Genomic DNA, 52,407 nt, shown 5'->3' on the forward strand with positions numbered 1-52,407 from the left:
CCGCAGTCCGCGGCGTTGGGCCTCCAGGCGCTGGATCTCGAGGGCCGCCGCGCCGTCAAGGCTCTTGAGCGCGAGCGCCGCGCGGTCACGCGTGGCGAGCAACGCTGCGAGGTCGGTCGGCAGGTGTCGTTCCTTAGCGTCCGCTAGTCGGTCGAGGCGCTCGGCCAGGTCTTCTCCGAGCAGCCGGGCGTAGGGCTCCAGCGGATCGCCCGCCAAGCCCCGGCCGCGCGTTGGGAACTGCGGGGTGGAGGCGAACCGCGGCATCGTCCCGGCAATCGGTGTCCCGCCATCCAGTGGGTAGGCGATGCTCGCCTGCTTGCGCTGCGAGCGCTGGAGCTTGTCGGCGTAGCGGCCGAAGAACTCCTCGTCGGGGATCTCCGTGACGATGCCCGGCGTGTCGAGCTCCTCGTCGATCAGGAGGTCCTCACGAGCAACATGGACGCTGTGGCGGTACTTGGCGCGTGACGCGGCGACGTAGCTGCTCTCCTTGCCCTGAACGGGATGTCCGAGCTCGGCGGTGCCGGCCTCGGTGGCGCCCTGCTCTGGGAACGTGTGGCAGCCGTAGAAGAGGCGCAGCGATGGCGGCAGCGACGGTGCCGGCTTGCCGCCGGCGGCCAGGCGAAACAGCTCGTCGGCGTGCTCGCGGCGCAAGCGGCCCATGTCGATGTCGACGCTGTCGCCGGCGCCCTTGCCGCGGCCGATCAAACGCACGGTCACGACGTCGCGCTGGACGTCGATCGCCTGGATCGTCGCGACCTGTCCGTTCTCAACGCGCCGCGGCCCGCCCTCCTGCGGCCCCAACACGTAAGCGCTGTTGCGCAGCATCACCGAGTCGCCGACGCGCAACCGGTAGCTGCGGTCAACGGCCTCGACGCTGTGTCGGGAGAGCTCGCCGGCCTCGTAGCGGCGCTGCTGGGCCAAGACGTTGACGGCGTCGACGTCGGCGTTTGAGCCATGCACCAGCATCACGCACTGCTCGACGGGATACGGGCGACGCCACTGGTCCCATTCGGCGACCATCGCCTCCATCGCGTCCTGGCGCGTGTCATACAGCGTGATCGCGTTCTCGCGCCGCAGGATGCTGACGGCGTCCTCGCCGCGGGCCTCGTCGACCGCGACCTGGTACTCCGGCAACCACGGGTGAAGCTTGCTCGGATCGTTGGGATCGCGGTGGCGGCGGATCTCGACGAGGCGACGCACCGGGATCCCGGACCGCTCGTCAGCCATCTGCGCGAACAGACCCGGCAAGCGAATCGCGTCGTGCTGCCCGGCATGCCCCACGGCAGCCACGCGCGCGCCGTACTGGTCGACGAGCTTGGCGATCTGCGACCACTGCTCGGTCCCGACCTTGCCCGCTTCGTCGATCAAGATCAGCGTGCGGTCGTCAACGGTCAGCAGGCCCCTTTCGGTCCGGACCAGCACGCGCGTGATCGAGTACGCATCGATCGCCGAGCCATCCCCGGCGAGGTCCTGCGCAAGCTGCGTGGCGTTGGTGTTGTCGGTGGCACACGCGATCACCTGCCAGCCGTCGGCCTGGTACGCCGCCGCGACCGCGTGCAGCGTCGGGTTCTTTCCCGTGCCGGCGCGGCCGGTCAGCACACTCCAGCCCGCGCCGCTCGTGAGCATCTCAAAGGCCTGCTCCTGCTCCCACGCCAGCGACTTGCCTGGACCGAGCGCGGCGTTCGCCGTCGCCAAGCCGATGGCCCGTGCCTCGGGCGACAGCGGACTGTCCCCGCGCGCTGCGGCGTCCCGCGCCACGGTCATCACCTGCTGCTCGAGTTCGCGGATGCCCGGAGTCGTCACCCGCGTCTCGCCCTCGCGAGCCGCCAGCGTGAGCAAGGCACCCTCGATCTGGAGCTCCTGCACGAGCGCGTGGGCGTCTTCCACGCTCATTCGTCCTTGGGCGACCTCGTAGGCGATCGTCCGCGCGCCGGTCGCGGTCACCGTCGGACCGCGCTCGCGCATGTACTCCTCGACGGCCTCGCGTGCCTCCTGCCACCGTGTCTCCACGTCCTTGCCGTAGCCCGGACTGCCGATCAGCGCGGCGACCTTCTCGGCGGAGAATCCGAACTCTGCGGCATGCGCCGCCCAGACCGCTTTCGCGACTGCGGGGTCGACATCGATCTTGTGCCGCCGGGTGAGCAACGCCAGTCGCGCCGCCTCACGGGAGCTCATCGGTTGCTGGCGCGCCTCCTCGATGTCCTGCCGAGAGGCGAGGATCTCGTGCGTCCGCGCAGACATCCGATCGCGCAGCCCTTCGGGAACGCCGGCGATCTCGAAGTACCGACGCTTCGTGCCGGTGCCCGGCTGGATCTCGTAGCCGAGCTTGACGAGCTCGTGCGCGAGCATCGCGCGGAATACGGCGCCGCCTTCCAGCGGCACGCCGTTCCTGAACAGGGTGAACTGGTCGGGTGATCGCACACGGCCGTCGGCACCCTCGACGCCCACGATCGCCGTATGCACATGCACCTGCGGTGATGGGACGACCTCCCCCGCCGCCGGACGTGAGACGACGTGCAGCGTCGCCGACGCCGCAAACCCCCGGGCCACCTCCGCCATGCGCTCCTCACCAACGCGGTAGCGCACGACCTCGTTCATCTTCAGGAGGTACTGCAGCGCCCGGTCCGACGAGACCACCACGGCGCGATCGAGGTCTTCCAGCTGGCGTCCACGAGCCTGGCTGCGAAGGACCGAGACCGACTTCGGGACCGACCACGTCGCCTCGAGGCTGCGGAGGACGTAGCCCTCGTCCTTCACCCAGCGACCGAACCGGACCCGGTCGTTCGTGATCGCGTGACGCCCCTCCAGCGCCGCCTCCATCTGCCGCGTCGTGACGTCTGCACCGCGCTCGAGGCCGAGCTTGCTCAGGGTGTCCCCGGCGCCCAGCCACATCGAGTTGCTGCGCTGGTCGCCGCCGTCCAGCGCGAACGCCTGCGGCGACGCGGAGCGGTCGAGCAGGTAGTTGCTGACCCGTCGAGCGTCGGTCCCGGCGTGCCCGTCGTCGCCACAGACGACGCGGATTGAACGGAGCGTGAGCACGAGGCGAGCGTGGGGGGCGCGCCGTCGTCCGTCTAGTCTGCTGCGAGAAGTTGTGGGGAACCCGGCGCAGGACCTTCGGCCGACCGGGTGACACGTGGTGACGGGTGGCGACATCTGTCGTACGCTCGTCACCACCTGGCCCGGATCCCGGGGTCGGTGGTGACGGGAGGCCCGATGACGTACTGGATCCGCGACGCACACCGCGCCCGGCTGGTCGGCTGGCACGACTGCGCCCCCGTTGCGCACCCCTCGTGGCCGGTCGCCTGGCATGACCACTGCTTCCCCGTGCCGTTGCCCGCGGTCTGGCAGCTGATCGGTGGCGGCGCGTACGACTCCGCCCAGGCGTTCGTGGAGGCCAAGTTCGGCGGCGCCGAGAAGATGGCGCGGCTGGCCACCCAGCCGTTCTACGCCGCGCGGATCGATGCGGCGCAGCTCACGGCCGACGACCCGATGACACCGCCCGGCTACGTGTGGGACTGGGGCATGGACGACGTCATCTGCGCCGCGTGCGGCAAGCCGGCCTGACCCACGCTCCCGAAGGAACCGCCATGTCGCAGCCTCCCCCGGCCACGCCGAACCGGGTCCAGTTCCGCCTCGGCGCCGGCGACCTCGCCGTGCGCCTGGCGGAGCGCACCGACAACAGCCACGATCGATCCGCGGTCGCCAAGCGGGACCTCACCCTCTTCTACGAGCTCCTGGCCGCGGCCCTGCGGAGCATCCAGCTGACGCGTGACGAAGCGCTTCTGTGCTGCACCGCGTACGACCGCCGCGACGGGCTGCTCGCCGCGATCCTCGACGCGCTCAACGCACCTGCCCCGGGCGCTCGACACGACGTCGACGCGGTGGCGTTCACCGCGAGACTCGTCCAGTGGGGCCCCTGGCACCGCGCCGCGGTCGAGGACGCCATCCAGCGGTGGTGGCTGCTGCGCGACTCCGGCGCGGACCCCGACGACGCCCTCGAGCGGGTCGGCCTGGTCCGCCCCGACGCCCTTCCCGAGTGAGGAGTAGACAGTGCCCACCGCGGCTAACGCGTACTTCGGCTGGTCTCAGCCGGCCCACCGGCCCGACTGCAAGCGGCCGGCCTGGGAGGTCGACTCCCGGCCCGACTACAGCGCCTGGCGCCCCCGCAACGAAGGGTGCGACCACTCCTGTCCCAACGAGGGCTGCGAGCACGGCAACGAGTACGAGTGCCTGACGGTCCGCCTCGTCTGCCGCTCGTGCGACCTCGTCCGTCGCTTCCGCGGCGAGAGCTACGAACTCGCGCCGACGACGACGGCGGCCACCGGGTACGGGACCCCACCGCGCAAGGTCGGCGCACTCTGGCTCTACGCCGGCCCGCCGTTGCTGTACGACGGCACCGAGCCGGACGAGTACCTGTGCGCACCGGAGCGTGTCGACCGCCTCGAGCCCGAGCATGTCGTCGGCAGCATCGGGCGCCATGAGGGGCAGCGCGGTGGTGTGAGCTGGAAGGGCGCTGCCCTCCCGGAGATCATCACGCCCCGCTACACCCCCCGTCCCTACCTCACGTACACCGTCGTCAGTGGCGACGTGCGGTTCAGGAGCGTCAAGGCGGCCGCGAACTGGGTCCAGGCGCAAGTCGAGGCCGCCGGCGACGCCGCGGCGCCAGTCGCGGCCGCGGCACAGTCGTCCCCGCGGCCGCCGTCCCAGGGGGCGTGACCGTGACTGAACCGTTGGCCCTCACGACCGACGACCTGCCCGGCGTTGCCCACCGCACGAACGGCAACCCGGCCAAAGTGGTCAAGCGCGACCTCGATCGCTACTACCACCTGATGTGGGACGCGCTGCGCACGGTGCGCCTCACTTCGGCCGAAGCGCTCGCCCTCGGGCTGGCCGACTCCCCCGATCCGGCGGCTGCGGCCCGGCGCAAGCTCCGCCGCCGCGGCGTCGATCCCGTCGGCGCCGATGCCGGGCACGGCGAGAACCGTTACGACCGCGCCGCCGTCGAGGCCGAGGCCGCCAGCTCCCCGCCGCGTCCAGGCCGCCCGCGGACCAACCCGATCGGCCCGTTCGTCACGATCTCCCTCGACATCGACGCGCGCGTCGGCCTGGGCCTGCTCACCCCGATCGCTCGTGCCCTGGCCGAGGTCATGGCCGCCCAACCGGTCAGCGGCACTGCCGCGGTCCTCCTGGAGTCCCGCCAGCCGCTCCGGGATCTCGTGCCGCGCGAGGAGTGGCCCCAGTACTCCCCGGCTGCGCTCGACCAACCCGACTACCAGACCTGGCGAGGTTGGTCGACCTGGTCGTGCGACGACGGAATCGACGTGCACTCGTGGATCGAACGACAGGCCGAGAACGTCCCCGCCGGCAACGTCCCGATCCGCCCCTGGGGGTCCCAGGACTGGCGCGCGCCAAGTGCAGACGCTGCCCTCGCGGCTGACGAGCTGCTGTCTCGGGACCGGACCATGGCCTTGCTGCGCCACCTCGGAGTACGGATCCACCTCGAGGAGTGGCGCGACGCCGTCCGTGATGGCCGCGCCCCCCAGCCCCAATGGGTCGATGGTCGCCCGCAGTGGGATCGCGCCGCGGTGACCCGGTACGCACTCGACCAGCTCGGCAACTCTCGTCCCTGAGGGCCCGAAGCGTCGTGACAAACAGCCGGCCGTCGCCCTGGTGGCGACGGCCGCCTGCGGCTTGTCCGGACCCTGGGCTATGCCCCGCGACGCTGTGCCGCCACGCTGTCCAGCACGATCTGCACGACGTCCTCAAGGGTCGAGTACACGACCAGACCGGGCCGGTACACCTGGCACTGCATCCGGACGTCCGCACGGCGCGGATACCCGTCGTCGGCCCCGACCACGAGCCGCCGCCGCCCTTCCAGGGCGCCCCCCAGCTCAAGCATCGCGATCGGCTGCACGGTGATCGCCGGGTCGCACGCCGGAAACCACATCAGCGTGGTGACCCCAGGCAGGTGCAGGTGATGGTGCTCCCAGGTCACCTGCTGCATCGAGGCGTGCTCGTCGTGGATCGGAAAGTTGGCCCTGTTTGGGTTCAGGATCACCACTGGGTCGGGGGCACTCATAAGCAGCTCGATCGCGCGGTCGTGCCAACGCGGGCACCCCGTGATCCCCCCGCCGAGGAAAACCGCGGGCGCGTCGGCTGGCTGCGGGTTGTAGTACGTCGGAGCCTCGTAGTACAGCCGCTCCGGTTGCGTCCGCCGGGGCTCGGCCGGCGCGTGGTGCGGACTGCGGCCCGCCGCGGCGCTCACCGCGAGCTCGCGGTGTCGCTGCGCAGGACGCGCGGGCGCTGGACGTCGCGGTGCTCGACGAGGACGTCGTACCCGTACAGCAGCAGCTGGGCCGCCGCGAGCTGCACGAGCGCCACGCTGCGGTTGCGGCCACCGGCACACCCCACGGCGATGACGCACTGCCGCTCGAGGGGGAAGTCGGCGACGACGTCGCCGATGTGCTCGATCAGGGGAAGGGCACCCGGGGTGCGGCACACCACCCGCTGCACACGGGTGTCCCGGCCGTCCAGGTCGAGGATGCTCCTCGCCGCGGCGGGGTCGTGGAGCCATCGCCGGACGTCGAGCGTGACGTCCGCTTCCGGCGCCGCGCCGTGGAGGTAGCCGAAGGACTGCAAGAGGACCGGCGTCGCGGTCGAGGTTGTGGTGTCCATGCTTCGAGCTTCGGACTCGCGCACCCCCTCTGACCAGGTGTTTCCCGCTGCCTACCCAAGAAGGAAACGGGAAACACCCCCGCCCGAGACCCTCACCCGAGAGCCCGAAAGTGTCAGGTCTACGCTGACAGTCATGACTCCACCCGACACCGACAGCGGCACGCTTCTCGCAGAGGACGCCCACCGCGCCCGGCTCGTCCTCAGCGTCCAGGCCGCGAAGCTCAGCGCTTCCTGCCGCGTCCTCGTCGCCGGTCACGACGCCACGCGCCGGGAGCCGGGAGCCCTCGTCGCGACCGCTGCGACCCTGGCCGGGCATGCCGAGCACGTGCTCACCCTCGCGGTGATCGCCGAGCGCATGGCCGGCGCCAGCTGGCAGAACATCGGCGACGTACTCGGCATCACCCGGCAGTCCGCGTGGACGCGCTTCGCCGGTGCCGCGGAAACCTTCGAGCAACGCCGTCCGCGGCTCGTGCCCGACAACGAGGACCTCGTCGAGCTCGTCCGCCGCGCGCTCGACGTCCTGGAGCACGTCGAGGCGTACACGCAGGACACCGCGCCGGACGCTGAGCCTTGGGTCGTCCCGGCGCCGCTGGCCGACTCCGTAGCCCTACAGGCCCTTTGCCGCGTCGCCCACGTGCTCGAGCAAGCGGTCGGGTCGTTCAGGGATGCGGATCAGCCACCCGGGCCGCGCATCTTCGGCCCGGATGGCCGCGACGAGCATGTGGCCTTTCGGGCCGTGATCGTCAACCGGGCCGACCTCGACACGCTCGCCGAGGCGCTGACCGTCGCCACGGTCGCGCTGTCTCCAGCCGAGCGTGCCGCCGAGGAAGACCCCGCCGCCCGCGACCGTCTCGCCAACCTGGCGAAGATCCTCGACGAGTTCAGCCCTGGAGGCTTCCGCGCCTCCTGGGACGGTGGGCGACCGCTCGATTCGCCGGACGACACCCTGCTCCCGCTAACGCGGCTGCTCGCCCTCTTCGCGCTGCCCGACGACGATGACACTGTGCGCATCGTCGAGCGCCTGGCGTCCGCGGGCGGGGCCGACGTCAGGCTCACGGCGTCCCAAGAGCTCGCCTACCACCGGCTCGCCGACCGGCTCAACCGCATCATCACGGGCGGCGACCCGCTGTCCCGCTTCATGTACTGACCCTGACGGAGGGACCCCGATGGACACGCAAGCCAACCCGACTGCAGACGCGCCGGCCTCGGCGTCGCGCGACGCTTTGCTGAAGGCCCTGCCCGCGATCCAGCTGCTCGCTGGCGGGCTCCACAAGACGCTGCTACCGATCCTCGTGCTCGACGGCACCGCGCCCGAGGCCGAAGCGATGGACCAGGCTACGACGGCGATCAAGCGCGTGCTCGACGCCGTCGCCGCGGACGACCCCCGATCCTGCGTCGATCACCTCACCGACGCCGTCCAGCGGCTCGGCAACGCGGTGCACGACATACACAAGCGCGTCGCCGAGCTCCAGCCGCTCGACGAGCTCGGCGCGGATGAGAACGAACGCCGCGTGCTCACCTGCGACACCGAGGTCTCCGTTGACCGCGCGCAGCTAACCACCGTCTTGCCGATTGGCACGGCCGCGGACATCACCGTCGCGGTGTCGCCCGACGGCCTCGTCGAGTGGCGGTCCGACACGGTCGCCCTGGCCGACGTCGACGGCGCGGCCCAGCTAGCGGTCACCGCGGCGCTTGCCCAGATCGGTGAGGCCCTCACGCCCGCCCTCCCGGACGACGCGTTCCCGACATGCTGACCGGGGCGGAGCGCACCGTCAGCAACCGGTGCAGGCCTGCGCGCACGCCTGCGTGGTGAAGCCCGTCCCGCCGCGCAGCGGGATCTCTCGATCCAGCGCCGACAGGACGTCGGCCTCCAGCTGGTCGAACTCGGGCGTCTGCTCGTCGAGCACGACGCCCGGGTCCGGCCAGCCCGGCTCGTCGGCGCGCACGATCAGCGACGCGATCGACGCATTGGCCCGGAAGCGGTGGCCAAGTCGTTCCTCGACCCGCGCGTAAAGCCTCGCCAGACGCGGCCGACGCCGGATCGCAAGCACCAGGTCGCGAAGGTTCGACATGATGCACAGGCTGCACGAGAGCCGCGACATGCCCTCCCAGTCGTTGGCACCCGGTGCGGAGTCGTACGCCCAGTGATGCGGCACGCCGCTCGCATCGTTCAGCGCCCGAACGTCAGCAGTCGACATGCTGTGCACCGGCAAGTACCGGTCGACGACCTTCGAGCTGTTGCACGCGCCGACGCTCAACACGGGCAGATCGGCGCGCGACGCGCTCTCCTCGGCGCGCATCCCGGTCACCTCGAGCACCCGGACCGGCCGGCGCAGCGCGCGCTTCAGCTCTCGCAGGATCGGGGTCATCGACACCTCGATCTTCGACACCTTCACGTCGCTGGTGCAGTAGCGCCGGGCCGGGTCCGGGAACATCCGGCGGCGCGCGATGTACTCGAGCAGGCTCTGCGGCCGGGGACCCCCGTCCTCCGTGACGGTGCGCCAGGTGACGATGTGGCGCTCCGGTGGGACGCCGTACGCCGCCGACTCTGCCGCCACGAGCTCGCGGTTGCTCGGCCAGTAGGTGCCGTTCACGGTGACACCAGGCCATTCGATCAACCCGAGGTCGGCATGGACGGTCCAGACACGATCCGCCACGCCGCGCCGCGCGGCCTCCTCGCTGATCACGGCGAGGGCGGCGCGTCCGTCCTTGCCGGAGACGTTGACAAACATCGCGTCGTACGTGGTCAGGTCAGGGGTCACGCCGCGGCCTCCTTCGGTCCATCGGGAGATCGCCGCTGGCATGTCTCCCGGTATCTTTCCCGCTGTTTCGTCCAGTCCGGCTACGCGCCGGGATAGCGCTCGATACCTGCCCGGCGCAGGGCCGCCAACGCGGTCACCACGTCGCGGCGCAGGACGATGTCATTGCCCACCTTCCGGCCCGGAAGCTTGCCGTCCTGGTAGAGCGCCACCACGGAGTTGCCCTGCGCGAAGTCGAGCAGAGGGGCGGCCTTGCTCGGCGAGACCAGCGCGGGCAGCCGGGTCTCCGGCGCGTCCCAGCCCTCGACGCCGCGGCGGCGCTGCTCGGCAAGCGCCGCCACGACGGTCTCGGGCAGCACGACCTGCCGCCCCACCTTCACGCCAGGCAGGCGGCCCTGCTGCACCAGCCGGCCGAGCCACGTCACGGAGCAGCCGAGGCGGCCCGCCGCAGTGGTCGCGGTGACCAGCGGCGGGATTCCCTCGTCGACGCGCGCACCTATGGTCACCGGCTGCCCTCGCGGAGCTCCAGCTCGCCGAGGAACGTCTCGACATACGCGGCGCAACCTTCGGACACCTCGGTCACCGCCGCGCTGGCGGCGTGGTCGGGCTCGTAGTTGTGGCGGCGTTGGTACTCCTCGAACAACCCGATGACGTCGTGCACCGTGACCTCCGGGCGCTTGACGAGCTCCTCGCGCGCCCGCTCGGCGGCCACGACCCGCACGAGCAACGGCTTGACCTGCCCATCGGCGGCGTCGAGGTCGGCGTGCGTGATCGGCGCGTGCTGCTCGACCTCGGGCCGGCGCAGACTCCGGCCACCGAACTCAGCGACCGTGCGGCGGGCCGCCTCGAAAACGTCCCACCCCAGGTCCTCGACCCTCGCGCGGTAAGCGGCGACCACCTCGCCCGCCAGGGCGGTGTGCTGCTCGCTCAAGTCGGCGACGGCCTGCTCGGCGCGCTCGGCGCGACGCTTCAGCGCCGCCTCGTCGTACGCCCGCGACTCGTTGGTGATCACTGGTGCATCCCTTCCTGTGCTTCGTCGAACAGGCCCAACTGCTCGTCGAGAACGGGCCGTACGTGGGCCCGCTCGATGCCGCAAGCCCACCCGCGCCCGCGAGCGATCTCGTCGGCCAGCGCGGCCTCCGCGGCGGCCCTCGTCGGGAATCGCGTCGCCAGTTCCCCGTCGGTGGTCCAGGCCGTACCGACGTGCCAGTACAAGGTGCACCAGCCGCCGTCGAGCTTCGGCGACACCGCGTCGACCGTCACGACCCAGCTCATGACGCCACCGCCGCGAGGTCGAGCGACAGCGCTGGCTTGGGGTACTGGCGGGCCGTCAGCCCGATCGTCGTGCGGGTGCGCTGCGCGCGGTTCCCCAGCCGCAGCACGTACCGATGGTTCCCCGGGTGGCGTTGGCTGATGGGGCACGGCCTCGATCATGGTCCACCTCTTTCGCACGGCAATCCTGATGTCATCGACGCTAGGTGTGCGACTTATTGACTGTCAACTCGCATTCAGGTGAACCTGACCCAAACGCCCAGGTCCGCCGCGTCACGCGTCCACACCGCATGAACGGCCGGTTATCGACGCTCAACCGGAGGACGGTTGTCGACCAGGTCCGCCCCGTCGCTGTCGACCCCAGGCGTAGATTCGGCGGGCGTGACCCCCACGCATCAGCCCGTCCTCCTCACGCCCGACCAGAGCGCGGGACGGCGAGCGAAGAACCCGGATTACGTCCTGCATTGCCTGGGCCCCCGCGCTGCGGGCTGGCCTCCCACCCGAATGGCCCGCCGACGAGCGCCCAACCGAACGACACCGGGCGCGGCACTGCTCGGCGGAGTCGTCCGGCGGCAGGACCAAGACCGACGAGGCGGGGCGTGTCGAGCACTGCCCATGCGGCGGCCGGCGACCCCTCGACGACGGCAAGCCCGACGGTCCTTGGATCAACCAGAACAGCCACTTACGCATGACCTACCCGAACAGATCCAGCTGCCAGCCGGTGGGCCTCCAGGGGCCTGCCGGCTGGACTGCGTCCAGGCGCTTCGCCAGGCGGCGCGCGTCCCCACTGCGGTGGTGGTTGCGCGCCACGTTCGTGCTGTCCGCCGAGTAGATCGGCCATGGGCCGCCGGAGACCTGCGCCATCGCCCGCAGCATGTGCAGCTTGGCCGGCGGTAGGCCGTTGCGGCAGACCGACGTCATCGCGAGGTCCATGCGGTCGTGCCAGGCCTTGCTGGTCGGGTCCGCGTACGGCCCGCTGGAACCGATGCAGACCCGCTCGTGCTGGTGGCACAGCTGCGCGAGGTAGGTGATGTCCTCGTGCATGTGCCAGACCGGCGCGGACCGTCGCCAGACGTCGGGGTACGTCTCGGCCAGCCAGGTCTGCAGCTCCTTGTTGTCACCCTGGCTCCCGGCGATCACGTCCGGCATTACCGCCCAGGTGGTGGAGTAGTCCAGCCACGGCCGGGCCCACGCGACAAAGGCATCCCAGTCGACGGTCCGCCCGAGCGTCCAGGCGGAGTAGGCGCCGTTGTCCAGCATCACCGCCTGCCCGATCTGGTGACAGATCTCCACGTTGCGCGGATCGCTGTAGCTCACGCAGAAGCACTCGCCACGCAAGGCGTACAGCTCCTCCAGCGGCGTGATCGGTGTCCCATGGTGCTTGAACAACGCGCACTCCCGGTGCTTGTAATCCGAAATCCGATGGAGGTAGCATCTCCATTGGATGTTGTATCGCAGCGTAGTAGGGAGACCGGGTTTTGTCAGCACACCAGGAGGCCCCGCCCGTCTACTCCGACGTGGTCGCGACCTACACCGTCCGCGCCAAGATCACCGCGCACTTTCCGCTCGACGTCACGCACGAGGACCCAGACCTCGTTGCGGGCTGGCTGCAGGAAGACGCCTGGCTCGACGTCCCGGGGTGCCCGCGCTGCGGCGCGACGGACCCGTTTCGCATGCTCACGAGCTACACCGTCAACGGGATCACCTACCAGCAAGACCCCGAAACCGCCCATTGGGTGCCGACGCACCCGGACCCCAGCACGGAGGCAACCGATGCCACCCACCAGCCCTGAGTCCGCCACCGGCGCGCTGCCCTGCGGCTGCTCGCGGAACAGCGTGATCGCCAGCGACAAGCACGAGCCGCTCTGCATCGTCACGCTTGCGCGCGACCTCGGAAACCTCCCCACCCTCACGCGCGACCACGACCGCACGCGGGCGCCGATCCCCATCGCTGCCGTGTCGCCGGTCGGCGTGGACTGGACGCGCGTCGATGTGCTGCCCGAGGACACCGTTCTGTCCCTCGACGCCATCGGCTGGCCGGGCTACTGGCAGCGCCAGGGCGACAACCTCGTGCCGCTGGCCGACGACGACGTCCAGGGGGCCGTGTGCTACGTCGGCTGGCGTGTCGACTCGCTTGCTGACACGAACGCTGGTGTCGCCCGCGCTGCGAGGGTCGCTCACGACGCCCTGAGCCAGTTCGAGAGCTACGACGCCAGGCCGGGATCCGACCGCTTCGACTTCACCTTCGCCGACGCGCAGGACTGCCGTACGCACCTGCAGAACGCACTCCGTGAGCTGCGCGCCGCGCTGCGCATCACGGAACCGCACGCACGCGAGCAGTGCGGGGAGGCCGACCATGAGCGGTGAGGCCACGCGTCTCGACCCGAAAGCTCACGTCCCCGGTGCTGCGAGCGAGTACCCGGCCGACGAGCACATGGCCGTGGCCTGCTTCACGTGCGGGGCGTGCGAGGCGACGTCGAGCGGCGAGGCGTGGACGAACGCGTGGTGGAACGAGCGCAACCGCCGCATGACGCACGACGACTTCCAGGACCCGGCTGAGGACTGGCCCGAACGCAACTGGGGGATGGACGACCGGATGATCTGCCCTCGCTGCGCGTACGTCCACGCTGACGACGACAGCTCGTGGGTCGAAGAGATCAGGGGCACCGCGGTCATCACGAAAGCGAGCGTTTGCATGGTGCGTTCAGCGAGCCCGAGCACCGAACGCCTCGACCTTGCGGACCTGCGTGCCGCGAACGTCACGCGCGCCCAACGCTGGCACGAGGGGGCCGAGCCGTGGAGCGGAGCCGACTGGTCGAATGCCATGTGCGGCGAGGCCGGAGAAGCGGCGAACATCGTCAAGAAGCTGCGCCGCCAGGAGACTGGCATCCAGCAGCCGGGACCGCCACCAGCCGAGCTGCTCGAGGCACTCGGCAAGGAGCTGGCGGACGTCGTCATCTACGCCGACCTCGTCGCCGAGCACTACGGCCTCAACCTCGCCGCGGCGGTCAAGGAGAAGTTCAACGAGGTGTCCGATCGCTACGGCTTCCCCGAGCGCCTAGGGGGCTCCGATGTCCCTTCCCAGTAGCACCATCCACCGACCCGACACGGTCAACGAACTCGGCTACGACCGCCGCCAGTGCGTCGAGTGCGAGACGGTCTGGCCGTGCCACGTCGCGGTCATGGAGCGATGCGCTCGCCTCGACATCGCGCACGGTCTCGGCTGTAGCTGCGGGCACCATGACGAAAAAGTCGCTCAAGATCCCGAGCAAGAAAAAGTGATCTGGACATCGGAGGGCGCTCGTGTCTGACAAGAGCAGCGCCCTCCGCGACGTGAGCGGTGCCAGGCGCCTGACGCGACGCACCGTCCCCGGCCTGACGCTCGACGAGCTGGAGAGCTGCCGCGCGGCAGTCGAGCGGACGCTTCGTCGAGGCGTCGCCGGCCAAAGCGCCCGAGCCACCAGGGTCCTGCGCTCCTGCGCACGCGTGCGCGACCTCATCGACCGCGAGGCGGAGCGTCGGCTCCACGCGGTCGCCTGGTCGACGTTGCCCGCGGCCGTGCTCGTCATCTGCGGGGCATCAGCCACCGGCAAGACGCGCCGTGCCGAGAAGATCGCGCTCACGTCGGGCCGGCCGCGCCTCAGCACCGACCGCGTCCGCAAGCAGCTCGCTGGCGTCGGTCCGCTCGACCCAGCACCGTGCAGCGCGTACACCGAGGCCGCGAGCCTCCACACGTACGCAGAGCTCGGCCGCCGCGCGGTCGCCGCGGGGACCGCTGTCGTTGACGGCACGTTCCGCCGCCGGACACACCGCGACGCGTTCCGTGCCGCGTGCGGGGGCCTCGTTCGGCCGCTGTTCGTCGAGTGCGTCGCTCCGGCCGCCACTATCGCGGAGCGGGCCCGCGGTCGCGCGATGAAGCCCGGCACGGAGTCCGACGCCACCCCGGAGGTCGCGCTGACCACGCTCGCCGAGTTCGAGCCGCTCGACGACGTGCCGCCGGCCGACCGCCTCGTCCTCTCGACGGACCGCCCCCCGACGTTCGCGGCGCTAGGCCTCGTCGGCCTGCTTGCCTCCACGGGAAGTGACGACCAGGCATGACCGCAACGCTCGAACGCGAGGCCGCGATCGCGGCGGTTCTCGAACGCCGCGTCCAGGCGGCCACGCTCGCCCGTGAGGCCTCCCTCGCCGCCAGGGTCGAGCGGCAGGCCGCCGAACAGGCGTGGGTCGACCGCGAGTTCCGCGCCATCACCGGGCACCTCTACGCCAAACCCAGCTGGCTGGAGGACGGCGTCGAGCTCACCGTCACCGACCTCTTCTGCGGGGCCGGGGGAAGCTCGTCGGGCCTGGAGTCCGTGCCCGGCATTCGCGTGGTGATGGCCGTCAACCACAGCGCCGTCGCCCTCGAAACGCACCAGCACAACTTTCCCCACGTCGACCACGACCGCCAGGACGTGCACGAGGCCGATCCGCGCCGCTACCCCACGACCGACATCCTGTGGGCGTCGCCCAGCTGCACGTTCTTCTCGCAGGCCAGCGGGCGGCCCCTGGACTTCACCGACCAGGCCACCGACCCGACCCTTTTCGACCTTGACGTCTTCGACGACGAGGACGACGAGCCACTCCCTGAGGACACGGCGGAGCGCTCACGCGCGCTGATGCACGATGTCCCGCGGTTCGCCGAGCACCACCGGTACCGCGCGGTGATCGTCGAGAACACGCTCCCACTTCTTCGGTGGAAGCACCTCCCCAAGCTCATTGCGCGGATGCGCAACCTCGGCTATCGCCACAAGGTCCTCACCCTCAACTCTGCTTTCGCCCACCAGCTGGGTCGCCCCGCCCCGCAGCTGCGCAACCGCGTCTACATCGTCTTCTGGCTGGACAAGTACAAGGCGCCGGACTTCGACCGCTGGACGCGCCCGCGCGCCTGGTGCCCCACGTGCGACGAGGTCGTGCGCGCGATCTACGCGCCCAAGAACCCGAAGAACCCGTACGGCTCGTACGGCGCGCAGTACGTCTACCGCTGCCCGCGCGTGAGCTGCCGCAACGCCATCGTCGCGCCCTTCACGCTGCCCGCCATCTCGGCCCTCGACCTCTCCGTCCCGGCCGACCCGATCGGGGACCGGCTCGTCCCCGGTACCCGCGCCCGCATCGCGAAGTGGCTGCAGACGAACCCGCGGCCCGTCGACCTCGGCCGCGGCGGCTCGCACCACCAGCTCAACCCCATGGCCGTCATCCCCCTGCGCAACCACAACGTGGCGAAACACCCGATGGAGCCACTCGACACGTTTGCCGCCAGAGGGACCCACCACGCCATCGCGATGCTGATGCGCACGAAGACCCCGGCCGCCAACCCGGGTAACGCGCTCTGGAATCCCGACTACCTGTACGCCTACGACACCGGCCGGCTGCGCTCCGCCTACCAGCCGCTCCCCACGCAGACGACCGTCGAGGGCGATGCCGTGCTCGAACAGCGTCCCTCCCTCGAGGAGTGCCTGTTCCGCATGCTCATGGTCGACGAGATCAAGCTCGGCATGGCGTTCCCGCCCACGTTCGCGCTGCTCGGGCGCACCAAGGCGCTCAATGTGCGGCTGTGCGGCAACGCCGTCACGCCCAACGTCGCCCGCGACCTGGTCGCCGCGGTGGCGGAAGCCATCACCGGCAACGAGGTGCCGGTCCCCGCATGAACACGGAGGTTTTGCAGATGTCCGCCGATCGCGACCGCCGCCGCACGATCCGGTGCGCGTGCTGCGGCACGGAAGGCCAGCACCGCGGGTACGGCTGGATCATCCCCTGCTACGCGCGCTGGGTGTATCACGGGCGTCCCGAGGGCGGGCCGCCGCCGGTCGGCGCGACGCCCCGCAAACCCAACGCGTTCCGAGGCCGCAAACGTGTCGATGTCTGTGTCCGCAACCACTCGCGCGAGGGGTTGGCGCCTGGCGCGGCCTGCCCTGAATGTGCCACTGAGCACAGCCGTCGCCACGAGGTTGCTCGCCGCCAGGCACGCCGCGCCGCGTTCTTCGATCGCCACGTCGGCCACGACACCGGCGAGCGCAGCAACGGCATCGTGTTCTGCCGCACGTGCCGGCGCGGGGACATTAGCGTCGACAAGGACGCCGTCCGCCGCGTCCTCGACGGGGACCCGCCAGGGCGGTTGTCCGTCGCCGAGCGCGAGCTCGTCGTCGTCGAGCTGCGCCGTCGCGGCCTGACCTACCAAGAGATCGGCGACCGGTTCGGCTGCAGCCCGGGTGCGGCCTGGCGCATTGCGAGCCGCGTGGATGCGCGCCAGGAGAATCTCCAGCTCATCCAGCGCCGTGATCCCGACAAACCCGCGCCCGTGCCGTGGGACGAGCGCCACGCCGGCCACGACACGATCGTTCGCGCGAGCGGCACGCGGTGCTGCCGGTCATGTTGGCGCGGCGACTACGACGTCGACGAGGTGGCCGTGCAGCGCGCCGTCGACGGTGACCCGCCCGCCCGCCTTTCCATCGCCGAACGCCAGTTGGCCCTCCTGGAGATGCAGCGACTCGGCCTGACGTACGACCAGATCGGCGCCCGCCTGCGCTGCACCCCCGAGGCGGCGGCCGTCGCGCTGGCGCGCGCCAACGCCAACGCCAGCGCCAGCCGCTCCGACACTTACGATCATGTCGACGTCGAGGCGATCCTGATGGAGATCGGAAGTGGGTTGACGTGAGCAAGACAGCCACCACCAGTTCGCGCTTCGTGCCGTTCAAGGCCCGCATGCGCACCGGCCGACTGCGCGTCGAGCTGCGCGCGGCGATCCGGTACGACGTCGACCAGGCCGCCGCGGCGCTGGCAATCGTCTCCCCGATCGTGCCGGACCCATGCACGACGACCGCGATGCTGCGCCTGCTCCGCAAGGCCGCGCAGCGTCGCCTCGTCGGCGCGAAGCTCGACCGCGCCGACCCGGACGTGACCGCCGCGTACAGAACCCAGTTGCTCGAGCATGACGTTCTTCCGCTCGGGCGCGCCGGCCAGCGCCGCAGGTCGTTCCTGTTTCTCGTCCAGTACGACCACGACGAAGCGGCAGCCGCCCTGGCGGTACAGCAGCCGATCGTCCCGACGCGCGTCGGGCAGCGCACGCTGCAGGCGACGTTGAACGAAGCCGCCGCGACGGGGCTCGCTCCCAAGGAGGCCCTGCGCAAGGCAGATCCGGCTGTCGCGGCGGAGTACCGCGACCTCCTCGTCAAGCACGGCATCTTCGAATAGCCGACGCCGTTGCTCCAGTCGTGTGGCGGACGTCACGGTGCCTTCTCAGCAGACATCCAATGGAGCTAGCATGGAGATGCGATTCCGCCGAGAAGCACTCTCGGCCACCTCCAAGGGTTGGGGACCTCATGCACCGTGCGACCCGCTTCGCCGTCTTGCTCGGCGTCCGGCACGCGATCCACCACCTGTCCGACTACTGGCTACAGACCGACCACCAGGCGCTCACAAAGGGCCTCACGGGCCCCGACGGCGCCTCCGCCTGCGCCCGCCACGTCGCCACCTACACCGTCGCCAATGCCGTCAGCATCGCCCTGGCGAGCCGCGTCTTCGGTCTCCGCCTCACGACGCGCGGCATCATCGCGGGCGAGCTCGTGTCAGCGGCCACCCACTACACGGCCGACCGCCGCGACCACGGGCTGCTGTTCTGGCTGGCCAACCGCTTCCGCAAGGGCGAATACCTCAAGCGCGGCGGCGCACCTTATCTCGACCAGTCTTGGCACCACGTCTTCAACGCCCTGGCCGCCGCGGTGACCGCCGTGGTCGACGACGACAGCAACGCCTGAGGAGAAAACATGGCACGCCTGATCACCAACCTCTCGGACGCGTTCGTCAGGCGCGGCGACTTCTACGTCCGGATGAACGTCAACGCGTTGCTCATCGAGGAGCGCCACGAGGACCCGACGCAGGCAAGAGTCACCGGCTACGGGTCCGACACGAGCTGGCTGGTGTTCGACCTCTCCCTGGGGTGCTCGCCTTTCGACTACGAGTGGGTGCCGGCGGCGTCGCTCGTCACCACCCTCAGCAACGGCCAGCCGATCTTCCGCGGCGCCCTCGTCACATGGCCCGACGGCACCCAACTGGAGCTCGTGTGCCATGACAGCACGCGTGACCCCGACGTCGCCGACCTGCCGCTCAACACCGTGGAGGACATCCTCCCGCGCAAGGTCGCCGAGTACTGGGCGGCGCCCCACATGCCGCTGATCACCTGGCGCCTCGCGGACATCGTCCGCGACCACCTCGCCGCGCCTAAGCGATGACCAGATCCGGCCGGAAGGAGAAAGCGATGAGTGACAAGACCAGCGCGACAACCCCGCAGCAGCAGCAGGAGGACCTGCGCGAGCAGGCGATCCACGTGCTGCGCACGTCGACGATCCACTGGTCGTACGGGCGTTACAACCCGCTCAGCGAGTCCGGGGCCGAGCGCGCAGTTGCGGCGCTCGCGAACGCCGGCCTGCTCGGCGGGACCGTGAAGGATCTGGCCGAGCAGCACGGTCCCCTGACCGTCGAGGACGCGCAGGGACGCCTTGACGCCCGCCGTCTCGAACCCGCGTACGACATCACCCTCGCCGCGACAGGCACGCTACGACTCCGGCGCTGCACCGCCGCTCAGTGCTTCATCGCCTCCGACCACCGCAGCGAGCTCTACCGCGGCGACGACCTCGCCGATGCGGTCCACGCCTACAACGAGGCGCTCGCGGACCGGGCCGGATGATGACCGACCAGCCCGCGACGCGGCTCTCGGACGCGCAGCTTGACGAGCTGCGCGTCCGCGCGCGTCGCGTTGCCGGGTCGCTTGTCGACCCCGCCCAGCTCACGCGCGTGACGCGGTTCGTCGCCGGTCGGCACGCGTGGGCTGGCGCGGTCCTCGGCAAGCCGTTCAACCTCCACCGGCTGACGAATGCGGAGCTCGTGCTGCTCGACCTCGCGGCGCAGGCCGAGCCCGAGCCACCGGTCGAGCCTCGACCACCCGCGCCGTGGGAAGAGGGCTACCAGCCGAGCGAGCGCGAGCTCGCCGTCGCGGCGCGCGCCCAGGCCCGAGCGAAGGAGTGGGACCGCGTTCGCGCGGCCCTCCCCGTCCCGGTCACGGTGCTCTACAACTACAGCGGCCCTCACCACTACGAGTTCCACGTCTCCGGGGCGGACCACATCATTGTCCGCGAGGCGCTCGACGCTGGCCGTCTGCAGCGCGCCGCCGACCAGTCGCTGTGCTGGACGCCCTCGCGCGCCCGCCACCTGAGCTTCGACCGCGTCAGCCCCGAGAGCGACCGCGTTCCCACCTGCAAGGCCTGCCTGCGCTTCGCCTACCGCCTCGTCGATGAGCCGCCGAGCGAGGTCCTGCTCGCCCCCCTCAGGCGATAAACCCGACTCCGAAAGGTTCCGACATGACCCACGACACCACTGCACCCGACCGAGGCGCCGAGCTACGCCAGCTCATGCTCAGCGCGCACAACGCGACTGAGGCGGCCCTGGAGCGTCTCGGGGACCTCGCGGGCGAAGGCGGCGATGTCGAGTACCGGTGGTCCAGGTCCTCCGCCGACATGCGCCACTTCCTCACCGAGGCCGCCCGCAACATCCGGGCCGCGGCGGCACTCGACCCGGGCAAGCCTTCCGCGACCCCGTGACGTATCGTCGAGCGTGGCGGAAGCGCCCGCCATTCCGAGCTTGTTCCGGGCCGGGTCTGGACAAGCACCGATCGGATGAAGATGTCCACGACTCAGCGCCTCCTCTTCTCACTCGCACTGGCACTCGCATGCGGTGAGGTCAGCACCCGGCCCGTACCTCACCGGGAAACGAGTAGCCGTGCCAGCCAACCACCGCGGCCTGACCCGAGCCGCGCGCCGCCGCGCGAAGGCCATGGGGATCTCGCACCAGAAGGCCTACGAGGACGTCCAGGCGATCCGTGAGCTCATGCACGTGGAGGACTGGACCTGGGACGAGGCCGAAGCGTTCTACGACGACCCGGGCAACGAGTTGCTGTGCGAGAAGTGTGGGTGGACCGTCGCCATGGTCTGCCCCGAGTGCCCCGGTTGCGGCTGTTACAACGGTCGCTGCTCCGGCTGGCGCCACGACGTCGCGTTCGACGACGGCGAGCCCGAGGAAGACATCATCTGCGAGGAGTGCGGCGCGGACGCCTCCTTCAACCCCTACGCCGAATGCCAGTGCGCCTGACATGGCCCCCGACCCATTGGTGGCCGTCAAGCGCGGTCTCGCCGTCTTCCCGATCCCGCCCGGCGGGAAGCGTCCGGCGTTCCCCGGCTGGCAGCGCAGCGCTCTGCGCGACGTCGACCAGGTCCGCCGGGTGTGGCGGCCGGGCGACAACGTGGGTATCGGTTGTTGGGCCTCAGGCGTCGTCGGTCTCGACCTGGACGTCGCCGACGGGCACCACAACACCGACGTGGACGGCGCCGACACGCTCGCCGCGCTGTGTGCGGCCCACGGGCAGCCATGGCCGCGCACGTTGACCGTCCGTACGCCATCGACCGGCCGGCACCTGTACCTGCGGGTGCCGGCCGGTCGCGTCATCCTCAGCAGCTCGGGTGGCCGGTCGCCGCTCGGTCCCGGCATCGACGTCCGCGGCCCCGGTCGCGGGCAGCGCGGCGGCTACCTGATCGGCCCGGACTCGGTCGTCCACGGGCGGCGATACACGGTCCTCGACGACCTCCCGATCGCCGAGCTCCCGGCCTGGATGGCCGACCTCCTCGAGGAGTCATGACACGGGGTCATCCCGACGTGCTCGATCCGGAGCGCGCTCGGCCAGTTCCAACGGGCGTTGGCGAGCGCGTTCTCCGGATCGGACCCGCGGATCCCGTCCTCGACCGTGCGCGTGTGTTCCGCCTCCGCCGCGAAGTGCAGGCGCACGTCGTGCCACGGCTGCGTGACGTCCATGCCCAGCATCTCCAGCGCCGCGGTGACGTCGTCGACGTCCGCGATCGACGCGTGCGTGTGGCCGCGGTCCAGCAGCTCCTGACGCAGGCCTGACAGCGACAGCTCGTCACCCATCCTCGTCACCCTCTCCGTGCAGCAGCACCCGCACCAGCCCCCGTACCGGGTCTGGCCCGTCGGACCCGTTCGGGGGTTCGCTCAGTGCGTCGACGAGGCCGGCCTGCAGCCGCCGCAGCGCGCGTTCCGCCTCGGCGTGCCGCCGCGTCAACGAGACAACCTCGTGCTCCAACCCACCCACCGTGCGGTGGAGCTCGGCCAGCCGCGTCGTCCCCGCACTCACCGCCGCGGTCGCCTGCTTGCGCACGGTGTCCAGCTCACGCGCCGCCACCTCGGCCGCCTCGCGCCCGCGCTGCTGCTCCGCGCTCAATGCGCGCTGTGCCTCGGCGGCTGCCTGCCGGCCGCGCTCGACCTCCTCCTGCTCGCGTCGCTGCGCCTCGGCGAGCGCCACGTCTGCCGCTTCCAGGCTGCCCCGCAGGGTGGCCAGCTGCTCGGTGAGCATCTCGACCTTCACCTGCGCGCGCTCGGCCCACCGCTGCGCGTCACGCGCGTGGTCCAGCGCCGTGTCCCGCGCGCCGATCGCTGCGCTGCGCTCGTCCTCGGCAACCCGCGCCCGCAGCTTCGCCTTCTCGGCGACCTGCCGATCCGTCGCGGCAGCGTCGACCGCCCTCGCGGCCTCCTCCACCGCCTCAGCCATTAACGCCTCGGCGCGCGCCTGCTGCTCCTCGGCAGCCACACGCTTCCCACGCTCCTCCGCCGCCTCGGCGGCGGCGGCGGCGCGCTCCTGGTGGGCAGCGGCCACGTCGCCCTGCAGTTCGGCGGCAACCGACTGCAGCGCGTCGTACAGGTCGCCCACCGGTCCCAGCGCCGTCCTCACCCGGTCGCCCAGGCCGACGACAACGACGTCAGGGATCGAGGCGCCCCCGTGCGCAGCCCGCACCAGGTTCTCGGCGCGGCCGATCTGCTTGCACGACACCTGACTCCCGTCGATCTCCCACGAGCGGTCCGGGCAGTACTGGTACTTCGGCCCGGTCCCGCCCTCGGGCAGGACGGCGCGGCACCGGCTGTACCCGCACTGGCGAACGGGACCGCCAAGGCGCGCTCGGGCCGTCACGCTTTCACTCTCACTCATATTCGCGACGGTACGCGTTGCGTTAACGCAACACAACAGGGGGAGTTACGTTGCGATGACACAATCCCCGGTGCCACATATTTACTGTTATGTGGTAGCGTCGGGCCGTCCGAGCAGCTTGCAAGGAGGCATCCCATGCTCAGTCCCGTCCGACGGCTCCACGGCCGCCTCGCTCATCCGCGCGACCTCGACGACTGGACGCCCTCACCGGTCGACGACCCGCGCGCTCCGGCCCGTCCGGCCACCCGCCACGGCGCCGGACCGTGGGTCGAGCGCGGCCAGCCCGCGCACGGCCTCTTCGAGCGCCCCCACTGGACTGGCATGTCGACTGGGCCGTCGCCTACCACGGCTGGATGATGTGGCGCTGGCGCGGTTGGCGTATGGACTGGACGAGTCCGCTTGTCTCTCCCTGGAACCCGGTACTCGCGCAGGACCTCGTCCTCGACAAGCTCGGGTGGTGCGGCGTCAGCTGGGGCCTCGACTGGGAGGAATGGACGGCCACCGCCATTCTCGCCGGGCACAAGACCGCCGGTTACTTCGCACTTCGCCCGCGCTCACGTATGCACGCGTGGGTGACCCACGCCCGCCGGGCCGGGCTTGCGGTCGACTTCTACCTCGACGGCTGCTGGGCGTTCGCCGCGCAGCCCGGCACCCTCGGCGCGGCGTTCGACCTTTCCGCCCTCGCCACGGAGTACGCACGGGTGCTTCCTCCCCCGCTCGGGCGGAAGGTGGCGGGCGAGCTCCTCGAGCACGCAGACGTCCCGCTGCTCACTACCGCGGTTCACCACGAGGCGTACCCCGCGACGGTGTGCGCGCTCGCCCTCGGCTACCCGCCTGAGGTCACCGCTGGGCTCCTGACGCCCCGGCGCCACCGCTTCCCGCACCTCCCCGACGGCGCCGAGTTCGGCGCGTACTGCCCGGAATGCGACTGACAGGAGAAGCCATGCGCACCAGCCCTTCGGCCAGCCCGTCGCCGATCGACGAGCACACCCCGCTTCCGGCCGATGACCCGTACCTCATCGCCTTCGGAGACGACGAGCAGGGACACGCCGTGCCGCGCAGCGAGGCCATCCGCGTGTACGCCACGGTCGCCGCGGCCGACGTCGAGCCCCGGGACCGCAACTGGACGGTCGCCGGCCGCTGCGGCGCGCCCGGCAAACTGGTCACGAAGTGGGGCCCGTTCGTACACGGCAACCCCTACCTCCGCACGAACCGCTGCGCCGCGTGCGGCTGGCTGGTCGCCATTGACCTCCTGACGATTCAGCAGGAGCTCGACGCCCTCGCGCCGTCCGCTGACGTCCGTCCTGTCTTCGCCCGTCTCCTCGCCGACCCGGCCCCGGCCGCGACGATCTGCGAGGCAATCGTCACCGCAGCAACGGCCGACGACGACGCGTTCGATCTCGACCACCCGGTCACCGTCCAGCTGCTCGCGCACGTCACGGCGCACGAGCCGCGGCTGCTCGTACCGGAGGCCTGCGCGGAGGACGAGTGCCACCACATGCCCGCCGACGCCCCGGACGGCTGGCGCTGCCCGCTGCCCGACGCCCGCGTCGCCTGCGCGGCCTGCAGCACCCTCGCGGGCAGCTGGGCCGGAGAGTGGCAAGGAACCTTCCTCGACCAGTGCACCGTCACGGCGCCCTGCGGGGTGTTGCTCACCGTCGCGCAGCACTACGGCGTCGACATCACCGGCTCGGAGGTCACGCACTCATGAGGCTTCATCAGATCCCCCGCGGCGGCGTATGCGTCCTGATCGGCGCGCCAGGCGCCGGGAAGACGACGCTCGCCGCGGAGTACCTCGCCGCCGGGGCCCACGTCGTGAGCCTCGACGACGCGCGCGGCCGTTACGGCCAGCACTCGGGTGACCAGGACGCCACACCGGCCGCAGTGATGGATGTCGTCGAGCAGATGATCCGCCTGGTGCGCCGGGACGAGCTCGTCGTGCTGGACGCCACCAACGTGAAGCAGTCAGATCGCGCCGTCCCGCTCGGCATCGCCCGTGCGCACGGCGTCGAGTCCCTGGCCCACGTCCTGCGCACGCCGCTGGAGCTCTGCCGCCTGCGCAACGCGGCGCGACCCGCACACCGCTGCGTCCCCGACGAGAAGCTGATCGCGATGTGGCACGACGTCGACCGGCTCACCCCGGAGGGCCTACGCGCGCAGGGCTTCACCCATGTCCATGTCTCGCGGGAGGTCGCGCACCCGTGAGCGAGCTTGTCCCTCAGGCGCTCCCGATCCATGACGCCATCCGCCGCCAGCTCACCACGGACATCGGCGGGGCCCGGCTGCTGCGTCTCCAAGGCGTTCTCGACCGGCTCACGTTCAGTGTCGTTCTGCACTGGCTCACCAGCGAACGACGTGCCTCTCCCAACACGAAGCAGGGCTACGCCGACGACGTTGCGCGTTTCGCCGAGTGGGCTGGCGAGTTCCGTGGCCAGCACCCCGTCCAGCTCCTGACGGGCACCGACAAGACGACCGTCACCGCGTGGACGCTGCACGCTCGCCACGCTGACCGCGCGGTCCGCACGCAGCGGCGGACCTTGTACGCCCTCAGGAGCCTCTTCAACTACGCCGCCCGGAACGGCTTCCCGGTGACCAGTCCGGTCAGCACCGAGGATCACATTCCCAAGGCCGGAACATCCAACACCGGACGACCCGAGGGCGCGACCCCGGTGCTCGACCTCGTCCACATCGTCGCGTTACGCCAGGCAGCCCAAACCGATGAGGAACACCTCATCTTCGATCTCCTCTACCTCCACGGGCTCCGCGAAAGCGAGCTCGTCGAGCAGCGCCTGGAGAACGTCGACCGGGACCGCTCGCCGGTCCGCTTCCAGGTGAAGCGCAAGGGCAGCAAGTGGATTCAGCGTGACCTGGCCGCTGACACGGCCGCCTCATTCCTGGCGTGCGTCGGCGATCGACGTGAGGGGCCGATGCTCCTCGACCCCAAGACGGGCACTGGAAGGACCCGCTTCCAGATCATCGACACGACGCGTCGCCTCGCGCGCCGCGCCGGGCTCGCGCGCCCGACCAAGGTCACCCCGCACGTGCTCCGCGCGACCGCGATCACCGCCTTGTTCGACGCCAGCATCGCGCTGCACGAGATCCAGGCGTGGGCGGGCCACGCCGACCCCAAGACCACGCGGATGTACTGGGAGCGGGCCAACGCGGCGCGTCGCGATGCCGCGCTCTCCAGCACCCTCGCCACAGGGCTCGACCACGTGCTGGCCGGCCTCATCGAACCCGGAGCTGATGAATGACCCACACCCCTGGACAAGAGTTCGGCAACCTGCAGCAGTACGACGACCTCTGCGCGCGGCTCTACACCGACCCCGACCTTGAGCCCGGCACCCGCGAGCTCGCCTTGGCGATGGCCTGGGCGCAGCTGCGTGACCCCACTCGCCACACCACGAACGACTCCCTCATGCGCCGCGTCGGCTTCCTCCTCGGGCGCGACCGCATGGGTCGCTGGCGCCACAGCCAGCTGTTCGCCGACGACGCCCCCCGCTACGAACCGCCGCGCGCCGTCCACTCTGGCTCCTGCGTCGGCCCCCGCGTGCGGCCGTACCGCGCGCGCGGAGCGCCACCGCCCCCCGCCCCAACTGGCCCGCTGGTGTGTGGCGACCGCGCACAGATCAGCGTCCGCGAACGCAGCCCCGTCACCGGGCAGATCGTCAAGGTGCATTGGTACTGCCGCCGCCACGCCAAGCACGCGGACACCGTCCGCGAGCATCTCGCGCGGGCCGGTGAACCCCCGCCGCCACTGCCCAACAAGGGCGGGCGACTCCCGCGCTACTTCACCCCGAAGGGGCTCGCCAAGATCTACGCCAGCGTGCGGCCCGGCTGGGAGCCACCGATCTACGGCCTGTGCGCGGACGACTGGCCAAGCGACGGCCTGCCGGTGCTCGTGCCCAAGCGACCGCGGCTGTCCCTCGTGGTCATGGAGGCCAGCGATGACTGACCGGCGCGCGATCGCAGTGCAGCAACGCCGCGGTGTGGCCCTGCCCCCGCACACGAGGTCGGTCGCCAGGCCGAGCAGGTTTGGCAATCCGTTTCGCTGCGCGTCCGACCCGGCGTCTCGCGCCGCCGCCGTCGCGCAGTACCGCGAGTGGCTCGACGGCCACCACCCCGACGTGCTCGGCCCGGCCGGCGGCCTCACCGGGCCGATGGTCAAGGACTTGGCCCGCCGCGAGCTCGCCGGTTGGGACCTCGCGTGCTACTGCCCGCTCGACGGTCCATGCCACCGACTGGTCCTACTGGAACTGTGCACCTGACCGCTCCACTTCGGGTTGACCGTGATATCCTTGCCGTCGAGGTACTCGAGCCGAGAACCCGGAGGCGCCCGTGTCAGACCGTCCGCTCTATCTCGTCGGCGGCGCCCCGCCGACCATCCCGCTCACCGGCCAGCCGCTGACGCAGCTCCCCTTCACGACGATCGACCGCATCCGCACGCAGATCGCCGACGAGGACGGAGACCAGTGGTGACCAAGACCGGGCCGTACGCCCTGAGCATGTGGCGCCCGTGGGGTCTGCTCACGGTCACCGACCGGCTCACGATCCCGAAGAATCCGGAGAACCGGGTCAACCTGCACGTCGGCTGGCGCGGCGACGTCTACCTGCACAGCGGCAAGCGCTGGGACCCGGTGGGTGCAGAGGCGGCCGAGGCCTGCGGGCTGTCCCTCGTCGACGACGACGTCCCAACCGGCTACATCGGCATCGCCACGCTCGTCGACGTCCACAAGGACGACGGCGACAAGCCCTGCGGCTGCAACCGCGTCTGGGCCGAGCCGGGTGTCTGGCACTGGGTGTGGGAGAACGTGCGCCCGTTCAGGACGGTCGTCGACCTTCCCGGCCGACAGGGCCTGTTCCGGCCCGACCCGACCGTCGTCGCCCGGACGCCCGAGCTGCTGGCGGTGTGACGTGACGCAGCAACCCCTGTTCGGCGACGCCGTGGGGCAGCCGGAGGTCGAGAAGGACGCGGTGATCAGCCCGTGCGGCACGTACCGCTACGAGCTGCGCCGCGCCTGGGACGCGAGCCTCCCCCTGTGCGTGTGGGTCATGCTCAACCCCTCCGTCGCCGACGCGACGGTTGACGACCGGACGATCACCACGATCATCCGCGTCACCAAGAAGTGGCCCGCTTGGTCGTTCGGCGGGATCCTCGTCTACAACCTCTACGCGCTGCGGTCGACCAACCGCAAGGCGCTCAAGCGCCACCACGACCCGGTCGGCCCGGAGAACGACGCCTACCTCTGCAGCATCGACCCCAAGAGCCTCGTCGTCTGCGCCTGGGGCGCTGACGGCGACCGCGGGGACGAGGTCCTCGCCCTGCTTCGCGCCCGCGGCATCACGCCGCACTACCTGCAGCTCACTGCTGCGGGCCGACCGCACCACCCGCTCTATCTCGACGAGACGCTCCAACCGCAACCACTGTGAAAGGGAACCCATGTCCAACAACCTGTCGTGGACCGAAGGCTTCACCTCGGACATCTGGCGCAGCGATGACGGCCGCTACGTGATCCTGCGCTCGATCCTCCCAGAGCGCCGCCCCGACCGGCGACACATCTACACCGTGCGCAAGATCGAGAGCGCGCGGGCCGGCGCCGGTCCGGACTTCTCCGGCAAGGACCTCGGGACCTTCGTTGCCGAAGCCGACACGCTCGACGACGCCAAGGGCGCGGCTGAGCGCGACGCTTGGATCGACGCACAGGGCACCACGTGCCACGTGCCCCGTGATTACCCCGCGCTGGCGCTCAACCGGTTCGGCTGGCCGGACCCGGTGCCCGGAGCGCTCGGCGCGCTCGTCCTCGTGCATGAGAACGAGCGACTCCTGGCGCGCGTGGTCGGCATGACGCGGCAGGAAGGCCGCTTCCGGCCCGTCGTGTACGCCGAGCTCGACGTCACCGCTGTGCAAAACAGCCCCTTCCCGGCGCCGCTCACGAACTGCAACGGCTGCCGCGTCGCGCCCGGCACGGATCACACCGATACGTGCGACCATGCCCGCTGCCCCGCCTGCGGCGAGCAGCGCGCCATGTGCGACGAGCACGACGACGCCCGCGCGGCCCTCTGGCACGGGGTCGACCAGCGCGCCGCCGTCGCGCGCCAGTTCGGCTGGTGGAAGGACGTTGTCGGCCTGTCCCGCCGCTACGAGGACGACACCCGCGTGCTGTTCGCCGAGGGCCTCGGCCAGGTCACATGGAACCCGGTCACGCAGGCCTACGACGTCGGCACCATCGACGAGGCCGCCCTCGACGACGCGATGCAGCGGGGCTGACGCAATGGCGACCGACATCGACTGGGCTGAGGACGTCTGGAACCCCACGACGGGCTGCGACCGCGTGTCGGAGGGGTGTGACAACTGCTACGCGCTGACGATGGCGCGGCGCCTCCGGCTCATGGAGCGCGAGCGCATCGGCCAAGGCAAGCTCAAGCCCGCACAGGCGAAGTACCAGAACGACGGCAACCCCAAGACCTCCGGCCCGGGGTTCCTCGCAACCCAGCACCCGCTCGCGCTCTACCCGCCGCTGCGCAGTCGCAAGGCCCGCAGGTGGTTCGTCAACTCGATGTCCGACCTGTTCCACAAGAACATCACCGACCGGTTCATCGCGGCCGTCTTCGCCGTCATGGCGGCCACCCCGCACCACACCTACCAGCTCCTCACCAAGCGCCCGCGACGCATGCGGGTGCTCCTCAACAGCGCTCAGTTCTGGCACCTCGTCCGCGACGAGATCAAAAGCCTGCCCGTCCGCGAGAACGTGCGCACGGCGGCGCTGGCGGCGACGCACGAGCCACTTCCCAACCTCTGGCTCGGTGTGTCGGTCGAGAACCAGCGATGGGCGGAGAACCGCATCCCCGAGCTGCTGCGCACGCCTGCCGCGATCCGCTGGCTGTCGTGCGAGCCGCTCATCGGTCGGCTGGACCTCAGCGCCTGGCTCGTGCGAAACGGCGGCCTGCATTGGGTTGTGCTCGGCGGCGAGTCGGGGGCAGGCGCCAAGCCGATGCAGCTCGAATGGGCGCTCGAGGTGCAGGAGCAGTCCGCCGCCGCCGGTGTGGCGTACTACTTCAAGCAGCCGGGCCGAGTGCTCGCTGCCGAGTGGGGGATCAACGGCAAGGGCAACGACCCGGCGCAGTGGCCGCGGCCGTTCCCGCGCGAGTTCCCCGAGGCGGTCGCCGCGTGAGGGCCAGATGCCCGCAGTGCAGCCGGACGGTCAACGTCCGGCTGCGCCGCGGCGACCGCATCGCCAGCCACGCCTGCGACGCGTGTGGCACCGCACTGCAGGGCGCGACGGCTGGGAAGGGCAAGGGCCGCTACCTCTGCCCGATCACGGGGTTCGTCTACGAGCTCGGGCTGCGCGCGATCGCCCTGCATCGGCCTTACCGCCTCGTGTTCCGCGCCGGCCTCGACACCGTCGGCGCCGGTCGCCAGTACTACCGCAACGAGCCGCTCACCACCGAGCAGGCCCACCTCGACCGCGTGGCCGGCCGGACACTCGGCCCGGGGTGCGTCGTCGCCGAGGAGTTCGACCCCAGCGACCCCGCGCTCGCTGACGAGAGCGCTCGCGCTGGTCTGCGGATGGTGCCTGCCGAGCTCGTCGGGAACCCCGAGGAGTGGGTCGTGAACGAGCGCCTGACCTACCGCGCCTGCAGCGCGTGCGCAGCGCGCATTCCCGACCTCCCGAACCGCCACGTTCCCCACGAGTGGCGTCCGCGCCGAACCCACGCGCGGCGCGGACGGGGCCGAACCGCTCGCTCGGTCGACCTCAACCCCGGCCCCTACCCGGCCGGCACCCTTGCGTGCGCGGACTGCGACCCGCGCACCTGACACCGAAGGAGACGCAATGCCAGCCCCAACCACCACCGACGCCGCCACGATCAAGGCCCGCGTCGAGCGCGCGATGGCCGTGGCCGTCACCGCCGAGATGGATGCCGTGGCGCGCGAACATCGGCTCTTGCCGCTTGAGTGGCGGTTCGTCACCGACGAGATCGACCTGGCGCTGATCGGCGAACCGCCCTCCTACCTGGGCGAGGCCACACGCGTCACCGCGGTCCGCCAGTGGGCGAACGCCCTGCACCTGGCGCGAGGCATCTCCGGCGAGCCGCGCGTGCTCGACTACACCGGCGTGACGCCTCGGAAAGACTTCGTCGTCGTCGTCAAGACGCCGACCGACCCCGACGTCTTGCCGCTCAGCTGATCAACTACGATCGGGTTGCCCGTGATCTTGTCACGTCGCCCTGGAAGGAGCAGGCCGTGCCAACCACACCGCTGAAGGCGCACCAGACCCGCGCGGACGGCACGCCTGTGCTCCGCATCGAGGTAGCGCACAGCTTCGACCACGACCAGGCTGCCCGCGCGTTGGCGCTCGTCTACGCCCGGGAGCCGTTGCGCAAGAGCATTCACGCCCTGCGCGACGGCCTCCTGCGGGCGGTCGAGCTGCGGGTGCTCGACGAGCCGCGGTGGGTGGCCGCCAAGGCGGTGGAGGCTTACCGGACCCGCCTGCGCCAGCTCAAGGTCTTCCCGACCGCCGCCGAGCGCCAACGAATGCTCAAGCGGCTCCGCGAGGCGCAGCGCGCGCGCCTGGCGACCGATCCGGCCAAGCGTTCCACCGCGCCGCTCGTGCGCCAGCCCGCGATCTGGGCCAAGCACGAGCGCGAGGACGGCACCCCCGTGGCGATCGTCGAGCAGCCACTGTATTTCGATCACAGCGAGGCGGCCCGCTGCCTGGCCATCGTCTACCGCGACAAGCCCGAGCCGCTGCGCTCCACCAACGCGCTTCGGCTCGGGCTGCAACAGGCCGGCCGGGAGGGCCTGCTCGACGAGCTGTCGGTGACGGCTGACGAGCAGCTCGTCGAGCAGTACCGCTCAATCCTCGTCGACCAGGGCGTCTTTCGGGCTCACCGATCGCGCCGCCGCTAGTAGCTCGTCGGTGTCGTCGGTCACACCGCAGCACGGACAGCTCGTCGCGTCCTCTGGACCACAACCGCAGCCACAGCTGAGGCACGTGCGGCCCTGGTGGTCACAGCTGCAGGAGCAGTCGGCCGGCTTCTCGATGTGGTGCTCCAGCAGCTGGCGCACAGCCCTCCGCACCGCCTCGGGGCGCGTCACCCCTGCACGCGTCGCCCAGACGTCCAACTCCGCCGCGAGCTCGCCGAGCCGCACGTACACCGCGCCCTCGACGTCTCGCGGGCGCTCGTCCTCGTCAAAGAACCGCCGCACCGCCTCGTCGTGGCCGTTGTCCCTCAGCCACTGGCGCGCTGTGTCGTCGTCCAGCTGGCGGTACTCCAGTGCCTCCCCCTGTCCGCTCGCCGTGGCCTCGGCCACCCACTGACCGCGAGCGGTTCGCAGGACCCGTCCACCGCCCTCCTCGGTGGCCGGGAACGCCTCGGCCTTGTCGAGGTCAAACCAGCCGTGCCTCCGGCCGCTCACGCGGGTCCGCTTCACGTCACCCAACTCCCTACGACTTCCGTGTCGACGATATCGCCCATAGTGTAGCTCGGGTTGGCCGTGATATCCTCACGCTTACCACAACTCATATTCGTCCGACAGAGCAGGGATGCACATGTCCGACGTCACTCAGGCCGGTTCCGGCCATACCGCCTTCCCCGAGCCGCCGTGCTGGTGCCGGCTCGCGTCAATACCACGGCCGTCGCACAGCCGGACGTCCTTCGCCCTGGCCTTGGTCGACGCGGTGTTCGCGCTCCAGCTCCTAACCGTCCTCGGCTGGTTGACCTCGTCACCGGCGTTCCGAACTGGCTCGGCATTGGGCTGATGGCCCTCCACGTCCTCGGTCCCTACGTGTTGCGGCCCGGCGGTCCTTTGCCCAAGGTTCGCTGTTTGTGCCGTGTCGTCCCGATTGTGGAGGCATCATGAGCGGCGCGCCTGACCAGCTCGACCTCTTCGGCCCGCAGTTAGGGGCCGCGGAGCCAACCGCCGGCGCTGGGGTGGCCCCCGGGCGGCGGGGCCGAGACGGTTCGCGGCGGCGGGGCCGACGCCGAGCCGGGATCGTTCCGCTGACGCCGATCGTGGGCGTCGGCAAGTTCGGGTGGCTGCGCTCGCCGGCCGATGGGGCGGGGCGTCTCTGCGAGACCCGCTGCTTCGCCGGACCGGTGGGGGCCGAGGAGGCGACGCTGATCGCGCTGGACGACGGATCGACCGTGTTCGCACCCGCCGACGGCTCGCTGCTGTGGGACCGGCGCGACGCCGCTGAGGCGTGCGCGTTCGTCGGGATGGCGGAGCCGGCGGTTGAGCGATTTGAGTCGTTCGAGCGGCGGCTTGACCCGCATCACGTCGAGCGCGAGCGCTCGCGGATGTGGAACGTGCTGGTCGAGACGGTTCGCAGATGGTCGCTACCGTCGCGGTACGCGCTGACGGCCGCCGCGGAGGACCGTGACGTCGTCGCGGGGATCGGTCTGGTCGACGAGGACCCCGAGATATTCGCGGCGGCCATTGCCGAGCGAGTCGCCCGGGGCGCACAGCCGTTCGCCGCCGTGCTCGCCGAGCTGGCCGACGACGCCGGCCTAGGCGACGGGTCACTGGAGCTGGCCGGGCTGCTCGATCGCACCGGGTGGTCGGCGGTCCTGCCTGACCTCGAGCGCCAGCTCGCCGAGCTGGCGCCCACGCGCACCGCCGACCCTGGGGAGCTGGCATGAGTCTCTATCTGCCGTGGGGTGGCACCGGTGACAGCCGACTGGTGCTCGCCGATGAGTTCGATGAGATGTTCCCGCTGGCGCCGCGCACGGTCGACTGGTTCCGCGCCAACACGTTGGGCCGGCGGCGCGGGGCCGGTATCGACTTCTTTGCGGGCGGCGGCGGGTTCAGCATCGGCGCTGTCCTGGCTGGTCTGGGCCTCGAACTGGCGGGCAACCACTGGGTTCGAAGTTACGAGACGCACTCGCTGAACTTCCCCGGCACCGAGCACGTGATCGGGGATCTCTCCGTGGTCAACCCCAAGCGCTATCGGCGGGGCATGGCGAACATCTTGATCTGTTCGCCGGAGTGCCGTCTGCACAGCAACGCGCGCAACCACGTGGAGGCCGTGGCGGAGCTGAGCGTCTTTAACCCCAACCGCGAGAGTGAGCGCAGCCGCTGCACGATGTGGTGCCCGCAGCGCTTCGCCGCGTGGATGAAGTTCGACTACGTGATCTGCGAGAACGTCGTTGAGGTCGGGCGATGGAACCGCATCGACGACTGGGCGCGCGAGTGGGACCTGCTCGGCTATCACGTCGATGTGCTGTGCGCCAACAGCGCATTCTTCGGCAACGAGCAGAGCCGCGACCGCGCGTTCTTCGTGATGACCAGGAAGGGTCTTCAGCGGCCCAACCTGGACTTCCGCCCGCCCACCTACTGCTGGTCGTGCGAGAAGGTCACACCCGGGGTCCAGACCTGGAAGCGGGCTGCGCGCGAACGCGCGAAGCCCTGGGGCCCGATGGGCAAATGGGGCCCACGCAACCAGTGGCAGTACACCTGCGAGACGTGCCACGACGTCGTCTCGCCGTACATCCTGCCGGCCTGCCGCGCAATCGACTGGAGCATCGAGGCGCCGGCAATCGGCGACCGCCAACGCCTCGGCCTCGACCCGCTCGTGCCGAAAACGATGCGCCGCCTCGAGCTCGCGATGACGCGCGTGGGCCACGTCGAGCAACTCGCGGTGATCAGCGGACGCGACCCCGAGACCCAGCGCTCCCGGCCGGTATGGCTGCCAGCGATGACGCAAACCGGCCGCCAGGAGCTCGGACTGTTCGGCCCACCACGCGAACACTCGCTGGTGTACCTGCGCAACAACGTCCGCCCGACGTCAGTCTCCGGCGACCCGGCGCTGTCGCTGACCGCGTCGGGCAACCACCACGGCCTGTTCGGCACGCCACACGGACACCCAGTCGACGCGCTGATCGCCGCATACAACGGCTCCGGGCACAACGCCCGCAGCGTCGAAGCGCCCGCGGCAACGCTCGTCGGCACCGACCGGCTGAGCCTGCTCGTCCCCGTCGGCGGGACACGTCAGACCACGCCGGTGTCCATCAGCGAGAACCCCGCACCAACGCGGATGACCCGCGACACGCACGCCGTCGTCGAGCCCCGCAAAGGGTTCGACATCCGCGACGCAACGTTCCGCATGATCTCGCCGCGCGAGGCCGTGCGGCTGATGGGCATCCACGAACGCCCAGACGGCACGCCGTACGTCGTCGTCGGCAACGGCCGCGACACCGTCCGCCAAGCCGGCAACGCCGTCGTCGCAATCCTCGGCGCCAACGTCATCGACCGCTGCCTCACCGCACAGGGCGCATAGCCGCGAAGCGGCGGCCACAGCCACCTCCTCGAGAAAGGAAGGTCAGCATGGAGACGTCCGACGAGGGTCCTGACATGCCCCGCCTAACCAGTTGGGACGGCATTACCCGGTTCATGCGGGAGTTGGCCGGGCGTGGCTACGACGACGACCAGATCGTCGAGCTGACCTCGGAAGCCATGGACAAGCTGCCATCGCGACGACGCCGGCGGCCGCGAATCGTCACCGGAGCGCACCTGCAACCACGGGACGTGCCGCGCTGCGATGCCGCCCGTCTCGACGATGGTTGTGCACCCACACGAGGGCGCCAGCCGTCCGGCGCACGACGGGCTGCGCGTGGTCGTCTACGTCCCGCACGGCGCACCTGTCGCGATCTACGACGGGTGCTCCGGCACGTACACGATCGGCGACACGCACGGCCCGCTCACGCTGCAGTTCGACGGCGGCGGCACCGTCACGGCCGGGCATGTCGACGAGACGCACATCGTGGTCCGGGGGGCAACCAACGTCCGCCTCACGGCGGTGGTCGGCGACGTCCTCGACATCGCGGCCGATGGCGTGCCGGACATCGGCGTCCTCGGCGGTCGCGTCGACCGGCTGCGGGCCAAGCTGGTGGGCTCTGGCTGGATCGGCTACGCCGGCACCGCCAGGGCGGCCGACCTTACGCTCCACGGACCCGGGAACGTCCACGTCAACAACGTCGCCGAGTCGCTCCAGCAACTCCGGATCGGCAGCGGACGGATCCGGATCGACCACCCGCCCCCTGCACGGTCCGCATAACGCAAGAAGGCCCCGCCGGAACCCGGCGGGGCCTTCTTCTGTCTGCTGATCGGCACTTACCGCTTCCGCCTACGCGGTGCGGCCTTCGGCGCAATGTTCGCCGCGTGGAACTGATCCCGGACGCCATTCGGGATCCGGCCGGCCTTGCCCATCGAGATGCCCTGAGAAGCAGCCCACTCACGAATCGCGGGTGCCTCCGGGTCAGACACCTTGCTCGGCCTCGCGGCCCCGGTGGGCCGCTTCACGCGACCGCCAGTGCGGCGTGCGCCCGCTACGAACTCCTCGAACACGCTACGCAGCCGCTCCTCGTTCGCCCCGGACAGATCGATCTCGTACTCCACGCCATCCAACGCGAACTGCACCGCCCTGGCGGGCTCGCTCCCGTCGATGTCGTCCACCCGCTTCACGAGCGTCCGTTGTGCCACGCGCCATCCCTCCCTACCTGCCCTTTCGGGCCCTGATGCGATCTGGTCATCTTCTTACCTTGCCCGCGACGCCGGGGTCAACGAGGCCCACCGTGCCCCGGCTCGTCCAGTTCCTGGCTCCCGCAGTCACAGGCGAGGGGCGTCCAGCCGTCCGCGTAAATCGCACCGTTGCAGCCACGACAGCGCCACCTGATCTGGGCGGAGTAGATCCGCCACGCCTTGCGGTCCTCGTCGAGGTCCTTAGCGTTCAGCGGGTCCCTGCCGGCACGCGCGTACTTCGCCCGCACCTGAGCCACCACCGGCGCTTCGTCGTACGTCGTCAGCAGATCAGCGGCCACGAGTACGTAGCCCCCGCGCCATGCCGCGCACACGTCGCACGACGGCTCGACGCAGGAGTGCGCCGCCGCCACCGCCGCCGCCACGTCTGCGATCGACTCACCCGTCAACTCGACACCCGGCGCCAGCTCGACCGGCGCCACTCCAACCCCGAGCCCGGCCGCGCCGCCCACCTCGTCGGGCACCCACGGTGCCTGCTCGTGCGCCGCGGCGCCCGCGTCGCCCTGCTGCTGCATCGCGTCGGCCACTTCGCGGTAGCTCGCTTCGACGGTCGCAAGCCGAGTCGCGGTGTCGTCCAGCACGCCGCTGACTTCCGACCCCCACCCCCGACCCGCCAGCACGTCAGCAAAGTTCGCCAGCTCCGCCCGATACTCCGCGATGCGGTCGGCAGCTCCCACCACGCGGCGCACCCCTTCCTCGTACACGTCGGTACTCCCTTCCTCACACTTTCGCCCCGTTAGCCCGCAGGACCATTCGCGTCAGCCGCAGGTGGAGGTCCCGCACCTCGGTCATCGTCAGGACGGTCACGATGGAGCCCTCGTCGTCGGCCACCTCGAGCTCGGCCTCGCCCTCCGCCGCGAACAGGGTCACCCGCACCTCGCCGCCGCCCCGGGCGACGGTCCACACGCCGATCCCGCCGTCCAGCAGCGTCCGCGTGAGCGCCTCGTGCACGTCGCGCAGCTCGTCGAGCGCCAGCCGCACCTCGACCGTGTTGCCGTCCACCCTCGCCCCGACGTACGCGGCGGTGGCGCACAGGACGCAGCGGAGGTCGCCGCCGCCGGCCGGGGCCATGTCGATGCTGTCGAGCTCGTCGTCGCTCTCGGGCTCATCCGGAGCCACGGACGCCACCGGCGCCTCAGCCGGTGCCACCGTCGCGGAGACCCCCTCGCCGGCAAGCAGGTTGCCGGGCACCCAGGGCGCCTGCTCATAGGCAGCGGCACCCTGGTCGCCCTGCCGCTCCATCTCAACCGCGAGATCGCGGTACAGACCTTCGATCTTCGTCAGCCGACCGTACGCGTCGCCAATCGGACCCGTGACCTCGGCGTCCCACTTCTTCGCGCCGAGCAGGTCGGCAAACGCGACGAGCTCACTGCGATACTCGGCGACACGATCAGCCGCAGTATGCAGCTGCTGGACGGCGTCCTGATACATCGGGCCTCACGATCCGCCGGGCACACGCACAGGCCGCCGGGTTGGCGATGTTGTGCGCGCCAGAGCGCACGCACTCGCGCCACCGCACACACGGCGGGCAAATGACCAGCCCGCTCTCCAGAGCCTGCCACGACCCCGCGCCCTTGCCACCGTCGAGACCCAGCTCCACGCGAGCCTCGGTCTCGTCGGCGAACAGCGTCGGGGCCTGGTCGCCCTCGCTGTCCTCACCCGCGCGGGCCTTGCAGTAGTCGCAGACCGCGACCACACGCGTCTGGCGTAGCAACGTCATTGGGAACCTCCTAGTCCGAATAGCTCGCTTGCGTTTACCGCGGTCATGAGCTGTGGCCACACACCCGGGAGGGCGGCGACGCACGCGACGACGACCAGCGGAAGGACGACCAGGTACTCGCCCCACTTCCCGGTCCGGAAGCGCAGCAGCGCCGGGGGCCGCAGCTCGTACCACGTCTCGCCCGCAATCGGGATCGGGAAGAGGAACGGGCACCCCGACTCCGTCATCGCGTCGCCGAGGCAGTGGACGAACATCCCGACCGCCACGGCGATGCCGAGCCAGCCGCTGCACTGCTCCAGCGCGACGTTGGCCGCGGGACCGATCCCGGCCACGCTGCCGGCCTGTACCAGCCATCCCGCCGCACCGATGCCAAGCGGCACGACGATCAGCATGCCGAGACGGTCGTAGGCCAGCAGCAGCCCGAACCCCAGCCACGCGACGACCGCCCAGACGCCCCACCACGTCGTCGACGCCCAGCAGAACGCACCGAGCAGCGCCGCGAACACGGCGGTGTGGCTGGCGTGGCGGTGCGTGCCCTTCACGTTCTCGTCTCGCGGGCCTTTCGTCGCGCGGTACAGCGCACCCGAGGACGCCCGTAAGCCCGCCGACACCACACGCGTGATCGGGCCCAGCTTGCGCGTGACCGTGCTGTGCGGGTGGTCCAGGTCGGGCAGCAGCGCGTATCCGGCGCACGTGGCGGCGAACGGCGCGACGTCCGTCATGCTCTCCAGCCCGATGCCCCGGCCGAGCACGAGGCCCGCCAGCATGCCGGTCGCCGAGTGCGTGACGCCCATCATCGGTCGCGATGTCCGAACACGCGTGCCATCAGGCGCAGCTTCCGTCTCGACCCGCCGCAGCGCGAACAGACGTTGAAGTGCTTGCCGGTCGGCGAGTAGTTGTTGCCGCCGCTGCAGTACGGGCAGGCGCGGTAGGGGAACATCCGCACGCCGACGCCGTACGCGGCGATGAGAACAAGACCCACGACGACGAGCCGCCACGTCGGGTCGAGCTCGATGAATGCCTCGAGCATGGCAAGTCCTTCCGATCCGGTGGTGTGGGGAGAGAGCAGCGGGCGGGCCATCCCCCTGCGGAAGGCCCGCCCGCCAGGTCGAGGGCGCTGGCGGCCGTCAGTCCGCCGACCAGGCCGCGAGGAGGCGCCCGAGCTTCTCCAGCGCGGCGTCGCACGCCGGGCCCTCACCGCCGTCACGAACCACGGCGTAGCTCGCCTGCAGGAACGCCTCGACGTCCGCGGCCGGGAACCACACCGACGCCGGGGGACCGCTCGGGCTGGACAGCTCCAGCTCCACCTCGTCCAGCACACGCGGCTCGCTGTCACGCGCGTCCAGCGCGATCACGCGCCGGATGCGAACATCGCCTTCGCCAACGGCCCGCGTCACGGCCTCAAGCCCCGCGGCAAGCAGTCCGCGGTCGACGAGCCACCGCACGCCGTCCTTGTCGAGGTAGAACGCGACCGCGAACGGGTCGCGCGAGTCGTAGACCACCTCCGCCGGGATCTGGTTCGCGGGCAACCGCGCACCCGGCGACGTGAGCTCACACCGCAGTGATCTGCGCACGCTCTCGTTCTTGTGCATGGTGTTCCCTTCTGCTGTGGTGACCGCGAGGGCGACGGCGCTCCTGGCCTGGACGCCGATCCCCTCCTTCTGCGGCCTGCTTTGGCGCGCACCTGGCGCGTCCGGGCACTCGACCAGCCCACGCCTCCCCGCGTGCGTTGGTCGGGCACCCGGACCGTCAGCTACTCAGCACGAACAGGTCGAAACGCATGTGAAGGTCGTCCAGCGACGCGTGATGGTGCCCGTCGCTCGTGTGCATCGTCCCGTTCGCGTCCGCCACCCAGACGTGCTGAAGGGTGTCTTGGACGACCAACCCCTCAATCGGCGTGACGTCCCAGCGCGCGTCGCGCGCCAGCCACACAGCTCTCATTGCTCTCACTCCTTTGGTTCGGATCTACAGCGCCTGAATCTCGGGTACGTATGGCGCCGCCTCGCGCGCGGCGGCGCCCGCGTTGCCTTCACGCAGCATCGACGCGGCGAGGTCGCGGTACCGAGCCTCGATCGTGGCGAGCGGCGTGGTCAGCCCGTCGAGCAGACCGATCACCTCCTCGCCCCATCCCTTCGCTGCGAGCGTGTCGGAGAACTGCGCGAGATCGTCGATGTAGCTCGCAATCCGGTCCGCCGCGGCGACAAGCTGGCGGACCGCGTCCTCGTAGGTGCTCGCACCCGCGCCACCGGAGACCGCCGCCGGTGTCCCGGCGTCCGCCGCCGCGGGCTCGGCCGCGCCCACCTCGAGCTCCCAGTCGCCGTGGCCGTTGTGCTGCGCCCCAACCGGGCGGCCAAACAGGCGGCCGGCCCACTCCGTGACCTCGGCCTGGATCTCGTCGTGCGTCCTTCCCTCACGCGACGTGTAGATCCACTCAGTCCGCTCCTCGCGCTCGTGCTCCCGCACGGTGCCGCCCGGGAGCCGCTCGCCGGCCTCGTACAGGCCGTACTGCGCGAAGTCGCCGTCAAGCGGGTTCCCGGTCTGCTGATCGACCGGATAGGGCTCCCGGCGCAGGACGTAGACCTCTGTCGCCGGATCGAGATTGCCCGGCACGCAGCCCGGAGAGGGGAGCTGGTCGAGCATGTGCCAGTCGCGCCCGTCCGACCGCGGGAAGCCGCAGAACGCCCGCTGCTTGTCGTCGAGGATCTGGATCGGCTGGACCTGGAGCTCCGGGATGACATGCCGCGTGTCCACGTCGCCCCACTCCTGGGTGTCGACCGACCACCAGCGACCTACGAGCACCCTTCCTCCGGCCTCGGGAAACCGCGGCTCCCGCGCCTGCTCGACGCGAAAGTAGCGGCTGCCCCAAAGCAAGATGTCGTTCTCACGGACAGCGATGAGCGTTTCGAGATCGTTGTGGGTCACGCCGTTCTCCCTTCATCCGGCTACTGGGCCGCCACGGGCGTGGCAACCGCCTCGTACACCCCGCGCTCGGTCTTGCGGATGAATCCGAGCTCGACCAGCACGTCCAAGGCCTCCATCGCCGTCGACCGCGCCACGTGCGCTGCCTCGACGATCTCGCCGGTTGCCGTCGTGCCGCCGCGTACGAGGGCGAGGATTTCCTTCTGCCCGGGGGACAGCTGCGACTCGTCGCCCGGGGTCTTCCCGCGCTGACCCCAGCGACCGCGTGGCTTCTGTGCCTCCGTCGGGATCACCGCCTGCCCGAGGTTCGTCGGGAACTCGTGCGTGGCCCCGTTGCCGCCCACCTGCCACCGCCCGTGTTTGGGCGGTCCGAGCACCGACGTGATGGCAAGCGCATCCAGGAAGCCCACCGGGGGCTGGTTGAAGAACTCGTCAAACGCCTTCGTGGTGGTGAACGGCGGCGCGGGCAGGCCCCTCGCCGCCATCTTCTTGGCGTTCGACTCGGACGGCAGGAAATCCCACCGCGTTGGCGTGTCGAAATGCGCGTGGACCGCCATGCCCGGCACCGGCCGGCCACGCTCGTCGACGGGCAGCTCGTTCGGGTCAAAGTTCAGACCCGGGACGAGGTCACTGCCGGACTTCGAGTTGACCCGGAACGCGACGACCTGACTCGCCCACGCAGACCTGGCGTGGTCGCTGCCCCACTGCGGTTGCCCCTGGCTCTGGTTCAGGGCCACGCCCCAGATCCCAAGCGCGCGGATGATGTTGACGCACTCCGTCCAGACTCTCTGGGCGAGCGGGTCATTCGCGATCAGCGAGTACTCGTCGTGCAGGAACATCCACCCCGGCACGTCGACGGTGGGGAACAGCTGGTCTTCATCAAGCTCGGCCGCGAGCTTCGACCGCGCCTCCAGCAAAGCAAGCACGAGGTACGGCAGCTTCAGCACGTTCTGTTTGCCGATGATCGAAACGCGCGCGCGCTTGGCGAGCGCGGTCGAGCTGTTGCCCTTCGGGTCGGCGTAGAGCAAGTTCAGGACGCCCGTGGACATCGCCGCGCAGACCAGGCAGTTCGCCGCGCCCGACTTGCCGCCACCGGTCGACCCGACGACCATCGTCGGCACGGTGCCGCCGTCGTCCCACATCGTGATGTCGGCCTCGCCGGAGCCGTCGATGAACCTAGCCAGACCCTTGATCGTGCCGTCGACCACGCGCGGGCCCGTGAAAAACCGGACCTCCGCGACTGGGTCCCGCGTCACGATCGTCATCCGCGCCAGGTGCTCACCGTCATCCCCCAACGGCCTCTTGAAGATCACCTTCCTCGCGGGAAGGCCGAGGCCGCCGGCCAGCTTTCCCCGGTTCGCAAGCAAGTCCTCCACCGTCTGGACGCCGCGGTTCAGCTCGACGACGTAGTTGACGGTGAACTCCGTCTCCGTGCGGTGTGTCAGCCGCGAGCCCTTCGCCTTGCCTTCGCCCTCCGCGTTCTTCTTGCGCCAGGCGATCGCGATCTCGTCGGTCTCCACCTCGGGCTTCGGGGGCTCGACTGGTGCCGCCGGCGGCGGCGGCGCGGGCTTGGGGACGTCCAGCGGGGGAACTCCTGGCCCGATCGGGTTGGCCTTCCACCACCGGCTCCCGATGATGAGCGTCCCTAGCAGGTAGACGAGCAGCGTCGTCCAGGACAGCCCGGCGACCCCGATCCAGAACACCAGCGCGCAGGACCCGACCCCCGCCAGGCCGATCTCCGGCAGCCACTGCCGGTTCTCCTTGCGCGCCCCGAATGCCGCGACCGCGGTGCCACATGCGGGGACGACCGTAAACGCCCCGGCCACGATCGCCGGGTTGGAGTCCAGCACCCCGGCGACCAGGAGGCCGAGCACATGGGCCACCAACCCGAGCAGCGCCGCCCGGAACCCCACCATCCACGGCAACCGGCGGCGCCGGTTGCGCTGGCGCACCAGGGCGCGGCGAGCGAACTCCTCGGCATCGCCTGGGTTGGTGTTGTTCCCCGCCTTGCCGTCCTGCGCGCGACCACCGCCGAGCCTCTTGGCCGCCTCGACCTGAGCCTCGCTGGTCCAGTTCCTCGCGCCCTTGCGCCGGCTGGTCTTGGTCGCCGTCTTGCCAGGCTTCTCCGCGGCCGGCTTGGCCTTCGTGCCCCCCGTGTGCGTCCCGCCGCTGTTGTCATTCTTCGTGAACCGCGTCTTCCTCGTCACCGTCTTGCGCGAGGAGAACCTGGTCTGCGGCTCCTTCTTCTTGCGCGTCTTCGTCTTTGCCACGAGCTCTGTCCTTCCTCGCGAGAGTCGTCGTCGAAGTGCTGGCACCTGGGAATGCGATCGGCCCCCGTCCACCGGGGAAGGGGTGGACGGGGGCCGATCGCTACCCGGACGGCAGCACCGCCTCGCCTACGTCAGGCCGAGCGATGCCTTCGAGGCGTTCCGGATCATGGGGTTGTTCAGGTGCGCGTCGAGCACGATCTGCCCACCGACCCCGATCTTGTCTGCGACCTGCACCAGCACGTCACGGACGCCGTTGATCTGCGCCGCGGCGCCGGTGAGCACGTCCAGGCCGCTCCAGCCCTCTTGATCGAACGTCCCGACCAGTCCCGTGTTCTCGTTGGCGAGCAGCTCCAGGTCCTCTGCGGCGTCCTTCAGGCCGCCCGCCAGAGCCTCGATGTTGGCGTCTCCGTTGAGAGTCGACATTCCTCTACTCCTCGTTCCTCGGGCGGCGCTCGTGCCGCCCGCTGTTGGTCGAGCGACCGGTGTCCTCCGGATCACCAGCCGCGCGAAGTTGTCAGCTCAGGTGCTGGACCTCGGGTACGTACGGCGCCTCCTCGCGCGCGCCCTGGCCACTGTTGCCCTGCTGCTGCATCTGCGCGGCCAGGTCGCGCAACTCGCCCGCGCGCTGGGTCAGACCCGGCACCAAGTCCATGAGCGGGCCCGTGATTTCCGCCTGGCCCCAGCCCTTCCCGGCAAGGCTGTCCGCGAACACCCCGAGGTCGTTCGCGTAAGCCTCGAACCGGTCCGCCGTCGCGAGCAGCTTGGCGACTGCTTCCTGATACATGTTGCTCGTTCCTCCGGTTGGTCGGTCGCTTGCTTCTCCTGCCACCGGCTCCGTTGGCGATGGCGTCGCCGGCTCGGATGCGTCGCCGTCCTTCGACTCGGCACCATCGCCGTCGGTCTTGTCGCCCGCGGGCTTCTCATCCGCGGGCTTGTCGTCCGCGAGCTCGGTGTCCGGGTTGCGCCAGTCCTCGCCGCCCGGCTTCGGTCGCTCCGGCTCGGGCTTGGCCTCTGGCGTCGCCTGAGCCGCGGCCTCGACGATGCGCTTGTTCACCTCCCACGCTCGCTCCCGCCACTCCCCCAGGTGGGCGTTGCAGTAGGGCAGATGCGGCGGTCGCGGATAACCGCAGTGCCCGCCGCCATCCCAGAGACACATGACGGTTCGGCCCACCGTTTGGTGATCCGCGCAATACGCCGAGCCCTCGACGCGATCCGCGCCGCACGCGACGCCCCAATCCTCGGGCCTCTGCCAGAGGCACCCACCCGGGGGAATCGGCCGGGCCTCCGGCGCCTCACCGAACGGCTCGTAGCCCGGCGGTGGGTCGATCAGCCCGTTCTCGATCCCCCACTTCAGCCGCTGCCGGTCGGCCTTGTCCAGCCGTGCGAGCTTCTTGTCGAACCACTTCCTGTCGCGGAGCGGCGCGGTCATGTTCAGGCCCGCCGCCCGACGCTTCGCCTTCTCGTCCCCCTTCGCCATCGCGTACCGGCAGGCGTTCTCCCACCGCTTGGCGGCCATCAGCCGGAACGCGCCCTTGCCCTTCGGCCTGCCCTTGTGGCTCTTCGCGCCCCCGCCGGCCTCGTGACGCATCCGCGCCTTGGCGACCCGAGGGGGCTCCTTGCCGTTTTCGTACGCCGCGCTCGAGACCTTCCCGTTCGTCACAAGCCCAGCGATGACCATCACGGTCAACAGCAGGAGTTCCACACACTCTCTCCCTTGCTTCTCTCGATCGAACCGTGCGCGCGCCGGACGGGACTCGCACCCGCCTACCAGCGCCTGGGTGCGTGCCAGGCGCTGGTGCCACTCGGCTTTCGGCGCTCCTGAGCGGGAGCTTCATCATGCGACGATCCTCGCGATCAACCCCGACCCGAGCGCGTCGACGACCCTGTCGGCCACCCCATACGCGCCGGGCAGGGCGGCAAAGACCGTGCCGACCATCCCCAGCACAAAGACGATCAGCAGCGCCTTGAACTTGCTCTTTGCGCCGATGCCCTTGTTCTTGACCCGCGAGTAGACCCAGAGCCCTAGGGCAAACCCGAGCGCGCCGACCACCGCCACGCCGACCGCGCTGAGCAGGAGCGCCGCGCCCCAGCTGATCACGGTCCCCGACGCTGAGGCGAGCACACCGCCCAGCCACCCGGCGGCGGCACCGCCCACGCCGAAACCGCCGATTACCGCGAGCACTGCGGCGATCCTGTCCCACGGGAACTTCCCCGGCACATCCAGAAACACGAGCGCGACAGCCAGCACGAGCGCGAAGGCGCCCAGGTGAAGCATCGTGGTCGGGATGACCGCCGACCACACAACGGACCACGTCATGACACTTCGTTCCCTCTCTCTAGAAAACCTTGCTGATGACGAAGAGAACCAACACGACCATCACGAACCCGCCCGGCTTCCTGCGGCTCACCCTGATCAACCAGAGCGGCACGAAGGTGAGGCCGAACGCGACCAGCACGCAGAGCGCGTGAAACACGCGCCTGAGTGCCCGGTCATCCGTCGTCCAGTCGCCGGTCGTCGAGTAGTCCCACACCTCGGCCGCCGTCGGTTCCGGCTGCGACCACTGTGGCCGCTCCTTCCAGAGGTTCCCGATTGCCTGGAGCACCCGGATGTCCAGCGGAGCCACCGGCTTGACCGGCATGTCTTCCGGTGACGGCGGTAGCGGCGGACCCTCGGGCCGCACGTCGCCATCCGGCGGGACGACCCACAGGTCCGGCCGGTGACCCTGACGTTCCGTATCAGCCGGCTCGTCCGTCCGGGTGCGCGGATCGGGGTTGGGATCTGGTGCGACCATTAGCCGCGCCTCCTTTCGTTGCGTGCGATCCGGCGCTCGTCGGCCCGGATGGTCTGTTCGGCTTTCGCCTGCTGCGCCTGGTGCAGCTCGGCGAGCAGCTCCTTCATGGCGTCGGTGATGCGGTCCAGCCGCCGGGCCACGTCCTCGGGGTCTGGCTGGTGTCGTCCCTCTGCCGCCGCGGCCCGCAGCACGGTGGATGTCGCGGCGAACCGCTCCTGTGCCGTCCTCGCCTTGCCGTACTCGGTGTCAAAGGTCTCGCGCTCGCCGCGCACACGGTCCAACGTCTGGTGCGCGACCCGCACCCGGCGCCGCGGCTTCGCCGTCTGATCCGAGGCCGTGGTCGTCTCCACGGTGAGTCCTCCTTGTGTGTCGGTGGTCGCCGGTACCCTGGACCTGCAGGACCACACGAAAGGCGGTTGGCCGATGGGACGCTTCTCCCGCCAGCGCTACACGCTCCGGATTGAGCGCCTCGACGGGCGTTCGCTCGCCCACGACCCCGGGCCGGTGGACGTCGTCTTCGATCTCGATGACGACGAGGAGTTCGAGCGGATCTGCGCCACGCACTTCGTTCCGCTGGCCTGCGCTGCTGAGCTGACGCGACCGTGCAACCGGCTTCGCGAGATGCCGTTCCTCGGCGAGTACGTGCTCGAGGTGTGGCACGAGAGCAACGCGCGTAAGCCCGTTGCTACGTCGCGCTCGACAGTCGGCTACGACGACCGGCCCTGATCCCTGAACCTCCAAAGCGCCCCGGCCCTCATGGGCCGGGGCGCTTTTCGTCGTAGGTCAGGCGATGCCGAGCTTCTGCTTGATCTCTTTGCACCACCGCTCGACCGTGGACGAGGCGAACGGCCCCGCATGACCTTGCTCGGTCAGCAGAGTACGCAGCGCAGCTGGGGTGTGGACGTTGTGCTTCACGCCGATGTCCACCGCCTCATCCTTGCCGAGCTTGTTGCTGGCCTTCTTGGTCGGCTTCCGCGACTCGCGAGGAGCTGGCGGCTCCGGCGGGGCGGGCGGCTCCGGCGAAGCGGGCGGCTCCGCCGAGGCGACCGGCTTCTCCGGCTTCGGCTCCGCGAGCCTCCGCAGCGCCTCGCTGCGCTGCGCTGCCACCTCCCGCTGGAACTGGTCGTACGCCGCGCGCTCGGCCGCCGCCCGGGCGGCGAGTTCGGCCTTGACCCGCGCCTTCTCCGCCAACCACACGATCCGCTCCCGGCGGTTCTCAAGCTCCTCGTAGAGGTGCGCGAACACGTGGGCCGCGTAACCGAGGACGCTCACCGAGAAAGCCGCGACGCCCAGCCAGGCGTCAAAGTGGGAGAGGTTCATGTAGGCAGCGACGCCGGCCGCGATCGTCCCGAGCGCCAGGAACGGCACGTACTCGCGCCACGAGCGGCCTATCCCGATCGCCCGCAGACCGCGCGAGGAACACGCCACCATCATGAACTCGAACGTGCCGCCCAGCACGCCCGCCGCGACCCACCCCATCACCTTCGTCTCCGGCAGCGTCGCCTTCTCGACGAACAGCGTGCCGAAGCCGAAGATCTGACCGGCGAGGCCCGCGACCACGGACAACCACACCAGGTGTGGGAATGCCCGCGCCCAGGAGTCGACGGACCAGGTCTCGCGCCGCTTCGGCTCCGGCGGGACGACAAGCTCCGCCGGCTTGGGCGGAGCGAACGCCTCAGGCACCTGCTGCTGGACCGGGGGCGGCTCGGCCGCGGGCGGCTCCGGCTCCACCGCTGGCGGCTCCACCGCGGGCGGCTCGGGCTCGGCTGGCACCAGCACCGGCGGCTCGACCGCCGCCAGGTCCGGCTCCGGGGCCTCGGCCACCTCGATACCAGAGACAATCGCGTTGAACTGCGCCTCCAGGTCTGGCTCGGGCGCGTCCCCGCCGATGGCCTGCATGACAGCGCCTCCCTTCCGTGGCGTCTTTGTGAGATCCGGTGTCCTGGGCAACGCACGCGGGAGGGGTTTCCGCGTGCGCTCCCCCGGTGCCGGAGCACCAGGTCATTGGTTCAGCAGCGCGATGCGCAGCTGCTGCTCGTAGGTGTCGAGTGCGGCGAGCCCTGCCGTCAAGATGCCTTCCTCACTCGCGTGGTATTGCGCCGCTTGAGCTCGCGACGCTCCTCCTCGCTCATGCCGCCCCACACGCCCGCGTCCTGTCCGGTCCGCAGCGCCCAAGTCAAGCAGTCAGCCGCCACCGTGCAGCGGTGACACACCGCCTTCGCCTGCGCCGCCTGGAACTCCGCCGGGCCGCTTGTGCCGACCGGGAAGAACAGCTCCGGGTCCTCGTCCTTGCACGCCGCCTTGTGACGCCAGTCAGTCATGCCGCACGCTCCAACGGTCGGTCCGACACCAGCGCCATGTATTCCTGGTTGCGGCTCATCGGCTCGACGAGCACGTCGTCGGTGCGGTCGGGCAGGGCGATCATCGTTGCGTCGCCGAATACCTCGTAGTGGTGGTCTGTCGTGAACGCATTCATGCCGTCCTGTTCCTTCCGGTCGACGGCGCTTCATGGGGTGGCCCGCCCCGATCGGCCAAGGTGATGGGGCGGGCCGGTGGTGGTGGTCCCCGGCGCGCCCTCGCCCGTTGAAATCGCCGGCTGGGGGTACCCGGCGGATTGGGCGAGGGCGACCGGCAAACACCGTCACGAACCCTGGTGTTTGCAGAACGCCGCCGATTCACGGTCGGCGGCGAAGCTTTGTGTCAGTAGGTCAGCCTTTTCGCGGAGCACGGCCACCGTGGACGCACCACGGGGCCGACAGGCCAACAGTTGCTCACGTCTGTAGTTCTTCGCACGTATCGCCGAAACGCTCGACGGCGGAGGTCAGCCCACACCTGGCGTCGCCTCCCGGCGAGACCAGGTGCCGCACCGGCGCACACCCGGGGGCCTTGTCGAGCGAGGTGGGGGTCGGACCCGGTCCTCGCCGCTGATCTGGTTCAGACAGTAACTCGCGGTTCAGATGGCGTCAACGACTATCGTCAGTTCACCCGATTGTCACCTGGTCGGGCTAGTCGAAAACAAGATCACAACACTCGTCCTTTCCCGACACACACAAGTGTTGTTACCGTCTGGACCACAATGACCTGACCTTGACACCTATGGAGGCCCGCGTGACCGAGCGACCACCGATCACCGCCGCCGACCGGCTGGCGCGAGACCTCCGGGTCGAAATCGAGGCACGCCGCCTTCCACACGGCACGCGACTTCCATCCACGAAGGTCATGGCAGAGCGTCACGGGGCGTCAGCGACCACCGTCTCCAGAGCGGTCCAGCAGCTGGTGGACGAGGGCCTCGTCATCGCGGTCGCGCGCACCGGACGCGTGGTCAACTTCCCAGCGCCCGAAGAACCCAAGACGCCCGACCGTCTCGTCGTCGTCCTGATCGGCGGCTACGCCGGAAGCGGCAAGACCGAGCTCGGGCGCGTCCTCGCCCGGCTCACGCGGTGGGCCATGATCGACAAGGACTCGATCACGCGGGCCGTCGTCGAGGCCGCCTTATCGACCATCGGGCTATCGCCACACGACCGCGAGTCACCGCAGTACCGCAACGTGGTGCGCCCCGCGGAGTACGAAGCGCTCCTCATGACCACCGAGGAGAACATCGAGTGCGGCACGTCGTGCATCGTCACCGCCCCGCACGTCTCCGAGTTCGCAGATCCCGCCTGGTGCAAGCGCACAAGGTCCGCCCTCGCCAGTCGCGGCGCGAAAGTCCAGTTCGTCTGGGTCTCGTGCGACCCCGAGACGATGCACCGCTACATCCGCAAGCGCGGAGCTGCCCGCGACGCCGCCAAGCTCGCCGACTGGGATGCGTGGATCGGCTCGCTCGACCTCAACCTGCGGCCCGCGACCGAGCATCTCATCATCGACAACTCGGCCGGGGCTCCGCCGCTGCAGGAACAAGCCGAGGCCCTGCTCGCCGCGGTTATGCAGTGAGCGCCCGACCGGCCGGGCTGGTCCTCTACGGACCGCCGGCCGTCGGGAAGTCGACCATCACGACACACCTCACCTCGCTCGATCCGCGCTTTGTCGTCTGTCCCATTCTCAAGACCGGACGCGGCCGGACGGCTGGTTACACCATGGTCAGCAGCGCCAGCCTCGCCGCGCGCGCTGCGGCCGGGGACCTCGTGACGACCTGGCGGCGCTACGGCGCCCGCTACGCCATCGCCCGTTCGGTGCTGACGCGCATCGCTGGCTCCGGGAGCGTGCCGGTCGTTCAGCTCGGCTCCGTCCGCGCCCTCACGGCGGTCACCCACGTCACCGCGCTGCGCTGGACCGTCGTCCAGCTGTGGGCCGACCGCACCGTGTGCGCCGACCGGGCCCGCCGGCGCAACACCGGCGACCTCGACGCGCGGATGGCCGCGTACGACCAGACCCACCAGCTTGCTCGCTGCCAGGTCAACCTGCACCTCGACACCGGCCGCATCAGCATCCCCGCGGCGGCCTGCGTGATCCGACGCGCCGTGCCGCACCCGGCCTGACCCGTGTGCCGATGGAGCCCCGGCCCCGCTGGCCGGGGCTCCACCCATGTGCGCCGTCTTTCACTGTGGAGTTCTCAAGCTGCGTGAGTCACTCCTGCCTGCCTGAGTGACTCAATGTGCGCATGCGTTAGGCCCAGGGGGCATTTGTGACGACCTCCCGGAGGTATCCCGGCAGGTCAGTCCCGGTGACGGCCTGGCGCGCCAGCTGCTCGAAGTGGGCGATGTAGGCGGCGACCTCGTTCTCGGCGCGGATCGTCAAGCCACGCGTGACGGTCTCGACGAGCACGATCGCGCCGTCGTCGGCGGCGGGTTCGCCCAGCACGGCGAACGCATGATGAGTGTGCGTCCGTTCGCGCGCCCGGAACGGGATCACCCCGACCTCCACGTTGGTCCGTTGCGCTGCCTCGAGCACATGCTCGACCTGGTCGACCATCGCGCGACGGTCGAGCAGGTTGCGCCGAAACGCCGTCTCGGTGCACAGCAGCCGATAGCGCTTGCCGGTGTCGTCCAGCACGGCCTGCCGGGCCACCCGCGCCTCGACGACCGCGGCGCTGTCCTCGTCGTTGACCACGTGCTCCTCGCCGAGACGGAACATCACCTCGGCGTAGGCCGCGGTCTGCAGCAGGCCCGGGACGACGTCCATGCCGAACTCGCGCACCACGGACGCCGCGGTCTCCATCAGCCCGATGTCGTTCTGCAGGCTCCGCCGGCCGCGCGCGAGCTCACGCCGCCACTCGGGGAGGCGAACGGCGGCGCTCTCCGCCAGGGCGACGAGTGCTTGCTGCTCCCCGATCGGCGCCCCCACCTCCTGTGCCCAGCGCTTGACCACGTCCGGCTTGGCAAGCGCAAGCCCGCGGTCGATGCGGCTCACCATCGACTGGCTGATGTCCAGCCGCTCGGCGAGCCGCCACGTGCTGATGCCGCGCGCTTCTCGGAGCGTGCGCAGACGCGCTCCGAGTTCGCGCCGCTGCTGTGGATGCATCGTCATGCGATCAGCCGCGGTTCCCACACGGCGAGGAAGTCCCCGAGCGACACCGCGTGGCGCATCGCGACCGCTCGCATGCCCAGGTACCGCTGCACGTCGTCGACGCGCTGCGCGCCGACCGGGTGGCCCGCGTGGTCGTAGTCCATCCGCACCACGACGTCGCCGTCGTCAAAGATCCAAGCGTCCTCGCGCAGCGGGCCGAGCTCGTCGGCCCATGCCCGATCAGCGACGTACACGTCCTCGCCGGCCATGGCGTTTGCCTGCAGGCCGTGCAGCTCGTACTCGACGTATGGGGTCAGCGGGTACTCGACGATCCGCACGCGCCACCAGTGCGCGCCCGCCTGCGTCGTTTCGCGGATGTGTCGTAGCCACGGGTCGTCGGCGACGCCGGGCAGCTGCCGTTCGCCACGCTGCCACGCCGCGAACTCGTCCGCCTCTTGCTCGACGGCGTACGCCGGCAACGTCTCAAGCCGGAACCGATCTTGCGACGCCTCGGCGATCGCTTCCAGCTCGGTCAGGTCCATGCCCGGCTACGCGATCTTCGCGGCGGCCACGACGCTCCGCTTCAGCCGCACCGCGATCTCGCCGTCCGCCAGTTCCACGGTCCCCGCCGGGACCGGGTAGCCGACGACCACCAGGTGCTCCGGGTCCGCGTCGTCCACCCACACGCTCGGGCACGTGTAGCTGCTCTTGCAGTCCGGGTCGACGGACAGTCGACGCATCATCCGGATCGCCTCCCTCTGAGTCGCGCTCCCAGCATCGGCCCGTGACTCACTACCAGTCAAGGGTGTGACACGCCGACACGCCCCCCGATCCAGCGAAACTTTGAAGTTTGGGCTAGGTTGATCACGTCTTCACCCGCAGAGCAGTGATGGGAGTGGCAGCCGATGAAGACCATGACCCAGGAATGTCTCACCAAGAGCC

General features: G+C 70.3%; 73 protein-coding genes and 1 tRNA gene (1 of these 74 only partly in view). 41 read left to right on the forward strand and 33 right to left on the reverse strand.

Annotated features, from left to right (window positions below; all coding sequences use genetic code 11):
• A partial coding sequence (mobF, locus tag VF106_RS41430; protein ID WP_330845499.1) for a MobF family relaxase occupies positions 1–3,039 on the reverse strand: 3,039 nt, incomplete at its 3' end.
• A 174-nt stretch (positions 3,040–3,213) separates the two neighbouring features.
• Here mobF and VF106_RS41435 point away from each other — a divergent pair.
• Genes VF106_RS41435 through VF106_RS41450 form a run of 4 tightly spaced genes read left to right on the forward strand, consistent with a single transcriptional unit; the run spans position 3,214 to position 5,630 of the window.
• Positions 3,214–3,564 (forward strand): hypothetical protein, encoded by a 351-nt coding sequence (locus tag VF106_RS41435; protein WP_330845500.1) that lies wholly within the window; start codon positions 3,214–3,216, stop codon positions 3,562–3,564.
• 23 nt (positions 3,565–3,587) lie between these two features.
• On the forward strand, positions 3,588–4,040 hold the full coding sequence (locus tag VF106_RS41440) for a hypothetical protein (RefSeq protein ID WP_330845501.1): 453 nt from the start codon (positions 3,588–3,590) through the stop codon (positions 4,038–4,040).
• A gap of 10 nt (positions 4,041–4,050) precedes the next feature.
• Complete coding sequence (locus tag VF106_RS41445; RefSeq protein ID WP_330845502.1) at positions 4,051–4,716, forward strand: hypothetical protein; 666 nt, start codon at positions 4,051–4,053, stop codon at positions 4,714–4,716.
• 2 nt (positions 4,717–4,718) lie between these two features.
• Positions 4,719–5,630: a hypothetical protein gene (locus tag VF106_RS41450; protein ID WP_330845503.1), complete on the forward strand. Its 912-nt coding sequence runs from the start codon at positions 4,719–4,721 to the stop codon at positions 5,628–5,630.
• A gap of 77 nt (positions 5,631–5,707) precedes the next feature.
• On the opposite strand, the gene VF106_RS41455 is transcribed toward VF106_RS41450, so the two are convergent.
• Complete coding sequence (locus VF106_RS41455; protein WP_330845504.1) at positions 5,708–6,265, reverse strand: nucleoside 2-deoxyribosyltransferase domain-containing protein; 558 nt, start codon at positions 6,263–6,265, stop codon at positions 5,708–5,710.
• Complete coding sequence (locus VF106_RS41460) at positions 6,262–6,675, reverse strand: RapZ C-terminal domain-containing protein (RefSeq protein WP_414639180.1); 414 nt, start codon at positions 6,673–6,675, stop codon at positions 6,262–6,264. The genes VF106_RS41455 and VF106_RS41460 overlap by 4 nt, the downstream gene beginning before the upstream one ends.
• A gap of 133 nt (positions 6,676–6,808) precedes the next feature.
• Between VF106_RS41460 and VF106_RS41465 the strand changes: the two genes are divergently transcribed.
• Entirely contained in the window at positions 6,809–7,822 is a 1,014-nt protein-coding gene (locus tag VF106_RS41465) for a hypothetical protein (RefSeq protein ID WP_330845506.1), read from the forward strand.
• A 19-nt stretch (positions 7,823–7,841) separates the two neighbouring features.
• Positions 7,842–8,429 carry a hypothetical protein gene (locus tag VF106_RS41470; protein ID WP_330845507.1) on the forward strand — a complete coding sequence of 196 codons (588 nt, stop codon included), beginning with the start codon at positions 7,842–7,844 and terminating at the stop codon, positions 8,427–8,429.
• An 18-nt stretch (positions 8,430–8,447) separates the two neighbouring features.
• Here VF106_RS41470 and VF106_RS41475 read toward each other — a convergent pair whose 3' ends face one another.
• The 5 genes from VF106_RS41475 to VF106_RS41495 all read right to left on the reverse strand — a co-directional run bounded on the left by VF106_RS41475 (position 8,448) and on the right by VF106_RS41495 (position 12,095).
• The gene (locus VF106_RS41475) at positions 8,448–9,437 is read right to left on the reverse strand and encodes an adenine nucleotide alpha hydrolase family protein (RefSeq protein WP_330845508.1); all 990 of its coding nucleotides are present in this window, start codon (positions 9,435–9,437) and stop codon (positions 8,448–8,450) included.
• Positions 9,438–9,517: 80 nt separating this feature from the next.
• Positions 9,518–9,940, reverse strand: coding sequence for a helix-turn-helix domain-containing protein (locus VF106_RS41480; protein WP_330845509.1), 423 nt, complete (start codon positions 9,938–9,940; stop codon positions 9,518–9,520).
• Positions 9,937–10,446 (reverse strand): hypothetical protein, encoded by a 510-nt coding sequence (locus VF106_RS41485; protein ID WP_330845510.1) that lies wholly within the window; start codon positions 10,444–10,446, stop codon positions 9,937–9,939. Before VF106_RS41485 ends, VF106_RS41480 begins: the two co-directional genes overlap by 4 nt.
• Positions 10,443–10,709, reverse strand: a complete 267-nt coding sequence (locus VF106_RS41490) for a hypothetical protein (protein ID WP_330845511.1) — start codon at positions 10,707–10,709, stop codon at positions 10,443–10,445. Before VF106_RS41490 ends, VF106_RS41485 begins: the two co-directional genes overlap by 4 nt.
• A 690-nt stretch (positions 10,710–11,399) precedes the next feature.
• Complete coding sequence (locus tag VF106_RS41495) at positions 11,400–12,095, reverse strand: hypothetical protein (protein WP_330845512.1); 696 nt, start codon at positions 12,093–12,095, stop codon at positions 11,400–11,402.
• An 89-nt stretch (positions 12,096–12,184) separates the two neighbouring features.
• Here VF106_RS41495 and VF106_RS41500 point away from each other — a divergent pair, with 89 nt between their 5' ends.
• From VF106_RS41500 to VF106_RS41565, 14 genes are all read left to right on the forward strand, one after another.
• Complete coding sequence (locus VF106_RS41500) at positions 12,185–12,499, forward strand: hypothetical protein (RefSeq protein ID WP_330845513.1); 315 nt, start codon at positions 12,185–12,187, stop codon at positions 12,497–12,499.
• Entirely contained in the window at positions 12,480–13,073 is a 594-nt protein-coding gene (locus VF106_RS41505) for a hypothetical protein (protein WP_330845514.1), read from the forward strand. Before VF106_RS41500 ends, VF106_RS41505 begins: the two co-directional genes overlap by 20 nt.
• Positions 13,063–13,794 (forward strand): nucleoside triphosphate pyrophosphohydrolase family protein, encoded by a 732-nt coding sequence (locus VF106_RS41510; protein WP_330845515.1) that lies wholly within the window; start codon positions 13,063–13,065, stop codon positions 13,792–13,794. Before VF106_RS41505 ends, VF106_RS41510 begins: the two co-directional genes overlap by 11 nt.
• A 215-nt stretch (positions 13,795–14,009) precedes the next feature.
• Positions 14,010–14,804 carry a P-loop nucleotide/nucleoside kinase family protein gene (locus VF106_RS41515; RefSeq protein ID WP_330845516.1) on the forward strand — a complete coding sequence of 265 codons (795 nt, stop codon included), beginning with the start codon at positions 14,010–14,012 and terminating at the stop codon, positions 14,802–14,804.
• Positions 14,801–16,390 (forward strand): DNA cytosine methyltransferase, encoded by a 1,590-nt coding sequence (locus tag VF106_RS41520; protein ID WP_330845517.1) that lies wholly within the window; start codon positions 14,801–14,803, stop codon positions 16,388–16,390. The genes VF106_RS41515 and VF106_RS41520 overlap by 4 nt, the downstream gene beginning before the upstream one ends.
• Positions 16,387–17,397 (forward strand): hypothetical protein, encoded by a 1,011-nt coding sequence (locus VF106_RS41525; protein ID WP_330845518.1) that lies wholly within the window; start codon positions 16,387–16,389, stop codon positions 17,395–17,397. Before VF106_RS41520 ends, VF106_RS41525 begins: the two co-directional genes overlap by 4 nt.
• Positions 17,394–17,933 carry a hypothetical protein gene (locus VF106_RS41530; protein WP_330845519.1) on the forward strand — a complete coding sequence of 180 codons (540 nt, stop codon included), beginning with the start codon at positions 17,394–17,396 and terminating at the stop codon, positions 17,931–17,933. Before VF106_RS41525 ends, VF106_RS41530 begins: the two co-directional genes overlap by 4 nt.
• A gap of 128 nt (positions 17,934–18,061) precedes the next feature.
• Positions 18,062–18,496 carry a transcriptional regulator gene (locus tag VF106_RS41535; RefSeq protein WP_330845520.1) on the forward strand — a complete coding sequence of 145 codons (435 nt, stop codon included), beginning with the start codon at positions 18,062–18,064 and terminating at the stop codon, positions 18,494–18,496.
• Positions 18,497–18,505: 9 nt separating this feature from the next.
• On the forward strand, positions 18,506–18,970 hold the full coding sequence (locus VF106_RS41540) for a hypothetical protein (protein WP_330845521.1): 465 nt from the start codon (positions 18,506–18,508) through the stop codon (positions 18,968–18,970).
• A 26-nt stretch (positions 18,971–18,996) separates the two neighbouring features.
• The gene (locus tag VF106_RS41545) at positions 18,997–19,425 is read left to right on the forward strand and encodes a hypothetical protein (RefSeq protein ID WP_330845522.1); all 429 of its coding nucleotides are present in this window, start codon (positions 18,997–18,999) and stop codon (positions 19,423–19,425) included.
• Positions 19,422–20,072 (forward strand): DUF8336 domain-containing protein, encoded by a 651-nt coding sequence (locus tag VF106_RS41550; protein WP_330845523.1) that lies wholly within the window; start codon positions 19,422–19,424, stop codon positions 20,070–20,072. The genes VF106_RS41545 and VF106_RS41550 overlap by 4 nt, the downstream gene beginning before the upstream one ends.
• Before the next feature lie 23 nt (positions 20,073–20,095).
• Entirely contained in the window at positions 20,096–20,335 is a 240-nt protein-coding gene (locus VF106_RS41555; protein WP_330845524.1) for a hypothetical protein, read from the forward strand.
• Positions 20,336–20,513: 178 nt separating this feature from the next.
• Positions 20,514–20,882: a hypothetical protein gene (locus tag VF106_RS41560; protein ID WP_330845525.1), complete on the forward strand. Its 369-nt coding sequence runs from the start codon at positions 20,514–20,516 to the stop codon at positions 20,880–20,882.
• 1 nt (position 20,883) lies between these two features.
• A complete protein-coding gene (locus tag VF106_RS41565) occupies positions 20,884–21,426 on the forward strand; it encodes a bifunctional DNA primase/polymerase (protein ID WP_330845526.1) in 543 nt (180 codons plus the stop codon).
• On the opposite strand, the gene VF106_RS41570 is transcribed toward VF106_RS41565, so the two are convergent.
• Both VF106_RS41570 and VF106_RS41575 read right to left on the reverse strand, forming a co-directional pair.
• On the reverse strand, positions 21,315–21,713 hold the full coding sequence (locus VF106_RS41570; protein ID WP_330845527.1) for a hypothetical protein: 399 nt from the start codon (positions 21,711–21,713) through the stop codon (positions 21,315–21,317). The two genes, VF106_RS41565 and VF106_RS41570, sit on opposite strands and share 112 nt — an antisense overlap.
• Entirely contained in the window at positions 21,706–22,785 is a 1,080-nt protein-coding gene (locus tag VF106_RS41575) for a coiled-coil domain-containing protein (RefSeq protein ID WP_330845528.1), read from the reverse strand. Before VF106_RS41575 ends, VF106_RS41570 begins: the two co-directional genes overlap by 8 nt.
• A gap of 380 nt (positions 22,786–23,165) precedes the next feature.
• On the opposite strand from VF106_RS41575, the gene VF106_RS41580 reads away from it, so the two are divergent.
• From VF106_RS41580 to VF106_RS41645, 14 genes are all read left to right on the forward strand, one after another.
• The gene (locus VF106_RS41580) at positions 23,166–23,717 is read left to right on the forward strand and encodes a hypothetical protein (RefSeq protein WP_330845529.1); all 552 of its coding nucleotides are present in this window, start codon (positions 23,166–23,168) and stop codon (positions 23,715–23,717) included.
• Positions 23,718–23,728: 11 nt separating this feature from the next.
• Positions 23,729–24,496: a hypothetical protein gene (locus VF106_RS41585; protein ID WP_330845530.1), complete on the forward strand. Its 768-nt coding sequence runs from the start codon at positions 23,729–23,731 to the stop codon at positions 24,494–24,496.
• Positions 24,493–24,990, forward strand: a complete 498-nt coding sequence (locus VF106_RS41590; RefSeq protein WP_330845531.1) for an AAA family ATPase — start codon at positions 24,493–24,495, stop codon at positions 24,988–24,990. Before VF106_RS41585 ends, VF106_RS41590 begins: the two co-directional genes overlap by 4 nt.
• Positions 24,987–26,039, forward strand: a complete 1,053-nt coding sequence (locus tag VF106_RS41595) for a tyrosine-type recombinase/integrase (protein WP_330845532.1) — start codon at positions 24,987–24,989, stop codon at positions 26,037–26,039. The genes VF106_RS41590 and VF106_RS41595 overlap by 4 nt, the downstream gene beginning before the upstream one ends.
• Positions 26,036–26,740 carry a hypothetical protein gene (locus VF106_RS41600; RefSeq protein ID WP_330845533.1) on the forward strand — a complete coding sequence of 235 codons (705 nt, stop codon included), beginning with the start codon at positions 26,036–26,038 and terminating at the stop codon, positions 26,738–26,740. Before VF106_RS41595 ends, VF106_RS41600 begins: the two co-directional genes overlap by 4 nt.
• Positions 26,733–27,053 carry a DUF4326 domain-containing protein gene (locus VF106_RS41605; protein WP_330845534.1) on the forward strand — a complete coding sequence of 107 codons (321 nt, stop codon included), beginning with the start codon at positions 26,733–26,735 and terminating at the stop codon, positions 27,051–27,053. Before VF106_RS41600 ends, VF106_RS41605 begins: the two co-directional genes overlap by 8 nt.
• A 70-nt stretch (positions 27,054–27,123) precedes the next feature.
• Positions 27,124–27,264 (forward strand): hypothetical protein, encoded by a 141-nt coding sequence (locus VF106_RS41610; RefSeq protein WP_330845535.1) that lies wholly within the window; start codon positions 27,124–27,126, stop codon positions 27,262–27,264.
• On the forward strand, positions 27,261–27,698 hold the full coding sequence (locus tag VF106_RS41615) for an ASCH domain-containing protein (RefSeq protein WP_330845536.1): 438 nt from the start codon (positions 27,261–27,263) through the stop codon (positions 27,696–27,698). Before VF106_RS41610 ends, VF106_RS41615 begins: the two co-directional genes overlap by 4 nt.
• A 1-nt stretch (position 27,699) precedes the next feature.
• Complete coding sequence (locus VF106_RS41620; protein ID WP_330845537.1) at positions 27,700–28,215, forward strand: DUF1643 domain-containing protein; 516 nt, start codon at positions 27,700–27,702, stop codon at positions 28,213–28,215.
• A gap of 10 nt (positions 28,216–28,225) precedes the next feature.
• Positions 28,226–29,053 (forward strand): hypothetical protein, encoded by an 828-nt coding sequence (locus VF106_RS41625; protein WP_330845538.1) that lies wholly within the window; start codon positions 28,226–28,228, stop codon positions 29,051–29,053.
• A gap of 4 nt (positions 29,054–29,057) precedes the next feature.
• Positions 29,058–29,957, forward strand: coding sequence for a DUF5131 family protein (locus VF106_RS41630; RefSeq protein ID WP_330845539.1), 900 nt, complete (start codon positions 29,058–29,060; stop codon positions 29,955–29,957).
• The gene (locus VF106_RS41635) at positions 29,954–30,601 is read left to right on the forward strand and encodes a hypothetical protein (protein ID WP_330845540.1); all 648 of its coding nucleotides are present in this window, start codon (positions 29,954–29,956) and stop codon (positions 30,599–30,601) included. Before VF106_RS41630 ends, VF106_RS41635 begins: the two co-directional genes overlap by 4 nt.
• 16 nt (positions 30,602–30,617) lie before the next feature.
• Positions 30,618–30,971: a hypothetical protein gene (locus VF106_RS41640; RefSeq protein ID WP_330845541.1), complete on the forward strand. Its 354-nt coding sequence runs from the start codon at positions 30,618–30,620 to the stop codon at positions 30,969–30,971.
• 56 nt (positions 30,972–31,027) lie between these two features.
• Entirely contained in the window at positions 31,028–31,693 is a 666-nt protein-coding gene (locus tag VF106_RS41645) for a hypothetical protein (RefSeq protein WP_330845542.1), read from the forward strand.
• Here the strand turns inward: VF106_RS41645 and VF106_RS41650 are convergent.
• Positions 31,640–32,218 (reverse strand): ribbon-helix-helix domain-containing protein, encoded by a 579-nt coding sequence (locus VF106_RS41650; RefSeq protein ID WP_330845543.1) that lies wholly within the window; start codon positions 32,216–32,218, stop codon positions 31,640–31,642. The genes VF106_RS41645 and VF106_RS41650 overlap by 54 nt on opposite strands.
• 425 nt (positions 32,219–32,643) lie before the next feature.
• Here VF106_RS41650 and VF106_RS41655 point away from each other — a divergent pair, with 425 nt between their 5' ends.
• From VF106_RS41655 to VF106_RS41665, 3 genes are all read left to right on the forward strand, one after another.
• Positions 32,644–33,426: a hypothetical protein gene (locus tag VF106_RS41655; protein ID WP_330845544.1), complete on the forward strand. Its 783-nt coding sequence runs from the start codon at positions 32,644–32,646 to the stop codon at positions 33,424–33,426.
• A complete protein-coding gene (locus tag VF106_RS41660; RefSeq protein ID WP_330845545.1) occupies positions 33,423–35,063 on the forward strand; it encodes a DNA cytosine methyltransferase in 1,641 nt (546 codons plus the stop codon). The genes VF106_RS41655 and VF106_RS41660 overlap by 4 nt, the downstream gene beginning before the upstream one ends.
• Positions 35,064–35,342: 279 nt before the next feature.
• Positions 35,343–35,840 carry a GIN domain-containing protein gene (locus VF106_RS41665; RefSeq protein ID WP_330845546.1) on the forward strand — a complete coding sequence of 166 codons (498 nt, stop codon included), beginning with the start codon at positions 35,343–35,345 and terminating at the stop codon, positions 35,838–35,840.
• A 56-nt stretch (positions 35,841–35,896) separates the two neighbouring features.
• Here VF106_RS41665 and VF106_RS41670 read toward each other — a convergent pair whose 3' ends face one another.
• The 16 genes from VF106_RS41670 to VF106_RS41745 all read right to left on the reverse strand — a co-directional run bounded on the left by VF106_RS41670 (position 35,897) and on the right by VF106_RS41745 (position 46,373).
• Complete coding sequence (locus VF106_RS41670) at positions 35,897–36,265, reverse strand: histone-like nucleoid-structuring protein Lsr2 (protein WP_330845547.1); 369 nt, start codon at positions 36,263–36,265, stop codon at positions 35,897–35,899.
• Positions 36,266–36,342: 77 nt separating this feature from the next.
• Positions 36,343–37,026, reverse strand: coding sequence for a hypothetical protein (locus VF106_RS41675; protein WP_330845548.1), 684 nt, complete (start codon positions 37,024–37,026; stop codon positions 36,343–36,345).
• A 16-nt stretch (positions 37,027–37,042) separates the two neighbouring features.
• Positions 37,043–37,753: a hypothetical protein gene (locus VF106_RS41680; protein WP_330845549.1), complete on the reverse strand. Its 711-nt coding sequence runs from the start codon at positions 37,751–37,753 to the stop codon at positions 37,043–37,045.
• Positions 37,713–38,042 (reverse strand): hypothetical protein, encoded by a 330-nt coding sequence (locus VF106_RS41685; protein ID WP_330845550.1) that lies wholly within the window; start codon positions 38,040–38,042, stop codon positions 37,713–37,715. The genes VF106_RS41680 and VF106_RS41685 overlap by 41 nt, the downstream gene beginning before the upstream one ends.
• On the reverse strand, positions 38,039–38,839 hold the full coding sequence (locus VF106_RS41690) for a metal-dependent hydrolase (protein WP_330845551.1): 801 nt from the start codon (positions 38,837–38,839) through the stop codon (positions 38,039–38,041). Before VF106_RS41690 ends, VF106_RS41685 begins: the two co-directional genes overlap by 4 nt.
• Positions 38,836–39,072, reverse strand: coding sequence for a hypothetical protein (locus VF106_RS41695; protein ID WP_330845552.1), 237 nt, complete (start codon positions 39,070–39,072; stop codon positions 38,836–38,838). Before VF106_RS41695 ends, VF106_RS41690 begins: the two co-directional genes overlap by 4 nt.
• 97 nt (positions 39,073–39,169) lie before the next feature.
• Positions 39,170–39,634, reverse strand: a complete 465-nt coding sequence (locus tag VF106_RS41700; protein WP_330845553.1) for an SsgA family sporulation/cell division regulator — start codon at positions 39,632–39,634, stop codon at positions 39,170–39,172.
• Positions 39,635–39,791: 157 nt separating this feature from the next.
• Positions 39,792–39,983 carry a hypothetical protein gene (locus VF106_RS41705; protein ID WP_330845554.1) on the reverse strand — a complete coding sequence of 64 codons (192 nt, stop codon included), beginning with the start codon at positions 39,981–39,983 and terminating at the stop codon, positions 39,792–39,794.
• A gap of 24 nt (positions 39,984–40,007) precedes the next feature.
• Positions 40,008–40,964, reverse strand: coding sequence for a hypothetical protein (locus tag VF106_RS41710; RefSeq protein WP_330845555.1), 957 nt, complete (start codon positions 40,962–40,964; stop codon positions 40,008–40,010).
• A gap of 20 nt (positions 40,965–40,984) precedes the next feature.
• Complete coding sequence (locus VF106_RS41715; protein WP_330845556.1) at positions 40,985–43,231, reverse strand: helix-turn-helix domain-containing protein; 2,247 nt, start codon at positions 43,229–43,231, stop codon at positions 40,985–40,987.
• A 126-nt stretch (positions 43,232–43,357) separates the two neighbouring features.
• Complete coding sequence (locus tag VF106_RS41720) at positions 43,358–43,654, reverse strand: hypothetical protein (protein ID WP_330845557.1); 297 nt, start codon at positions 43,652–43,654, stop codon at positions 43,358–43,360.
• 91 nt (positions 43,655–43,745) lie between these two features.
• Positions 43,746–44,933 carry a hypothetical protein gene (locus VF106_RS41725; RefSeq protein WP_330845558.1) on the reverse strand — a complete coding sequence of 396 codons (1,188 nt, stop codon included), beginning with the start codon at positions 44,931–44,933 and terminating at the stop codon, positions 43,746–43,748.
• A gap of 37 nt (positions 44,934–44,970) precedes the next feature.
• Positions 44,971–45,047 (reverse strand) — tRNA-Ala (locus VF106_RS41730).
• Between the two features lie 18 nt (positions 45,048–45,065).
• Positions 45,066–45,548, reverse strand: coding sequence for a hypothetical protein (locus tag VF106_RS41735; RefSeq protein ID WP_330845559.1), 483 nt, complete (start codon positions 45,546–45,548; stop codon positions 45,066–45,068).
• A gap of 19 nt (positions 45,549–45,567) precedes the next feature.
• The gene (locus tag VF106_RS41740; protein WP_330845560.1) at positions 45,568–46,023 is read right to left on the reverse strand and encodes a hypothetical protein; all 456 of its coding nucleotides are present in this window, start codon (positions 46,021–46,023) and stop codon (positions 45,568–45,570) included.
• Positions 46,023–46,373, reverse strand: coding sequence for a hypothetical protein (locus VF106_RS41745; RefSeq protein WP_330845561.1), 351 nt, complete (start codon positions 46,371–46,373; stop codon positions 46,023–46,025). The genes VF106_RS41740 and VF106_RS41745 overlap by 1 nt, the downstream gene beginning before the upstream one ends.
• 16 nt (positions 46,374–46,389) lie before the next feature.
• On the opposite strand from VF106_RS41745, the gene VF106_RS41750 reads away from it, so the two are divergent.
• A complete protein-coding gene (locus tag VF106_RS41750) occupies positions 46,390–46,749 on the forward strand; it encodes a hypothetical protein (RefSeq protein ID WP_330845562.1) in 360 nt (119 codons plus the stop codon).
• Between the two features lie 57 nt (positions 46,750–46,806).
• On the opposite strand, the gene VF106_RS41755 is transcribed toward VF106_RS41750, so the two are convergent.
• The 3 genes from VF106_RS41755 to VF106_RS41765 form a co-directional block, all read right to left on the reverse strand.
• Positions 46,807–47,922 (reverse strand): hypothetical protein, encoded by a 1,116-nt coding sequence (locus VF106_RS41755; RefSeq protein ID WP_330845563.1) that lies wholly within the window; start codon positions 47,920–47,922, stop codon positions 46,807–46,809.
• A 167-nt stretch (positions 47,923–48,089) separates the two neighbouring features.
• Positions 48,090–48,344, reverse strand: a complete 255-nt coding sequence (locus VF106_RS41760; protein ID WP_330845564.1) for a WhiB family transcriptional regulator — start codon at positions 48,342–48,344, stop codon at positions 48,090–48,092.
• Positions 48,341–48,499: a hypothetical protein gene (locus VF106_RS41765; protein WP_330845565.1), complete on the reverse strand. Its 159-nt coding sequence runs from the start codon at positions 48,497–48,499 to the stop codon at positions 48,341–48,343. The genes VF106_RS41760 and VF106_RS41765 overlap by 4 nt, the downstream gene beginning before the upstream one ends.
• Positions 48,500–49,119: 620 nt before the next feature.
• Here VF106_RS41765 and VF106_RS41770 point away from each other — a divergent pair.
• Both VF106_RS41770 and VF106_RS41775 read left to right on the forward strand, forming a co-directional pair.
• On the forward strand, positions 49,120–49,953 hold the full coding sequence (locus tag VF106_RS41770; protein WP_330845566.1) for a P-loop nucleotide/nucleoside kinase family protein: 834 nt from the start codon (positions 49,120–49,122) through the stop codon (positions 49,951–49,953).
• Positions 49,950–50,498: a hypothetical protein gene (locus VF106_RS41775; protein ID WP_330845567.1), complete on the forward strand. Its 549-nt coding sequence runs from the start codon at positions 49,950–49,952 to the stop codon at positions 50,496–50,498. Before VF106_RS41770 ends, VF106_RS41775 begins: the two co-directional genes overlap by 4 nt.
• Before the next feature lie 127 nt (positions 50,499–50,625).
• On the opposite strand, the gene VF106_RS41780 is transcribed toward VF106_RS41775, so the two are convergent.
• The 3 genes from VF106_RS41780 to VF106_RS41790 are packed head-to-tail and all read right to left on the reverse strand — an operon-like array spanning position 50,626 to position 52,208.
• Positions 50,626–51,486 (reverse strand): helix-turn-helix domain-containing protein, encoded by an 861-nt coding sequence (locus VF106_RS41780; RefSeq protein ID WP_330845568.1) that lies wholly within the window; start codon positions 51,484–51,486, stop codon positions 50,626–50,628.
• Positions 51,483–52,007, reverse strand: a complete 525-nt coding sequence (locus tag VF106_RS41785) for a DUF6879 family protein (protein ID WP_330845569.1) — start codon at positions 52,005–52,007, stop codon at positions 51,483–51,485. The genes VF106_RS41780 and VF106_RS41785 overlap by 4 nt, the downstream gene beginning before the upstream one ends.
• Before the next feature lie 6 nt (positions 52,008–52,013).
• A complete protein-coding gene (locus tag VF106_RS41790) occupies positions 52,014–52,208 on the reverse strand; it encodes a hypothetical protein (RefSeq protein ID WP_330845570.1) in 195 nt (64 codons plus the stop codon).
• A 162-nt stretch (positions 52,209–52,370) separates the two neighbouring features.
• Between VF106_RS41790 and VF106_RS41795 the strand changes: the two genes are divergently transcribed.
• Positions 52,371–52,407 carry the 5' portion of a hypothetical protein gene (locus tag VF106_RS41795; RefSeq protein ID WP_330845571.1) on the forward strand. It continues 185 nt past the right edge of the window, so 37 of the gene's 222 nt are visible here — the first part of the coding sequence; its start codon is at positions 52,371–52,373; the stop codon falls past the right edge of the window.

This window comes from Actinophytocola sp. (assembly GCF_036378875.1).
Lineage (GTDB): Bacteria > Actinomycetota > Actinomycetes > Mycobacteriales > Pseudonocardiaceae > Actinophytocola.

Excerpts from the sequence above, each read along its gene's own strand:
- VF106_RS41705 (WP_330845554.1), bottom strand. The coding sequence starts at position 39,983 with ATGAGAGCTGTGTGGCTGGCGCGCGACGCGCGCTGGGACGTCACGCCG.
- VF106_RS41685 (WP_330845550.1), bottom strand. The coding sequence starts at position 38,042 with ATGACGTTGCTACGCCAGACGCGTGTGGTCGCGGTCTGCGACTACTGC.
- VF106_RS41770 (WP_330845566.1), top strand. The coding sequence starts at position 49,120 with ATGGAGGCCCGCGTGACCGAGCGACCACCGATCACCGCCGCCGACCGG.
- VF106_RS41570 (WP_330845527.1), bottom strand. The coding sequence starts at position 21,713 with ATGGGTGACGAGCTGTCGCTGTCAGGCCTGCGTCAGGAGCTGCTGGAC.
- VF106_RS41700 (WP_330845553.1), bottom strand. The coding sequence starts at position 39,634 with ATGCACAAGAACGAGAGCGTGCGCAGATCACTGCGGTGTGAGCTCACG.
- VF106_RS41600 (WP_330845533.1), top strand. The coding sequence starts at position 26,036 with ATGACCCACACCCCTGGACAAGAGTTCGGCAACCTGCAGCAGTACGAC.
- VF106_RS41790 (WP_330845570.1), bottom strand. The coding sequence starts at position 52,208 with ATGATGCGTCGACTGTCCGTCGACCCGGACTGCAAGAGCAGCTACACG.
- VF106_RS41695 (WP_330845552.1), bottom strand. The coding sequence starts at position 39,072 with ATGCTCGAGGCATTCATCGAGCTCGACCCGACGTGGCGGCTCGTCGTC.
- VF106_RS41590 (WP_330845531.1), top strand. The coding sequence starts at position 24,493 with ATGAGGCTTCATCAGATCCCCCGCGGCGGCGTATGCGTCCTGATCGGC.
- VF106_RS41535 (WP_330845520.1), top strand. The coding sequence starts at position 18,062 with ATGCACCGTGCGACCCGCTTCGCCGTCTTGCTCGGCGTCCGGCACGCG.
- VF106_RS41545 (WP_330845522.1), top strand. The coding sequence starts at position 18,997 with ATGAGTGACAAGACCAGCGCGACAACCCCGCAGCAGCAGCAGGAGGAC.
- VF106_RS41760 (WP_330845564.1), bottom strand. The coding sequence starts at position 48,344 with ATGACTGACTGGCGTCACAAGGCGGCGTGCAAGGACGAGGACCCGGAG.
- VF106_RS41655 (WP_330845544.1), top strand. The coding sequence starts at position 32,644 with ATGAGCGGCGCGCCTGACCAGCTCGACCTCTTCGGCCCGCAGTTAGGG.
- VF106_RS41740 (WP_330845560.1), bottom strand. The coding sequence starts at position 46,023 with ATGGTCGCACCAGATCCCAACCCCGATCCGCGCACCCGGACGGACGAG.
- VF106_RS41765 (WP_330845565.1), bottom strand. The coding sequence starts at position 48,499 with ATGAATGCGTTCACGACAGACCACCACTACGAGGTATTCGGCGACGCA.
- VF106_RS41690 (WP_330845551.1), bottom strand. The coding sequence starts at position 38,839 with ATGATGGGCGTCACGCACTCGGCGACCGGCATGCTGGCGGGCCTCGTG.
- VF106_RS41630 (WP_330845539.1), top strand. The coding sequence starts at position 29,058 with ATGGCGACCGACATCGACTGGGCTGAGGACGTCTGGAACCCCACGACG.
- VF106_RS41435 (WP_330845500.1), top strand. The coding sequence starts at position 3,214 with ATGACGTACTGGATCCGCGACGCACACCGCGCCCGGCTGGTCGGCTGG.
- VF106_RS41505 (WP_330845514.1), top strand. The coding sequence starts at position 12,480 with ATGCCACCCACCAGCCCTGAGTCCGCCACCGGCGCGCTGCCCTGCGGC.
- VF106_RS41735 (WP_330845559.1), bottom strand. The coding sequence starts at position 45,548 with ATGACGTGGTCCGTTGTGTGGTCGGCGGTCATCCCGACCACGATGCTT.
- VF106_RS41665 (WP_330845546.1), top strand. The coding sequence starts at position 35,343 with ATGGTTGTGCACCCACACGAGGGCGCCAGCCGTCCGGCGCACGACGGG.
- VF106_RS41540 (WP_330845521.1), top strand. The coding sequence starts at position 18,506 with ATGGCACGCCTGATCACCAACCTCTCGGACGCGTTCGTCAGGCGCGGC.
- VF106_RS41465 (WP_330845506.1), top strand. The coding sequence starts at position 6,809 with ATGACTCCACCCGACACCGACAGCGGCACGCTTCTCGCAGAGGACGCC.
- VF106_RS41565 (WP_330845526.1), top strand. The coding sequence starts at position 20,884 with ATGGCCCCCGACCCATTGGTGGCCGTCAAGCGCGGTCTCGCCGTCTTC.
- VF106_RS41550 (WP_330845523.1), top strand. The coding sequence starts at position 19,422 with ATGATGACCGACCAGCCCGCGACGCGGCTCTCGGACGCGCAGCTTGAC.
- VF106_RS41490 (WP_330845511.1), bottom strand. The coding sequence starts at position 10,709 with ATGAGCTGGGTCGTGACGGTCGACGCGGTGTCGCCGAAGCTCGACGGC.
- VF106_RS41440 (WP_330845501.1), top strand. The coding sequence starts at position 3,588 with ATGTCGCAGCCTCCCCCGGCCACGCCGAACCGGGTCCAGTTCCGCCTC.
- VF106_RS41785 (WP_330845569.1), bottom strand. The coding sequence starts at position 52,007 with ATGGACCTGACCGAGCTGGAAGCGATCGCCGAGGCGTCGCAAGATCGG.
- VF106_RS41575 (WP_330845528.1), bottom strand. The coding sequence starts at position 22,785 with ATGAGTGAGAGTGAAAGCGTGACGGCCCGAGCGCGCCTTGGCGGTCCC.
- VF106_RS41720 (WP_330845557.1), bottom strand. The coding sequence starts at position 43,654 with ATGTCGACTCTCAACGGAGACGCCAACATCGAGGCTCTGGCGGGCGGC.
- VF106_RS41460 (WP_414639180.1), bottom strand. The coding sequence starts at position 6,675 with ATGGACACCACAACCTCGACCGCGACGCCGGTCCTCTTGCAGTCCTTC.
- VF106_RS41510 (WP_330845515.1), top strand. The coding sequence starts at position 13,063 with ATGAGCGGTGAGGCCACGCGTCTCGACCCGAAAGCTCACGTCCCCGGT.
- VF106_RS41755 (WP_330845563.1), bottom strand. The coding sequence starts at position 47,922 with ATGCAGGCCATCGGCGGGGACGCGCCCGAGCCAGACCTGGAGGCGCAG.
- VF106_RS41780 (WP_330845568.1), bottom strand. The coding sequence starts at position 51,486 with ATGACGATGCATCCACAGCAGCGGCGCGAACTCGGAGCGCGTCTGCGC.
- VF106_RS41625 (WP_330845538.1), top strand. The coding sequence starts at position 28,226 with ATGTCCAACAACCTGTCGTGGACCGAAGGCTTCACCTCGGACATCTGG.
- VF106_RS41470 (WP_330845507.1), top strand. The coding sequence starts at position 7,842 with ATGGACACGCAAGCCAACCCGACTGCAGACGCGCCGGCCTCGGCGTCG.
- VF106_RS41640 (WP_330845541.1), top strand. The coding sequence starts at position 30,618 with ATGCCAGCCCCAACCACCACCGACGCCGCCACGATCAAGGCCCGCGTC.
- VF106_RS41660 (WP_330845545.1), top strand. The coding sequence starts at position 33,423 with ATGAGTCTCTATCTGCCGTGGGGTGGCACCGGTGACAGCCGACTGGTG.
- VF106_RS41520 (WP_330845517.1), top strand. The coding sequence starts at position 14,801 with ATGACCGCAACGCTCGAACGCGAGGCCGCGATCGCGGCGGTTCTCGAA.
- VF106_RS41580 (WP_330845529.1), top strand. The coding sequence starts at position 23,166 with ATGGACTGGACGAGTCCGCTTGTCTCTCCCTGGAACCCGGTACTCGCG.
- VF106_RS41585 (WP_330845530.1), top strand. The coding sequence starts at position 23,729 with ATGCGCACCAGCCCTTCGGCCAGCCCGTCGCCGATCGACGAGCACACC.
- VF106_RS41525 (WP_330845518.1), top strand. The coding sequence starts at position 16,387 with ATGAACACGGAGGTTTTGCAGATGTCCGCCGATCGCGACCGCCGCCGC.
- VF106_RS41555 (WP_330845524.1), top strand. The coding sequence starts at position 20,096 with ATGACCCACGACACCACTGCACCCGACCGAGGCGCCGAGCTACGCCAG.
- VF106_RS41605 (WP_330845534.1), top strand. The coding sequence starts at position 26,733 with ATGACTGACCGGCGCGCGATCGCAGTGCAGCAACGCCGCGGTGTGGCC.
- VF106_RS41680 (WP_330845549.1), bottom strand. The coding sequence starts at position 37,753 with ATGTATCAGGACGCCGTCCAGCAGCTGCATACTGCGGCTGATCGTGTC.